Raw genomic sequence first — 57,671 nt, 5'->3', positions numbered from 1 at the left:
CGACCTGTTGTCCAGTCGAGGGCGATACGACGTTCCCAAGTACGACACTCCGCTCGAGTACGCCGTCGAACTGGTGGCAGCGGCCGGGGGAGTAACTGTCCTTGCGCATGGACGGGCGCGTTCGCGCGGCGGATTGCTTGCGCTCGACCACATCCGTGATCTGGCCGAGCTGGGTCTCGGGGGTCTCGAAGTCGATCACCCGGACCATCGCAGCGACGATCGTGACGTCCTGCGCCGACTGGCCGTCGATCTCGGCTTGGCAGTCACCGGATCCTCTGACTACCACGGCGAGAACAAGACGATCGGACTCGGCGACGAGCTCACGGACGAAGCCGAGTTCGACAAACTCGTCTCGGCTGCCACCGGCGTGGAGGTACTGGGGCGCTGATGCTCGACACCACGCTCTACCTCACCGTGTTCATCACGCTGTTCGTGATCATGGACCCGCCCGGAGTCATCCCGGTGTTCTTGTCACTCGTCGGACGTAAAAGCCGTGAAGATCGCAATCGAGCGGCATGGCAGGCCCCCGCCGTCTCCCTGGCGGTCATCTCGGTCTTTGCCATCGGCGGTCAGGCGATCCTCAACTACCTCCACATCGGCATTCCGGCGTTGCAGGGCGCCGGCGGACTACTCCTGCTTCTCATCGCACTCGAACTGCTGACCGGCAAGGCCTCCAACCGTCCGCAGGGAGCCGACGACGTCAACGTCGCACTCGTTCCTCTGGGAACGCCGATGATGGCCGGTCCCGGTGCGATTGCAGCCGTCATCGTCTTTGTCGCCCAGGCCGACGGTGAAGCGGCGTCGTATCTGGCCATCGCGTTGGCGATTCTGTCCATCCACCTCGTGCTGTTCGTGGTCCTGCGCTTCTCGACCGCACTGATCCGGATACTGGGCGAGGGTGGCATCAGTCTGCTGGCACGCATCGCCGGTCTTCTGCTCGCCGCCATCGCGGTTCAACTCATTGCGGAATCAGTCCGCGGATTCGTCGCGGGAGCGTAAGAGATGACATACGACGACAGGTACGACCGGAACGACAGGTACGAGGACGAATACCAGTACCAGGATTATCAGGACTATCAGTACGAAGACGACTATCCCGCCGACAGTCGTCAATGGCTGCTGGTCCGTGCTCTACGTGCCCTGAGCGGCACCGTGGCGGCCGGAATCGTGGTCTTGACACTCGTGATCATCGGTTCGGCATATCTGGGCGGCAACCGCGGATTCCCGGGTCCGGGAACAACGTCGATCACCGCGCACATTGCGGCCTCGGTGGTTGCTCTCGCCGCGCAGATCTGGTGCGACCGCAGGCGGGGCATCGCGGCGGTTGCCGGATCGGTGGTCGTGCTCGTGGTGGCGGGGCTGTTGTTGGTGACGCAGTGGTGGGGATGACTGGGTGGGGATGACACGGTGGGGATGACACGGTGGGGAATGACACGGTGGGGATGACGGTTCGGTTTCGAGTGTGGTGAGGAATCCGACCGCTTGGAGGATTTGATTGTGATCCGACTCTGGTGGCAAACTGGAGTTACTTCGAGGCGGCGCCACAGCCCGGCCCCGAAGTGCAGGTTTCGTCAGAATTTCTCCCGAAACCTAGATTGCATGGATACGCCAGGGCTCACCCGCCCCACACCATGACGCTTCGGATGTATTGCGGCCCACTTTCTCGCGCACGCCGAATGCTCTTCTTCTCAGTAGTCGTTCGCGGAAGAAATGATCTCTGACCGTTGTGAACGTGGTTTCGCAGCGGTCCGAAGGATTACTTCCCAGTAACCCAGCCCCGCTTGAGGCTGGACTAATCAGGAGTGTCATCGTGTCCCTCGTGACTGAAGCCATCAACGTACCCAAGGTCGAGTTGACCGACGAAGAAATCTTTGCCGCTCACGTCGGTGGCAAGCTCTCGGTCGAGACCACAGCACCGCTCGACACGCAGCGTGCCCTCTCGATCGCCTACACGCCGGGTGTTGCTCAGGTGAGCCGCGCCATCGCTGCAGACGAAACCCTCGCCGATCGATACACGTGGACCAACCGACTCGTCGTCGTGGTCAGCGACGGCACCGCGGTTCTCGGACTCGGCGACATCGGCCCTCGCGCGTCGCTGCCCGTCATGGAGGGCAAGTCGGCGCTGTTCAAGAACTTTGCCGGACTGAACTCCATTCCGCTGGTTCTCGACACCAAGGATCCCGACGAGATCGTCGAGACACTCATCCGACTGCGTCCGAGCTTCGGCGCGGTCAACCTCGAGGACATCTCGGCGCCGCGTTGCTTCGAGATCGAGAAGCGCGTTATCGAAGCTCTCGACTGCCCCGTCATGCACGACGATCAGCACGGAACCGCCATCGTGGTCCTCGCGGCACTCAAGGGCGCCGTGAAGGTCCAGAGCCGCGACATCACCACACTCAAGGTCGTCATCTCCGGCGCCGGCGCTGCGGGTGTTGCCTGCGCGAACATCCTGCTCGCCGCCGGAATCAGCGACGTCATCGTGCTGGACTCGAAGGGCATCATCTCGGGCGAGCGCAGCGACCTCAACGACGTGAAGGCAGAACTCGCGGCCCGCACCAATCCCCGCGACCTGCACGGTGGCGCCATCGAGGCTCTCGAAGGTGCCGACGTGTTCCTCGGTGTCTCGGCGGGCAAGATCCCCGAGGAGCTCATCGCTTCGATGGCTCCCGAGTCGATCGTGTTCGCGCTCTCCAACCCAGACCCGGAGATTCACCCCGAAACCGCGTCGAAGTACGCGGCGATCGTGGCGACGGGCCGTAGTGATTTCCCGAACCAGATCAACAATGTTCTCGCCTTCCCCGGTGTGTTCAAGGGCGCGCTCGACGCCGGCGCCCGTCGCATCACCGAAGGTATGAAGCTCGCTGCCGCCGAGGCAATCCTGTCGGTGGTCGGCGACGAGTTGGCGGCGGACAAAATCGTCCCCAGCCCACTCGACCCTCGCGTGGCACCCGCAGTAGCGGAAGCCGTCGCGGCCGCAGCGCATGCTGAGGGCGTGACCAGCTAAGAGGGACTACGAAAGCCCCGATCGGGACCCGCACACAAGGTTCCGATCGGGGCTTTTCGTATGTACCGATCTACAGATGAGTGAGGTCGGGTGTTCGGCGCAGCCTGCCGGTCCCGGGAACCGATGCCCAGACCACCAGCGCCAGTAAGCCGTCCACGACCAGAGCCACAACCGCGACCAGAATTGCGCCGACGACCACTCGGTCGTACTTGTAGAGCGCGAGACCGTCGAAGATGTACCGGCCGAGGCCGCCGAGGTTGACGTAGGCGGCGACCGTTGCCGTGGCGATCACCTGCAGTGTCGCGTTACGCAGTCCGCCGAGAATCAATGGCAGCGCATTGGGTATCTCGACGCGGAAGAGCACTTGGAGTTCGGTCATACCCATCGCCCGTGCGGCCTCGACGACGCCGCGGTCGACGCTGGCGATTCCGGCGTACGTGCCGGCGAGTAGTGGGGGAATACCAAGAATGACGAGGGCGAGAATCGGCGGCATCACTCCCAGACCCATGAGAAGAACGAGGAAGGTCAGCAGGCCGAGAGTGGGCAGTGACCGCAGTGCGTTGACCAGACTGACGACCACGATCTCACCGCGACGCAGATGGCCGATGAGTAATCCGATGGGCACCGCGATCACAGCCGAAAGTGCCACGGCCAGAACGCTGTACCAGAGGTGCTGGAGGATGCGGGTGCCGATTCCGGTGTCGCCGCTCCAATTTCCGGGATCGACGATGAAGTCCCAGGCCCCGGTGAAGATGCTCATACGGGTTCCCCCTCGGCTGACAGGACGGCGGGAACCTTCGACGAGGTCGACGTTCTGGTCCACGGGGTCAGGAATCGGCCGATCAGATACAGGATCAGATCGAGCGCCAGTGCCAGCACGACGATCGCGATGATGCCCGCAACGATCTGGTCGGGATAGTCGCGGTCGTAGCCTTGTTTGAACAGGACTCCAAGCCCGCCGATTCCGATCAGAGATCCGACTGACACCAGCGAAATATTGGTAACGGCAATAACTCTGATGTTCGCGATCATCACCGGCAGCGCCAATGGCAACTCGACCGTCAGAGCGCGTCGTAGTGGTGTGAAACCGACGGCGGTGGAGGCGTCGATGACGTTGTCCGGCACCGAGTCGAGTGCTTCGGGTACTGCCCGGATGAGCAGTGCCGTCGCATACACGCTGAGTGCGATCACGACGTTGAGAGGATCAAGGGTCTTGAGTCCGAACAACTGGGGGATGGTGACGAACAGCGCGAGCGACGGAATCGTGAACGCAATGCTCGCCAGGGTCAACGTGATTCGGCGCAGCCATCTGACGTTGCGGATCGCTGTTCCGACCGGAACGGCAATCAGGAGACCGATCAGCAAAGGAAGCAGTGCCAGATACAGATGGGTCTTCGAGTAATCCACGACCGTCGAGAAATTGTCGATGAGCCAGCGCATGCCGCTACGACCCGAATCCCTCGGTGAAGGCGACTCGGTTGCGTTCCTCGTCCTCGCGTCGACGCTGATCTGCCAATTTCGCCACGACTTCGGAACCGAGGATCCCGCCGATGACCGAACCCTCGCCGTCGACGGCAACGCCAATACCGGAAGGCGACGAGATTGCCGCATCGAGTGCTTGGCGGAGATCGCCGCCGGGGGAGAACAGCGAACCACCGGCAGACGTCGACTGAGCAAGGGTTCGTCCCGAGCGCAGGCCTTCGACGCCGGTCACGTCGATCCATCCCTGCGGACTTCCGTTGTCCGTGACCACGAGAACCCATTCGCCCAATTCGAGACGTAGAGCCTTCAATTCGTTCTCGACGGCCGTGCGTATGGGGTGCAACGGAACCTCGTCGGCAGCGCGGAACGACAATCCCCGATAGCCGCGATCGCGTCCGACGAATCCGGCGACAAAATCCGTTGCCGGAGCGGCCAACACGTCGCGAGGCGCCGCAACCTGCTGAAGACGCCCACCGGGACCGAAGACGGCAATATGATCGCCGAGTTTGACTGCTTCGTCGATGTCGTGGGTGACAAAGACGATCGTCTTCTTCAGTTCGCTTTGCAGACGGAGCATTTCGGTCTGCAGATCCTCACGCACGACGGGGTCGACGGCGCTGAACGGCTCGTCCATCAACAGGATCGGCGGATCGGCCGCCAATGCACGCGCAACTCCCACACGTTGCTGCTGCCCACCCGAGAGTTGCCCGGGATAGCGGGTGGCAAGGGAGATGTCCAGACCGACTCGTTCGAGTACCCCCAACGCGGCTTTGCGCGCTGCGCGGCGGGACTCACCGCGCAGTACCGGAACCGTTGCGACGTTGTCGATCACGGTGCGATGCGGAAGTAAGCCGGCGTTCTGGATGACGTACCCGATGCCGAGACGCAGCTTCACCGCGTCGGTCTGGGCGATGTCACGACCGTCGACGAAGATCTTGCCCGACGTCGGTGTGATCATCCGGTTGATCATGCGCATCGACGTCGTCTTGCCGCACCCGGACGGCCCCACGAACACCGTGAACGACTCGGCCTCGATGGTGAGATCGAGACGGTCGACGGCGGTGGTGCCGTCCGGATACTGCTTGGTGACACCCTCGAAAGTGATCACGTGACTACGAGACCGGCTTGTCGAGGCCCTGCGCCGTCACCCACGCCTTGGCCGCCGCTGCCGGCTCCGTCTTGGTGTCGCCGGACACCTGGACGTTGAGTGCCAACAACTCTTCGGTGGTGAGCTTGGCGGACACCGCATCGAGGACTGTCTTCAACTTGTCGGAAGACTTCGACGCGCGCAGCACCGGCACCACGTTCTGAGCCGGGAAATTGTTCTTCGGGTCTTCGAGAACCACGAAGTTGTTCTCCGGGATGGAGGCCGACGTCGTGAAGATGTTTGCCGCGGTGATGTCACCGGAGGAGAGAGCCTTCACGGTTGCCGGTCCGCCGCCGTCGGCGATCGGAACGAAGTTGGCTGCCGAGATGTCGAGGCCGTAATTGGACTTCAAACCGGGCAATCCGGCTGGACGTTCCTGGAACTCGGCCGGAGCACCGAACTTGACCTCGGCGGAATGCGGAGCCAGATCGGCGATCGTCTTCAGGTTCCACTTGTCAGCGGTTTCCTTCGTGACGACGACGGCGTCCTTGTCCTCGGCGGATGCAGGCGTCGCAATTGCCAATTCCGACCCGAGAGCTGCGGGAAGAGCAGCGAGGACGTCAGCGGAGCTGGTGGCCGTGCTGTCGGGATCCAAGTACTGCAGGAGATTTCCCGTGTAATCCGGAATGACACTGATGGACCCGTCCTTGAGTGCCGGAATGTACGCCTCGCGGCTGCCGACGTTGAACGACGTGGACACATCGAACCCGTTGACACGCAGTGCTTCGGCGTAGATGTTGGCGATCGTCTCGGATTCGGTGAAGTTGGCGGAGCCGACGACGATCGCGTTGGGATCGCTGTTGGAGTCACCGTCGCTGCTACCGCACGCTGTCAGTGCAGTCAGAGAGACAACGGTTGCCGCGGCTACGAGCCAACGGTTGGAACGAAATCGTGAGGTGCGCATGAGCGTCCTTCCGGTTTTTCGGGCGTCCCGTGTTTCGGGCGTCGGAAACCATTCCCTTGTGGCGAAGCCACCCGAGTGACTTCGACGGCGCCGCCACCGAGTGGCTGCGTCAGGACTGGTTACCGCGCATCGCCCGACAAGTGTAACGATAGGTACCGACATGGCACGGTTTTCGATCCATGGGATTGGATGTGAGGATTTCGGTGAAGAGCACACGCACGAAGTATTCGACTGTTGTTGCAGCACTGATGGTCCTGCCGATTCTCAGCGGATGCGCAAACGGTGATTCGGTGGTAGAGGGTGCCGAAGCGGAGTCTCGTGACCAGATCGTGGTGGCTGCTGACGCATCGGTGGAGAGTTCGGTGTTGGCCGAGGTGTATTCGACGGTGCTCTCCTCCTCCGGCCTGTCGGCTCGCGTCGAATCGGTGGGTGGTGGCCGAAACCAATCACTCGAGGCTCTGGACGCAGCGCGAGTCACTTTGGTGCCCGAGTTCACCGGCGCGCTGCTCGATCACTACGACCCGTCATCCCCGGCCCGCAAGGCCGACGACGTCTTCGAAGCCTTGAGTCGCTCTCTGCCGGAGGGTCTTTCGGTCTCCGACTATGCGATGGCCGAAGATCGTGCGGTCCTCGCACTCGACACCGGATACGCACAGTCGTTGGGAGCGAAGACGATAGAAGCCTTTGCTCCTTCGTGTGCCGCGGCGACGCCGCTCGTCTCCGCGAGATTCGTCGAGGACGGGGCAGTGGAACAGTTGGCCGAGGGCGCCGATTGTGTCTTCGCCGGTGTCGATCAGGCAACGCCGGCAGACGTACCCGGTGCACAAGTATTCGGAACCACGACGCTGTCGGCGTTGGCACAATCCGATGCCGTCACAGTGCTCGCTGATTCGAATCACGTTCTGGCTGCGCAGAATGTCGTTCCGCTCTTTCGAGCGGGCGCACTGGGAGATTCGGCTGTCAAGGCGCTCAGCGTCGTTGCCGGTGAACTGTCCACCACCGATCTCGCCGCAATGATCGAGCAGGTGCGGACCGGCAAGGCGTCAGCCTCGGAAGTCGCCCGCACCTGGTGGGACACCCGTCAGTGACATGGACGGAGTGGGCCACCCGTCAGTGACATGGACGGAGTGGGCCACCCGTCAGTGACATGGACGGAGTGGGCCACCCGTCAGTGACTGTTCGAGCCCACTGCTGAACTCGAATCATCCTTGGCACGAATCAGTTTCGATGCGATGAACTGGCCGAGGTCGGAAACGGCGTCTGCTGCTTCCTTCACCAGTGACGCCTGTGCGTGAGCCACGTGCCACAGTCGCGCGTACTCCACCAGGGACACGTCGACGCCGGCAGCGGAGAGCTTGTCGGTGAACGTCATGATCTGCGGGTAAAGGACTTCCTCGGAACCGACGTGAATCCTGGTGGGTGGCAACCCGTCGAGCTTGCCGTGCATCGGTGCGTAGCCGGGATCAGTACGGTCGCCTCCGGCAAGGTAGGCGTCGGCGGCGTCGAAGGACCACGCTGTGTTGACCACCAGGTCGGCCTTTTTGGTGGCACCCCGATCGCCGGGATCGACCCACGGTGAGATCAGTGCAAGCGCGCCGGGGGTCACGCCGTGACGCTCGATCAGACGAATAGCGGTCGCCGCGGCCAGGCCGCCACCGGCCGAATCGCCGGCGATGGCAACGCGGTCTTCCGAATAGTCGAACTCGGTGACCAACTGCATGAAGGCCGAGACCGCGTCGTCGAGAGCGGCGGGATACGGATTCTCCGGCGCGAGACGGTAGTCCAAGGTGAAGACCGCACTGGACGACTCACGGGCGAGATGAGCTGCGAGAGAACGGTGTGTGGACAGCGAACCCAGCGTGTACGCGCCGCCATGCAGGTAGAGAACTGCGGTGGGGCGCTCGGTTGCGCCGACGGTGATCTTCTCTGCCGGTCGGCAAGCCAGCTCCAGCGGGCGCACGACGGCGCCCGCTGGAACCTGCTGTAGCGGTGCCCCGGCCTCGAGCAACAGACGTTGAATCCGATACGGCAGCCGCGAGTTGAAAGCCAGACGGAAGTACGGCTTCAACAAGAATGCGACCACGGGCAGCGGAAGGGTGAACGTGCTCACCGGCAGGGCTCCTGACTCTATATGCGAACTGCGCTGTGAAACGAACTGCGCTGTGAAACGAACTCAGCTGGACTTGGGCATCATTCGGCCGGCGACGATCGCGACGATGCGCTGGTAGCCCGATCCTACGAGGCGAACCCAGGCGTCGAGTGCGATTGCGTCCATCCCGATGAGAACTCGCGGCTTGCTCTTGCGAACACCGTTGACGATCGTCTTGGCGGCGTCCTCCGGTGTGGTGCGCGCGAGCTTGCGGTCGAAGAACTCGGAGAAGACCGCAAGATCTTCACCCGGGCCTGCGGTGGCGTTGCGTGCGATGGCCGTCTTGATTCCGCCCGGGTGCACACAGGTGACCTTCACCGGGTGCTTGGCTATCAGCATTTCCTGGCGAAGCGACTCGGTGAAACCGCGAACGGCGAACTTGGCCGAGTTGTAGGCGCTCTGACCCGGCATCGACAGCAGACCGAAGAGGCTCGACACGTTCACGATGTGCCCGTCGCCGGATGCGATGACGTGGGGGAGGAATGCCTTGGTGCCGTTGACAACTCCCCAGAAGTCGACGTCCATGACACGTTCGAAGTCCTTGAATTCGGACTTCTCGAAAGTGCCGTGGTAGGCGATTCCGGCGTTGTTGTAGATCTGGTTGACCTTGCCGAAATGGGCGACAACCGCGTCGGCGTACTCGAGAACCGCTTCGCGCTGGGTGACGTCGAGATGGTCCGACTTCACCTCGGCGCCGATGGCTTCCACCAGACGCGTTGTCTCGGCGAGCCCGATGGTGTCCACGTCGGAGATTGCCAACTTGGCGCCCTGGCCGGCCAGGTTCAGTGCGAGTGCGCGACCGATGCCCGATCCCGCTCCGGTGATGACTACGACCTTGCCTGCAAAATCACTCATTGTGCTACTGCCTTCTCGTCGTCGAGGTCGATCTGTGAAGTGGTCGCGGTGCCGACGGCGCCGAGATCCGAGGTGGCGACGCTGCGGTATGCCGCGAGGTCGAAATGCTTGGTGGCATTGCGGAACTGGAAGGTGAAGCCAGGCCACAGGGTGGTGTTGTTTCCGTGCTTGTCCATGTACCAGCTGGCGCAACCGCCGTTGTTCCACACGCTCTTGGACATAGCTGCCTGCAGGTCCTTGTTGTACTTGTCCTGCTTGTCCTTGCGCACCTCGATGGTGCCGATGTCGTACTTGTCGATGGTGGCGATCGCGTCGACCAGGTAGTTGATCTGCGACTCGATCATGAAGACCATCGACGAATGTCCGAGGCCGGTGTTGGGTCCGACGAGGAAGAACATGTTGGGGAAGTTGGCAACTGCCGCGCCCTTGTATCCCTGCATGCCGGTCTCTTCGAAGACCTCGGCGAGCGAGCGTCCGTCCTTGCCGAAGATTCCCGCGAAGGTGGGGGAGTCGGTGACGTGGAATCCGGTCGCCACGACGATGGCATCGATCTCACGCGTGGTGCCAGTCTTCGAGACGATCCCGTTGGCGGTGACCTCCTCGATGCCTTCGGTCACCAGGTCGACATTGTCCTGGGCGAGGGTGGGGAAGTAGTTGTTCGAGATCAGCATGCGCTTGCAGCCGATCTGGAAGTTGGGCATGACCTTCTTACGGAGGTCCTTGTCCTTGATCTGGGCCTTCAGGTGACGCTCGGCGGCGAACTGCAGCGGCTTCATGAAGACCGGCGCCTTGGCCAGGCCGACGACCTGCGTCTCGCGCATCCAGTAGATGCCGGTGCGGCACAGCTTCTGGAAGCCGGGGAGGTACTTGAACGCGAGGTGCTCGATCTTGGTGTACTCGCGGTCTGCGCGGGGCAGGATCCACGGCGCGGTGCGCTGGTACACGTCGAGATGTGCGACCTTTTTGCCGATGGCGGGCACGATCTGGATGGCGGAGGCGCCGGTTCCGATGACGGCCACGCGCTTGCCGGTCAGATCGGCGTCGTGGTTCCAACGCGAGGAGTGGAAGATCTCGCCCTTGAAGCCGTCGATGCCCTTGATGTCCGGAAGTGAAGGCTCACACAGTGCGCCGACGGCCGAGACGACGATCTTTGCGACGAATTCGCCCTTGTTGGTGCTGACGTGCCACCGAGCAGACGCCTCGTCCCAGCGTGCGGAGAGAACATCGCAGTCGAAGATGTGCTTGTCGAGCACCTTGTGGCGGTTGGCCACCGACTGGATGTACTTGTAGATCTCGGGCTGAGTGGAGAAGGAGCGCGTCCACTCCGGATTGAGTGCAAAAGAGTACGAGTACAAATGCGACGGCACGTCACACGCGGCGCCCGGGTAGCTGTTGTCACGCCAGGTTCCGCCGACGTCGTTGCCGCGCTCGAGAACGACGTAGTCCGTGATGCCGGCCTGTGCCAGTTTGATCGCCGCACCGAGACCGGCGAAACCACTGCCGATGATCAGTGTGCCGACGTGGCGAGTATCCGCGGCAGGTGCTGAGGTATCTGTAACTGGAAGACTCATGTAGGGAACGATATGCCTTTATTGAGTCACGGTCAATAGCTTATTGACGAATATTCAGTAGTCTATTGGGCATGGACGCAGTAAAGCGAACGCGGCTCGACCCTGCGCAACGCCGAGCGCAACTCATCGACCTCGGGGCGCGGATGCTGGCCGAACGGCCGCTCGAACAGATTTCCGTCGAGGACATCGCCGATCAGGCTGGTGTCTCGCGGGGGCTTCTGTTCCACTACTTCGCGTCGAAAAGCGAGTTCCATCTGGCGATCGTCCGACACAGCAGTGAACAGATGCTCCAGCGCACCGAGCCGAGCGAGTCGGACGATCCGATGCTCACCCTCCGCTCGGTGCTGGCGTCGTACGTCGACTACGTGACCGAGAACCGCAATACCTACGTCTCGCTGCTCCGGGGGACCGCCAGCGGGGATCCGCAGATGCGTGAGGTGTTCGAGCAGACTCGCGACATCATGGCCAAGAGAACCCTCGATCAGCTCCCCAAGATCGGCCTGACTCGAACACCTCAGGTGGAGTTGGCCGTTCGCGGTTGGATCGCGTTTGTCGAGGAAGCCACCATCAGTTGGCTCCGAGCGCCCGCCATCACCCGCGAGGAACTGATCGACCTGACGGTTCAGTCGTTACCTGCGTTGGCACTGGCCGCCGTCGGCTTCGATGCCGGGCCGGATCTGGGTCTGCTGCAATCGAATTGACGTGAACGCAGAAAGGCCGGGCCCCACACTCCTTGCGGAATGTGGGGCCCGGCCCTTGTCAAATTACTGAGATCAGTTGGTCGGCAGGAACGCCTCGTCCAAGATCTCCTGCTGCTCCACCGCGTGGACCTTGCTCGATCCCGAAGAGGGAGCGGACATCGGACGACGCGAGATGCGCTTGATACCGGTCAAGGTCTCCGGCAGAAGGTCCGGCAGAGCCAGCCCGAGGAACGGCCACGCACCCTGGTTTGCGGGCTCTTCCTGGACCCAACGGAACTGATCCGCATTCGGGTAACGGTCCAGGGTCTCCTTGAGGCGACGCTTCGGCACGGGGTAGAGCTGCTCCATGCGCACGATGGCGATGTCGTCACGCTCGTCCTTGTGCTTCTTCGCCAGGAGTTCCCAGTACAGCTTGCCGCTGACCAGCAGAACCCGCTTGACCGATTCGCGTGCGCTTTCGCCGCTCTCGTATGCCGGCTCCTCGAAGACCGAACGGAACTTGCCCGTCGTGAAGTCCTCGACGTTGCTGACGGCAGCCTTGTTACGCAGCATCGACTTGGGCGTGAAGACCACCAGCGGACGGCGGATGCCGTCGAGGTGATGGCGACGCAGCAGGTGGAAGTAGCTGGCCGGAGTCGACGGAACCGCAACGGTCATCGAGCCTTCTGCACACAGCTGAAGGAAACGCTCGATGCGGCCGGAGGTGTGGTCCGGACCCTGACCTTCGTGACCGTGCGGCAGGAGCAGCACGACGTCGGAGAGCTGACCCCACTTGGCCTCACCCGAAGAGATGAACTCGTCGATGATGGTCTGCGCGCCGTTGACGAAGTCACCGAACTGCGCTTCCCACAGGACCAGAGCGTCGGGGTTACCGACGGAGTAGCCGTACTCGAAGCCCAGACCCGCGTACTCGGTGAGTGCGGAGTCGTAAACCATGAACTTGCCGCCGTTTTCGGCGTCGGCAGCGATCTTGGCGATCGGGCTGTACTCGTTGCCGGTCTTGCGGTCGATGAGGACCGAGTGACGCTGCGTGAACGTTCCACGCTTGGAGTCCTGACCCGCGAGTCGGATCAAGGCACCCTGCTCGGCCAACGAGCCGAACGCGAGCAATTCTGCGAACGCCCAGTCGACATGTCCCTCACGGGCCATCTCGCGGCGCTTCTCGGCAACCGGCTTGACGCGCGGGTGGACGGTGAAGCCCTCGGGGACGTTGACGAACGCGTCTCCGATGCGCTCGAGGACCTCGGGAGCGACAGCCGTGGTCAGGCGAGCCGGGGGAGTCTGGTCGAGTTCGACGGACTCGGACGGTTCGGGCTGGAACTTCTCGAGTTCACGGACCTCGTTGAAGACCCGCTCGAGCTGGCCCTGGTAGTCGCGAAGTGCGTCTTCGGCTTCCTTGAGCGAGATGTCACCGCGGCCGATGAGGGACTCGGTGTAGCTCTTACGAACGCTGCGCTTGGTGTCGATGACGTCGTACATGGCCGGCTGGGTCATCGACGGGTCGTCGCCCTCGTTGTGACCGCGACGGCGGTAGCAGATGAGGTCGATGACGACGTCCTTGCCGAACTTCTCACGGAAGTCGACGGCCAGCTGAGCAACCCAGACGCAAGCCTCGGGGTCGTCGCCGTTGACGTGGAAGACCGGTGCGGCGATCATCTTCGCGACGTCGGTGCAGTACTCGGACGAGCGTGAATGTTCCGGAGCGGTGGTGAAGCCGACCTGGTTGTTCACGACGATGTGCACGGTGCCACCGGTGCGGTAACCGCGAAGCAGCGAGAGGTTGAGCGTCTCGGCGACAACGCCCTGACCGGCGAATGCAGCGTCACCGTGCAGCATGAGCGGCAGGACGGTGAAGCCTTCTTCACCCTTGTCGAGGATGTCCTGCTTGGCGCGGACCAGGCCTTCGAGAACCGGGTCGACGGCCTCGAGGTGCGACGGGTTTGCGGTCAAGGAGACAGCGATGTCGTTGTCACCGAACATCTGGATGTACGTTCCGCTGGCACCCAAGTGGTACTTCACGTCGCCGGAGCCGTGAGCGGCTGCCGGGTTCATGTTGCCCTCGAACTCCGTGAAGATCTTGGAGTACGGCTTGCCGACGATGTTGGCAAGCACGTTGAGACGGCCACGGTGCGGCATGCCGATGACGACCTCGTCGAGCTGGTGCTCGGCGGCCTGGTCGATCACGGCGTCCATCATCGGGATGACGGCTTCGGCGCCTTCGAGCGAGAAGCGCTTCTGGCCGACGTACTTGGTCTGCAGGAACGTCTCGAAGGCCTCGGCGGCGTTGAGCTTGCTCAGGATGTACTTCTGCTGAGCGACCGAAGGCTTGGCGTGATGGCCCTCGACGCGGTCCTGGATCCACTGACGCTGATCCGTCTCGAGGATGTGCGTGTACTCGACGCCGACGTGGCGGCAGTACGCGTCGCGCAGCACGCTCAACACGTCGCGCAGCTTCATCTTCTCTTGACCGTGGAAGCCGCCGACCTTGAACTCACGGTCCAGATCCCACAGCGTCAGGCCGTGGCTGATGACGTCGAGGTCGGGGTGGCTGTGGAACTTGTCCTTGACGAACTGCAACGGGTCCGTGTCGGCCATGAGGTGGCCGCGGTCACGGTATGCAGCGATCAGTTCGAGAACGCGGGTGTTCTTGTCGACAGCGCCTTCCGGCACGTCCTTGCGCCACCGCACCGGCTCGTACGGGTTGCCGAGCGCGTGGAAGATCTCGTCGTAGAACTCGTCGCTGATCAGCAGGTTGTGGATCGTGCGCAGGAAATCGCCCGACTCGGCACCCTGGATGATGCGGTGATCGTAGGTCGAGGTGAGAGTCATCAACTTGCCGACGCCCATCTCGGCCAGCTTCTCGTCGCTGGCGCCCTGGAACTCGGCGGGGTATTCCATCGCGCCGGCACCGATGATGGCGCCCTGGCCCTTCATCAGGCGAGGAACGGAGTGAACCGTGCCGATACCGCCCGGGTTGGTCAGCGAAATGGTGACGCCGGTGAAGTCTTCGCCGGTGAGCTTGCCTTCACGGGCGCGTCGGACGATGTCCTCGTATGCCGCGTGGAACTGGACGAAGTTCATCGACTCGGTGTTCCGGATGGCGGCAACTACCAGTGAGCGGTTGCCGTCCTTTCCGGGAAGGTCGATCGCGAGTCCGAGATTGGTGTGCTCGGGCGTGACCGCGTTCGGCTTGCCGTCGATTTCGGCGAAGTGCCGGTTCATGTTGGGGAACGCGTTGACTGCCTGGACGATCGCGTAACCCAAGAGGTGGGTGAACGAGATCTTGCCGCCGCGGGTACGCGCGAGGTGGTTGTTGATGACGATGCGGTTGTCGAACATCAGCTTCGCGGGGATGGCACGCACGCTGGTTGCAGTCGGGATCTCGAGCGAGAGCGACATGTTCTTGACGACTGCGGCTGCGGCGCCGCGGAGAACCTTGGTTTCCTCGGCTCCGCCGGCAGGGGCGGGCTTCGCAGTAGCGGCCGCGGGCTTGGCTGCTGCGGGCTGGGCCGGGGCGGCCTTGGCGGCGGGCGCTGCCGTCTTCGCGGGGGCCGGAGCGGCAGCCTTGGCAGCCGGCGCAGGAGGTGCGGTCTTGGGGGCGGGAGGCGTGGCCTTGGGAGCAGCAGGCGGAGCTACAACAGCGGCGGGTGCAGCCGCGTTGCCGTTCGAGGCAGTCCCGTTTCCACCTCCCGTGTTCGCCGAGTCCGGCGAGTAATCGGTCAAGAATTCGTGCCAACTGGGATCCACGGACGACGGATCGTCCTGGAAGCGTTGGTACATCTCGTCAACCAGCCACTGGTTCTGTCCGAATTGGGATGTAGAACTGCTGCTCACGGCAGGTGTTCGCCTCGTTTCTATTTCGGTACCCGATCAGAGCGCCTATATACATGAGATTAGCCCGAGCGTGTGACGAGCAATTGTGCGGCACACAATTTGTGAGCTGTCTCACGGAAGTCCGTGATCTTGCGATCGCGCACTACCTCTCGGCGGTACAAATCCGTGCCGACTGTCACGCGACGGGGTTGCCTTCGATGACAGTTCTCGACGTCAGATTATTCCCCTCACGCGCCTGCGATGCATCCCAGAGTCCCGAGTAGTGACCACCGGCATACCGCAGAACATCGTGCGGGCCGTATTCAACGATACGTCCCCGGTCAACTACGACAACGAGGTCCGCTCGGGCAGCTGTCGCGAGGCGGTGAGCTACGACGACGGAAGTCCGTTTCCGGGTGACCGACCGACTTGCTTCGAGCACCATTCGTTCGGTCGCGGGATCGAGCGTCGCGGTCGCCTCGTCGAGGAGCAGAAGGTCCGGGTCGACCAGTTCGGCACGGGCCAATGCGATCAGTTCGCGTTGTCCCGCCGAGAGCCCCTGACCGCGCTCGCCGACGGGATGATTCATGCCTCCACGCATGTCGGCTATCGAATTCAGTGCGCCGACGGAACGCGCCGCTTCCTCGATCTCCGCGTGCGACGCCGACGGCCTGCCGTACGCGATGTTGTCGGCGACCGTGCCGGTGAACAGATGGGCTTCTTGTGGGACCACGCCGAGGCGACGTCGGTACTGCGAGAGGTGGAAGTTCCGGATGTCGGTTCCGTCCACGTCGACCGACCCGGACGTCGGGTCGTAGAAGCGGGCGAGCAACTTCACGACCGTCGACTTCCCGGCACCGGTTCGGCCGACCAGAGCGACGGTCGTGCCCGGCGGGATTTGCAGATCGAAATCGGAGAGGGCGTCGACGTCCGCACCCGAGTACCGGAACCCGACCCCGTCGAGATGGACGGCGCCGTCGAGTCGTCCGGAGATCGCGATCAAATCCTCGCTGTCGGCAGTCTCGATCGAACTGCGAGTGCGCAGCAGGTCGCCGATTCGTTGCAATCCGACGTTTGCCTGTTGGTAACCATCGAACACTTGTGAGAGTTGCTGAATCGGTCCGAACAGCAGACCGAGGTAGAGCACGAAAGCGATCAGTACGCCGGGCGAAGTCGATCCGTTGGCGATCTGGTGCGCACCGACGAACACGACCGCGGCCAACGCGAGGTCGGACAGGAACGAAATGAAAGGGAAGTAGATCGAAATGGCTCGCTGCGACCGCATCCGCGATCGGCGGTAGCTCTCGGAGCGTTCTGCGAACCTACGCGCCGCACCTTCTTCGCGGCGATAGGCCTGAGCTGCTCGCAGACCGGCGATGTTCTCCTGGAAGTCGGCATTGACGAGCGAGATCCGTTCGCGGGACTGGCTGTAGGCAACCGAGGAGATCTTGCGGAAGACCACGGTCGCGACCACGAGCGGTGGGATGACGGCCAGCGCCACCAGGCCGAGCGTCACGTCGGTCGCCAGGAGGGCGATCGAAATTCCGCCGACGGTCAGGACGCTCACGATCGCCGTCGACATACCGGTTTGGATGAACGACGAGAGCGCGTCGACGTCGGTGGTCATACGCGTCATGATGCGGCCGGACAATTCCCGTTCGTAGTAGTCCAGACCCAGGCGCTGCAAGTGTGCATAGCTGCGGACGCGGAGCCCGAACAGCACGCGTTCACCGGCTCGGGCCGTGAGCACCGTCATGACCGCCACGATGACCCAGTCTGCGGCGACCAGGAGCGCGCCGAACGCCGTCGCGATCCAGAGTGTGGTGCTGTCTGCGGTCACGACTCCGTGGTCGATCGCATATCTGACGAGGGAGGGAAATGCGATCGCCGCGGCGGAGTCCAGGGCAAGGCACACGACAACCGCCAGTAGAACCCAGCGGACCGGCCTCAAGATCTGTCGGAGTGAGAACTGTGGATTCGATTCGCGCAGGCTCTCAGGAGCAATTCCGGGGTCTTCGCGTGCGGGTGGGAGAGCGTCGACTGCTGCCCGCAGAGACGGAGTCACCGCGATTCCGCTGAGCGCTCCGGCCATCGGTCCGCCCGCACCCTGCGTCGTAGCGGCTGTGCTGTCGGCTTCGGATTCCGGTGCCTGCGGCCACAACTGCTCGGTTGTCGGCTCGCTGCGGTCACGTCCGAAAGCATCGGAGTCGACGTCGTCGAGTTCGGCCGGTAGTTCCGGCAGCGAGGAGAACAGGGCGCGAAAGAGCGGACATCGCGCTTCCAGTTCGTCCACGGTTCCGGAGTCGATGATCCGTCCGCCGTCGAGAACCGCGACGCGATCTGCCAGCGTCAAGGTGGATCGCCGGTGCGCGAGGATCAGCGTGGTTTGCCGTCGTCTGGCCCGGAACGCGTCGAAGATCGCAGCCTCGGTTGCCGCATCGACCGCGGAGGTGGCGTCGTCGAGGACCAAAATCCGCGGGTCGACGAGGAGGGCTCGGGCAAGCGCGATGCGCTGACGCTGGCCGCCCGACAGCGTCAGACCTCGTTCACCGACAACGGTGTCGTATCCGTCCGGGAGTGCCTCGATGAAGGTGTCTGCCTGTGCCAATGCAGCTGCGGCGCGGATGTCCTCGTCGGAGGCGTCCTCGCGCCCCAGTGCGATGTTGGCGGCGATGGTGTCCGAGAACAGGAAAGGTTCGTCGAAGACCAGGCTGACGGCGGCACGAAGCTGTTCTGTGCGCAGTTCGCCGATGGGGAACGTCTCGCCCGCGGTATCGACGGTCACTACACCCGAAGTCGGGGCGTAGAACCGGGGGAGAAGCAAGGACAACGCGGTCTTGCCCGACGCGGCCGGCCCCACGACGGCGACGGTCTCGCCCGGTTCTATGCGGAGGTTCAGCCCGGTCAGGACGTCGCGTTCGGTGTCGAATCCGAATGCCACGTCGTCGAAGGTGACTCCGAGCGGACCGTCGGGCAGGTCCACCGGATGGTCTGGATCGGCGATGTCCGGCTGAGCGTTGATGACGTCGTAGACACGCTCGACAGCGGCGCGCGCAAGCTGCGCCATGACGATGACCGACGACAGAGTTCGGGTGACGCCGGTCATCGTCACGATGTAGGTGGCGAACGCGAGAAACGTTCCCACGGTGATCTTGTCGTGCAGTGCGAGATACCCGCCGAGGGCGATCACTCCCACCTGCCCCAGCTGGGGCAAGGCGGCCATGGTCGGCGCGAATTTCGCGTTCAACCACGCGGCGCGAAGGCGCTCCGAATACAGCGTGCGGCTGTGCTTTTCGAGTTGGTCGACGGCTCGTTGTTCCTGCCCGAATCCCTTGACGACGCGAACGCCGGTGACGGTTTCCTCGACGTGTTGGGCGAGGTCGGCGGCCCGCTGCTGCGCGGACCATGTTGCGGCGAAAAGCATCGGTCGCATCAGGAACACCACCAGCCCTACTGCGGGGATGACGGCGACAGCCACGAGAGTCAACAGCGGCGAGAGCCACGCCATGATGCCGATCGCGAGCACGAATTGCAGGAGCGCACCCGCGGACATCGGCACCATCGCGAGCAAACCCTGGACGAGTTGTAAATCGGTGATGGACCGGGATACCACCTGGCCTGTGCGGATCTGATCCTGCCCTCGTCCGTCGAGGCGTTGCAGCGAGCCGAGCAAGGCGAGCCGCAAGTCGTGTTGAACATCGAGCGAGAGTCGGCCGGCAAGCATCCGTCGGCCGTACTGGCACGCGAAGCGGACGACCGCGAGCAGCGCGATCGCCAGCGCGACGAACCCGATCACCTTGCCTGGGTTCTCCTGGCTTGCGGCGTCGAGCGCATAGCGGGTCAGAAGAGGAAACGAGATGTCGATCGCCGAAGCGATGACGGTCACCAGAAGCGCGCCGATGGCAACTCTTCGGTGCAACCAGCATGCGTGCGCCAAGCGGCGGATCCAGCCCGGAGCTCGATCGACCTCTCCAGCTACCGGACTGTCCGTGTTGATCGTGTTCATCGAGATCCACGGTAGACCCGGCCCCAGACAGCCTTTTCAGGTGATGTCGCGGGTCCTGGTCCGCAGCCAACCGAGCCCGCAGAACAGAACCACCCAAGCTGCCAGCATCATCGGGCCGCTCGGCCAGGACGCAAACGCGTCGACGTCGATCGACGGGGCCGCATTGACTATCGTGCCGATCGTGGCCGACACCGGTAGCGCGGCCCCGATCCCACCGAGATCCATCGCGAGCAGCACTGCGCGGACGATCCATTCACCGAAGACGAACCACAGGATGATCGAGAGGGCACCGGCCATCGACGAACCGGTGAGCAGTGCCACCCCGGCGCCGAGCAGTGCCCACAGAGCGCACGCCAGAATGCCTGCGGCGCAGATGGCGAAGAGATCGGTGGTGAAGCTGAAGTCCCGGCCGAAGAGCAACATCGCGCCGATGCTGACTACTTCGACCGCCAATGCGTAGCCGACGGCGAATACCGCGACGACGGCAAGTTTTGCGCCGAGAACTCCGTCACGGCCGCGAGCTGTGAGGAACGTCGTGGTGAGAGTTTTGTAGCCGAATTCGGATCCGGCGGTGAGTGCTCCGAAGACAGCCGCGAACACCAGGACAAGCGTGTTGGAGACACCGAGGCTGACGCCGGTGGACACGACATCGACGTCGAAGGTGGTGTCAGCCGAATCGGCCACGACTTCGACGAACGTCCGAGTCGAGGCAGCAATCAGCACGGCCACGACGACCGGTGCGATGGCCAGTGCCCACCAGTAGCGCAGGGTGAGAACTTTGAGTGTCTCCGCGCGCACGAGCGTGGTCATCGGTGTCCTCCGGAAGGTCCGTATGCGGCAGGGCCGTAATAGCCCGGTCCGGAACCGGGACCGGGTGGGCGGTGGTATCCGACCTGGGGGACGGCATATTGCGGCGTTGTCATGGCCAGGAACAGTTGCTCGAGATCTGCGCCTTCGGTTGCGACACCGAAGATCGTGACTCCGGCGGCGGATGCCACCGGTGGCAGTACCGACGTGTCGGTGCCGCCCACGGCGAGCCGTCCGTCCTGGGTGATCTGGGCGTCGATGATTCCGCGAGCGGCCAATGCCGTGGCGAGGAGCGCTGGGTTGGAACACGAGACGAGCAGTCGACTGCGCTGCGAGCGGCGAAGTTCGTCCATGGTCCCTTGGTAGACGAGTGAGCCGGCGCTGACGATGACCACGCTGTCGACGGTCGCTTCCACTTCACGAAGCGCGTGACTCGAGATCAGAACCGTTCGGCCGGAACCGGCGAAGGTCTGCAGGAACTGACGAAGCCACGCCATGCCCTCGGGGTCGAGTCCGTTCGCGGGTTCGTCGAGCACGAGGATCTCGGGATCACCGAGCATCGCGGTGGCAAGGATCAGGCGTTGGCGCATCCCGAGCGAGAAGGTGCCGGTCTTGTGGGCTCCGACCGATCTCAGACCGACCATGTCCAGCACCTGCGCCGCGCGCTGAGTCGGCATGCCGATAGCGGCCGCGTAGATCTCGAGGTGTCCGAGGGCCGTTCGTTTCGGATGGAGACTGCCGACGTCGAGTACTGCGCCGACGGTCCGAGCCGGGTTGGGCAGCAAACGCATCGGGGTGCCGTTGATCGTGGCCGATCCCGACGTCGGTGACACCAGTCCGAGGAGCATCCGCAACGTGGTCGTCTTGCCCGAACCGTTCGGACCGAGAAACCCGGTGATCGAGCCCGCCTGAACGTCGAAGCTCAGGTCGTTGACCGCGCGCGCCGCCTTGAACGTCTTCGTCAACCCACGAATCTCGATGGGGGCAGAGAAGGATCCCATTGCGGTGTTCGTCAATGCTGCTCCCGGGTCGGCGGCGAATACGTGATGCGAGCCTACGGCCCGGACGGCTATCTGCGGATGGCCCGGCGTGTCTCCGTCTGGGGAAGCACTGCGGCATCGTCGGCAGGCATCACGATCAGGTGGTCGGTCCACCTGGCCGGTGCCGGTCCGAAGGCTTCGCGCGCATTCTTGACGACGCCCTTGCCGATTGCACGGTTGCCCGCACCGCCGATGACCGCACCGATTCCGGCCGGAACGAGCTTGCCGAGGATCAGTGCGCTGCGCTTCGCGGCGTACTTGGTCACGAATTTCCGCACGAGGGTGCTGTTCATTCCCCTCATCGTGGGTCCGGGAATCTTGCTCGTGATTGCCGTTCCCCAATTCTTGGCTGTGATTCCGGTGGCCTTCTGCACGATCTCCATACCGGATTCGCCGAGGGCGACTGCCAGGACCAGGGCACGTCGTTGCTGGTGATCCTGTACGGAGATTCCATGCACTGACGCAATTGCCAACGTCAGCAGCGCTGACGCCTCGAGGAAGAAAGCCGATTCCGCACCGACGGCAGCGATGGACGCGACCGTTCCGACGCCCGGCACGGCGGCGGTGGCGCCGACGGCACTGCCGCTTCCGGTCACGGCGAGAATGAACATCTTCTCCATCCGCTCGACGATCTGAGCAGGTGACTCGTCGGGGTGCGCCTTACGGACGTGGTTGACGTATTTGGCCACTGCGGGCGCTTGCAGGCGGCTTCCGTTGTCGAGAACGGAAACGAGGACCTTCTCGATACGCCCGCTGTCGTTGTTCGTCGACTTGCTCATTGCTGCCCCTCCACAGTTGTCCTCCTCTGAAGCGAGGTGGACCGTATCTCGAGAATAGGTGAAGTTTTCGCTGGCGGCGGTGATCACCGGGGCCATAGGCTCGTACGAGACTCGGTTTTCTTCGTGAGTTTTCCCAGGCAGGAGTTCGAGTGTTATGACCGCCACTTCGGAATCTCGTTCGACGACCATCTGGCCGACGCTGCGCTACCTCGACGCCCGTGCGGCAATCCACTTTCTGGTGAGCACCTTCGGTTTCGTGGAGAAGGCCGTCTACGGAGAGGGAGACGTGGTGGACCACGCCCAACTCGACTGGCCGGGCGGTGGCGGCATCATGTTGGGTTCGCCGCGCACCGATTCTGCGATCGCCGGCCTGCCGCCTGGAATCGGTTCGGTGTACATCGTCGTGGACGACGCGGACGCCGCCGATGCACTCCACGAACGCGCTGTCGCGGCGGGCGCCACGATCACGCAGGGATTGCGCGACGAGGACTACGGTTCGCGGGGGTTCACCTGCCGTGATCCCGAAGGTGTGTACTGGAGTTTCGGCACGTACGCAGGGGAGTAGCCCCCCGCGACCTACCTGGTGGCCCAGTGCTCTGCCGGAACCACTTCCGACGGGATGGGCGGATGAGGTGGTGTGCCGTCCCCGAACGGTCGGCCACCCAACTGTTCGCGTCCGTGCGGTTCGAGCCAGTGTGTCAATTCCGGTCCCTTGGGCACGATTCCGGAGGGATTGATCTCGGAATGCACGATGTAGTAGTGCGCTTTGATCTGTGTGAAGTCGATGGTGTCACCGAATCCGGGGGTTTGGAACAGATCGCGCGCGTAGTCCCACAGCACCGGCATCTCGCTGAGTTTGCTTCTGTTGCACTTGAAGTGGCCGTGATAGACGGGATCGAACCGCGCCAGCGTGGTGAACAGGCGCACATCGGCTTCGGTGATGGTGTCGCCCACCAGGAAACGTTGCCGGGCAAGACGTTCGGTGAGCCAGTCGAGGCGAGCGAACAGCGTGTCGTATGCCTCGTCGTACGCCTGCTGTGAACCGGCGAAACCGCAGCGGTAGACGCCGTTGTTGACGTCGCGAAAAACGTACTCGGCCACTTCGTCGATTTCGTTTCGCAATGGCTCCGGGTACAGATCCGGCGCGCCTTCGCGGTGGTACTTCTTCCATTGCGTCGAGAAGTCGAGGGTGATCTGTGGGTAGTCGTTCGTGATCACCTTGCCCGTGGCGATCTCCACCATGGCGGGCACCGTGATTCCCCTGGGGTAGTGGGGATCTCGGGCGAAGTATGCGTCCTGCAGTCGCGGGATCTTCAGTACGGGATCGACGCCGCCCGGGTCGAGATCGAAAGTCCAGCTTCGCTTGTCGTGAACCGGACCGCAGATGCCCATCGACAGTACGTCTTCGAGGCCGAGTAGGCGGCGGACGATGATGGCGCGGTTTGCCCACGGGCAGGCACGTGCCACGATCAACCGGTATCGCCCGGGTTCGACGGGGTACCCGTCGCGGCCGTCCTCGGTGATCCGGGTCGGGATGTAGTTGGTGTCGCGTTTGAATTCACGACCCTCTTCGACGAATGTCGGTTCGCTCGCGCCGTCTTCCGTACTCATCTGCGGTCCCTCTCGTTCGAGTGTCAACTGGGCAGGTGCACGTGTACCCGAGCGTATGCCCCCAGAACGTCGAATTTGGCTTTACGTGGAAGCGTCGCTCCGATCGCACTGCCGCGACTTGTGCGTAGCTGCGGGATCAATCCGGAATCGAGAGCGTCCTCCGCAGCGAGAAGCGTTACTGCGCAGCCGATTCCGTGACGGCGATGCGCTGGAGCAGTCAGGGTCGTGAGATCTGCCACGAATCCCTGAAATTCGGAGTATGCCGCGCATCCGAGCACCTCGGCGGAATCGGTGAGGGCGGTGAACCACCGCGTCCGGTTCCCGAGGTCGGCTGTGGTGCTGTCGTCGGGTGGGCACAGCGCAGCGACGGCGAGGGCATCGTCGATGTCGTGGGAAATCAGTAGTTGCTCGTCGGGTGGCGCGTCCGTGTAGTCGCCGAGGAAAGCGAGATCGACGGGGCCGGTGATTCGGCCGCCGTGATCGCCGGCGATCTCGAGCAGGCGCGCCGGTTGCAGCAGGGCGTCGACGGAGATGTCCTCGGTGCGCTCGATGAACCACTGCGGCCCGACGATCGCACCTGAGCCTGCCAGATCGAGAACGTGGATGTCGTCGCCGACGACGCGGGCCGTGTGTGCCGGCCGAAGTGCCGAGTCGCCGAGGCCCAGTTCACGTGCCCAAGCGAGTCGGATGATGTCGAGGTGATGTTCGTCCACTCGCTACAGGCTAGTCCGATTCGAACGGGTTGATCGAGATGGACAGAGGTCGTATATTCCATGTGGACTATTTCAGGTGGAATAGTCAAGAAATAGTCAATTGCGGCTTGTCAGGGAGGGGGACTCATGGGTGACGTGTCTCTGACGCCTCTGGGAATCACCGTTCTGGGCCTGCTGTCCGAGCGTTCGATGCATCCGTACGAGATGTATCAACTGGCCTCGGTTCGCCGGGGCGATCAGTTGGTGAAGATCAAGCCGGGATCGCTCTATCACACGGTTTCCCGGTTGGAGAAGCAGGAACTTCTGGCTTCGATCGGGACCGATCGTGAGGGCAACCGGCCCGAACGGACGACGTACGAGATCACCGCCCGGGGCCGTGAGGCCCTCGAGCATCAACTACGTGAGATGTTGGCGGTTCCGGTGCGGGAGTATCCGCGGTTGCCGCTCGCGCTCGCCGAAATGCACAACCTCTCCGCGTCCACCGCGTGTCAGATGCTTCGAATTCGTCTCGCGCACCTCGACAAGACGATCGCGAAATTCGAGGCCGACTACGAAGCGCTGAAGGCGGCGGAAAAACCACGAATCTTCACGGTGGGCGCGGACTACGCCCACGCACTGACCGTCGCCGAAAGAGAGTGGATCGGCGCGTTGGTGACAGACATCGAGAGCGGCGAAATGCCCTGGCTCTCACAAGAACTTCTCGACCGGCTGGCCGGCTCCGCAGGCTCGTCCGCACTACCTAAGGACTGAAGATGGAAAAGCAGGTCAATCCCTGGCACGCGCTGTGGGCGCTGTGTATCGGGTTCTTCATGATTCTGGTGGACAGCACCATCGTCGCTGTCGCCAACCCTGCGATCATGGAGGACCTCGGCACCGACATCAACAAGGTCGTCTGGGTCACCAGCGCGTACCTGCTGGCGTACGCGGTGCCGCTGCTCGTCACCGGCCGGCTCGGTGACAGGTTCGGACCGAAGAACCTGTACATGATCGGCCTCGTACTGTTCACCGGCGCTTCACTGTGGTGTGGTCTGTCCGGCAGCGTCGAGATGCTCATCGTGGCAAGGGCTTTCCAGGGGCTGGGCGCCGCAATGATGACGCCTCAGACGATGGCCGTCATCACACGCACGTTCGCGCCGAACAAGCGTGGCGCCGCAATGGGCCTGTGGGGCGCGGTTGCCGGTGTTGCGACGCTGGTCGGTCCGCTTGCCGGTGGTGTGTTGGTCGACAATCTCGGCTGGGAATGGATCTTCATCGTCAACGTCCCGGTCGGTGTCATCGCCTTCCTCCTCGCGTGGAAGCTTGTTCCGTCGTTGCCGACCAGCGAGCACAAGTTCGACATCCCCGGCGTGATTCTCAGCGCCGCAGGCATGTTCCTGCTCGTGTTCGGAATCCAGGAAGGCAGTTCGTACGACTGGAACGGATTCGTCTGGAGCCTGATCGGCGCCGGTGTGGTGTTGCTCGCGGTGTTCGTGTTCTACCAGTCGCGCAACAAGAACGAGCCCTTGCTCCCACTCGAACTCTTCAAGGACCGCAACTTCTCGCTCGCCAACGTCGCGATCACCGCGATGGGCTTCGCGATCACGTCGATGGTCCTTCCGCTGATGTTCTACACCCAGGCAGTTCGCGGACTCTCCCCGACGCAGTCGGCGCTCCTCCTCGTTCCGATGGCCGTGCTGACCGGCATTTTTGCGCCGATCATCGGCAAGCTCGTCGACAAGACGCATCCGCGCTACATTGCGGGCACCGGCTTCCTGCTGTTCGCGATCGCCCTGGGCTGGCTGGCATTGGTTATGTCTCCCGACGTCGCGATCTGGGAACTGCTCCTGCCGATCGGCCTGATCGGCTTCGCCAACGCATGCATCTGGTCACCGCTCGCGGCCACCGCCACACACAACCTGCCTCCGATGCAGGCCGGCGCCGGCGCCGGCGTCTACAACACCACCCGGCAGGTGGGTGCGGTTCTCGGCAGTGCCGCGATCGGAGCACTGATCACCGCACGATTGGCGGCTCAGGGTCTGACCGGCGGCAGTTCCGAAGCCGGAGTGGGTCACCTACCCGAGTTCGTCCGTGAACCGTTCAGCACGGCGATGTCGGAGTCGATCTGGCTGCCCGCCGGCGTGCTGCTCATCGGCTTCGTCGCTTCGGTGTGCTTCGCTCGGCCTCTGCGCGGCGACGCACACGACGACGCGATGGCCGTCAGTGCCGAAGCGCGTCGGGAAACATCACTGCACGATTGAGATAGTCGCTCGGGTCCAGGGCTCGCTTGATCGCCCACATCGTGGCTATGTCCTCCGCAGAGAGGGCCAGGTCCAGATAGTTGCGTTTGAGCGAGCCCACCCCGTGCTCGGAACTGACGTTTCCGCCGTGATCGCGAACCAGTTCGAGGACGCTGCGGTACACGGTGTCGGCGTTCGGGCAGTTCAGGACGTTGAGGTGGATGTTTCCCTCGGCGACATGTCCGAAGAGGATCGGAATTGCCTCGGGGGCACGACTCGCGATCACCGCCGCGGCGTCCTCGGCGAAGGTGGCAAGCGAGTCCAGCGGCAGCGCCGCGTCGAATTTCAGTGGGGGACCGAACAGTCCGACCACTTCGGCGAAACACTCCCGCGCCGCCCACAAACGCGTCGAGCCGGGATCGTCGACCGCCACTGCCGGGGTCTGCGGTGGGTCGATGCGTTCGAGCAGCTCGGCCAGGTCTTCCAGCGGATCGTGGGCCGCGGACACCTCGGCGAGCAGGTACCACGGTCGCCCCGTCGGCACCGCGGCGTTCAAATGGCGTGCGGCCAATTCGAGTCCACGGCCGTCCACCAACTCCAGTGCGTCGACGCCGTCGAGAGTGCGCAACGTGCGCCCCGCGTCCACGACGTCTTGCAGTCGGTCGAAACCGGTCAGCGTCGTGACCCGGTGAGTCGGTACCCGTCGTAGTTTCAGATCGACTGCCGTGACCACCCCAAGAGTTCCCTCGCTGCCCACCCACAGTGCGGGCAGGTTGTATCCGGAATTGTCGGACAACACTTTCGGTGACCGGCGCACAGGAGTTCCGTCGGGGAGTACCACCTCGAGTCCGAGCACCTGTTCGGCCATGTTCCCGTATCGAACCGTGTGCAGGCCACCGGCATTGGTGGAGACCATGCCGCCGATCGTCGCAGTGTCCCGCGAGGCTATGTCCACCCCGAATTTCAGGCGGGCGGCGGCGGCCGCCGAATGTACCTGCGCGAGTGTCGCTCCCGCACCGACGGCGATCCGACCGGCGGCAACATCGACTTCGCCGATCGCCTCGAGGCGTTCGGTGGAGAGCAGGACGTCGTCGTGCTCGGGCACCGTCCCGGCGACCAGACCGGTTCGCCCGCCCTGAATGGTGACCGGTACGCCGCGCGAGCGGCACACGTTCAGCACTGCCGAGACTTCGGCGGTATTTCCGGGTCGGACCAGAGCGCTGGCGCGCCCGCTGTAGCGCCCTGTCTGGTCGGTGGAACGGGTCGCCAACACGTCGGCGTCGTCGACGACGAACCGGTGTCCCACAACGTCCGCGAGTGCATTTCTCAGACCGTCCACCCGACGATCGTAGGCCGGTTCGATGTGGCAGTGTGGCGGCATGACTGCTCCCGAATCGCATCCCACCCGCCTCGAGCGCTTCACCACCGATGGTGGTGCCGAGGTGGCTGTCCTGACGTTCGCGCACGGACCACTCAATCTGTTCGATCAGGCCATGTTCGACGCCGTCATCGCCGATGTTGCAGCGCTGACCGAAAACCCACCGCGCGCTGTGCTTCTGCGCGCCGAGGGCAAGGTCAACTCGGCCGGCGTCGACGTCCATGTGTTCGACGGACTGAACCCGGAGCAGGGAGCGGAATTGTGGCGCGAACTGTTCGCCCAGATCTGCCATCCGCTCGAGGCGTTGCCGTGCCCGGTCATCTACGCGGCGCACGGGCTGACGCTGACTGCTGCCTTCGAGATATCCTTGGCCTGCGACATCATCCTCGCGGCGCCGAAGGCGAAGTTCGGACTGGTCGAGACAGTGGTCGGTCTGACGCCGTCCATGGGTGGACCGCAGCGTTTGGCCGAGCGCGCCGGTTCCGGACGGGCTCGGGAGTTGGTCATGACCGGCGATCTCTACGACGCCGCAACTCTGCACTCGTGGGGCGTCGTCAATGCCGTTCACGACGATGTCGATGCTGCGGCGCGTGCCCTGGCGGCCCGGTTGGCGGACGGGCCCACGCGAGCCCACGACGCCACCAAGCAGATCGTGGCGGCCTGGCGTTCCGGCGGGATCGCCCACGCGGATTCGGTGACTCCCGGGGTGTCCGGTGCGCTGTTCGCCACCGATGACCTACGCGGCGCTGTCCGCAGTTTCCTCGAGGTCGGACCGGGCAAAGCGGTCTACTCCGGAAAGTAAGTTTGCGACGATTATCGCCAGAGACCTCCACGAACTGTGATCCACGTCATATAGTCGAATGGCCGGTGGGTTGTCAGTGACGTGGAGGTATCGATGCGGTCGACGCTTGTGGAATACCCGTGTTCGACTCAGCTCCTCGCCGACGCCCGTGTCACCCGTGCGGGTGACGGGGTGCTTCGGTACAGCCAACTCGACCCGTCGCTGTCCGAACTCCTCGATATCGCCGTTCATCGATTCTCCTCACGCATCGCGGTGGAGGAGGTCGACGGCGAGCAGGTCACCTTCGCGGAGTTGTGGGCCGAGGCGTCGCGGGTCGCAGGCGGGCTGAAGTCGCGAGGCGTCGAGATCGGTGACCGTGTGGCCATTCGCGTCGCCGCCGGGGTGAGGTGGATGGAGGCGTGCCTCGGCGTCATTCTCGCCGGCGGTGTTCCAGTCTCCGTGGGTGTTCATCTGAGCGACGACGCGGCGGACTTCGTCATCGCGGACAGTGGCTCGGTGTTGGTGCTCGACGGGGAACTCCCACACGGTGTTCCGTTCATCGACGACGGTGCCGCCCCGGAGGAGATGGCGATCCTCGCGTACACCGCCGATTCTTCGGGCGAAATGCTGGGCGTCGAGTTGAGCAACGAGAACGTGCTCTCCGCCATCGTCGGCATTCTGCACTCGCGCGATTACGGCGTCGAAGGTGTGCGCAATCTGTTGGTGGACAATGACTTCAAGTCGGTGCGGCAGTTCGTGCACGTGCTCGCGACGTTGGTGGTCGGTGGAACGGTGGTCCTCGCCGGCGACTTCTGGCGTGAGAGTGTGCATACCGTCGACATCGTGACCGGGCGGCCCGAGGACCTGCTCGAGCCTCGGTTGCTCACCCTCGGGCCGGCGGCGCGTGCCGGTTCGAGGTCGGTGCAGTGGATCGATTGCAGCGGGTCGCCGATCACGGTCGAACAGGAAGCCAAGCTGCTGACCCTGTTCCCGGCTGCTCGTCATGTGATCGGGTGGGGCAAAACCGAGACCTGTGGGGCTGGTCTCATTCTGCCAACCGAGTCGGCACCTACCCACCTCGGAAGCGTCGGAATCGCTTTCGGTGGAATGGAAGTGGCGTTGTACGGCCCGGATGCTCCAGGTGGTTTCGGTGAGTTGCTGTGCCGTGGACCGAGTGTCACGCGTCGGTATTGGAACTCGCCGCAAGCGACCTCGACGAGGTTCACCCAGGGGTGGTTCTGCACTCACGACACCGCGCAGATCGACCCCGATGGCTTCGTCCGTATTGTCGAACGCAACGTCGCGTAATCACGCGAGCGTGGTCGACAAACGAGAGGGACATCATGGCGGACGAGGTTCTCACCGAGCGGCGCGGGCGGACACTGATCATCACCATCAACCGGCCCGAGGCGCGTAACGCCATCAACTCGGCGGTCAGTCACGCATTGGCCGCTGCGGTCGAAGAGCTCGATGCGGACGACGATCTGTCCTTGGCGGTGCTGACAGGAGCCGGCGGAAACTTCTGTGCCGGTATGGATCTGAAGGCATTCGTGGCCGGCGAGAACGTACTCGTGCCGGGACGCGGTCTCGGATTCACGGAAGGGCCGCCGCGTAAGCCGATCATTTCGGCGGTCGAGGGCTTCGCGTTGGCAGGCGGCACGGAACTCGTGCTTGCCACCGACCTGGTGGTCGCGTCGTCCGAAGCGAAGTTCGGTATCCCGGAGGTCAAGCGAGGGCTGGTCGCAGGTGGAGGCGGATTGTTGCGCCTGCCCAAGCGGATTCCGTACCAGAAGGCATTGGAACTGGCCCTGACCGGTGACAGTTTCACGGCCGAGGAGGCCTACCGCTACGGCTTCGTGAACACGTTGACCGAGCCGGGTAAGGCGCTCGAAGGCGCGCTGGAGCTGGCTGATCGCATCACCCGCAACGGACCGCTCGCGGTTGCGGTCACCAAGGAGATCATCGTCAAGGCCGGCGGTTGGTCCGACGACGAAGCTTTCGCGAAGCAGTTGCAGGTCATGGCGCCGGTGTTCGCGTCCGAAGATGCACGCGAGGGCGCGACGGCGTTCGCCGAGAAGCGCGCCCCGGTCTGGAAGGGGCGGTAATACCGACATGGCTACACCTGTCGCAGAGCTGCACATGCACATCGAGGGTTCTCTGGAACCCGAACAGATTTACCGACTTGCCGAGCGCAATCGAATGGACTTGCCGTACAAGGACATCGACGATCTGAAGTCGAGGTACGAGTTCACCGATCTGCAGTCGTTCCTCGATCTCTACTTCGCCAACATGGCCGTCCTGCGCACCGCGGAGGATTTTGCCGACCTGACGCGAGCGTACTTCCGCCGCGCGGCTGCCGCCGGCGTCGCGCATGCCGAGTTCTTCTTCAATCCACAGGCGCACGTGGTCCGTGGTGTTCCGCTGACCGAGGTCCTGGACGGGATCATGGATGCGGTGGCATCGAGTGAGCGCGAGTTCGGGCTCAGCAGCGCGGCGATCGCCGCCATCCTCCGAGATCAGCCCGTCAAGGACGCCGAGGAGATCTTCTCCGAGATAATTCGCCTGCAGGCTCCGATCGTCGGGCTCGGACTCGACTCCGCGGAGGTCGGCAACCCGCCGTCACTGTTCGAGGACGTGTTCGCCCGCGCGCGCGCCGAGGGTTTGCACGTTGTGGCTCACGCCGGTGAAGAGGGACCGCCCGAGTACATCTGGCAGGCGCTCGACATTCTCGGCGCCGAGCGGATCGACCACGGAGTCCGGGCACTCGAGGATCCTGCCCTGATCGAGCGTCTGGTCGACGAGGAGATTCCACTGACGGTCTGCCCGTTGTCGAACGTTCGTCTGCGGGTGTTCGATTCGCTGTCGGATCATCCGCTTCGATCGATGCTCGAGATGGGTTTGATCGTCACGGTCAACTCCGACGACCCGGCCTACTTCGGGGGATATGTCGACGACAATTTCACCGAACTGGGCCGAGCCCTGGGTCTGACGGAGGCCGAGCGAGACACCCTCGCCCGGAACTCGATCAAAGCCTCGTTTGCGAGCGATGCGCGAAAAGCGGAACTGCTGCGGCACTGACCGTCAGTCGCCGAGCACCTGACGCAAGTACTCGTTGTCGAACACACGATTCGCGTCGTACTTGTCTCGAACGGCGACAAAGTCGTCGAGTCGGTCGTACGTAGGACGCAGGTCGTCGACGGTCCGGTTGTGCATTTTTCCCCAATGCGGCCGGCCGTCGACGGCGCGCGCGATGGCTTCCACCGCGGCGAAGTATTCGGTTTCGGGTCGGCGGTGGTACTGGTGTACCGCGATGTATGCGGTGTCGCGTCCGTGAGCAGTGGAGAGCCAGAGGTCGTCGGCGGCAGCGAAACGTACTTCGACGGGGAAAGCTACGTTGGTTCCGGACTTCTTCATCCAGCGATCGATTTCGTGAAGTGTCTCGGTGACGTGTTCGCGGGGAATCGCGTACTCCATCTCCTTGAACTTCACGCGGCGCGAAGACGCGAATACCCGGTAGCTGCGATCGGTGAACTCGCGGGCGCCGAGCAATCGGGACGACACGTTGTTGATTCTCGGGATCGCGGCCGGTGCCAGGGTGGCAACGCGGTTGACACCTTCGAAGAGTGTGTTCGAGAGGAGTTCGTCGTCGACGAACGCGCGGACCTTGCCCACCGGATCGGGTTCGGTATCTCCGGGGAGTCGCGTATTGCTCTTCGTCAGGACACGATCGGTGTGCGGGAACCAGTAGAACTCGAAGTGATCCAGGCCCAGGCGATCGCCCTCGAGGGTGTCCAGTATGTGAGACAGCGTGTCGGGTTCCTCGATTGCGCGAAGTGTGAATCGCGGAACGCAGGCGAGAGTGATCTTCGAAATGATGCCGATTGCGCCCAATCCGAGGCGGCCCGCTTCGAACAACTCGACGTTTTCGTCGGCGCTTGCGGAAACGACGGATCCGTCGGCGAGAACGACTTCGATTCCGCGAATCTGTGTGGCGATACCGCCGAATCGTGCGCCGGTGCCGTGCGTGCCGGTGGACGTCGCGCCGGCCAGTGACTGGACGTCGATGTCACCGAGATTTGCCATCGCATATCCGCGTTGCCACAAGGCGTCGTTGAGAGCATGAAGGCGAGTGCCTGCAAAAACAGTGACCAGCGCACCGTCGTCGGTCGGTGTGATCGAGTCGATTCCGCTCAAGTTGTCCAGGCTGACGAGGACACCGTCAGTGACCGCGACACCGGTGAACGAGTGGCCGGCGCCGACGGCCTTCACGCGTTGGCCACGCGAGGCGGCCTCGGCGACCAACGACGAAAGTTCACGGGTATTTGTCGGCGTCGCAAAGCGACGCGGCGCGGCGCTTTGAGTGCCCGCCCAGTTCTGCCAAGTGTCCGAAGCCATTACGCAATAATGTACTTGGACGGTCGTCCAGGCAAGTATTGCGCGAAGATTTTGTCATTTGCGTTCTACGATCATTGGATGCTGAACAGGCTCCCGGCGGACGAACGCCGCACACAATTGGTCGAGTCCGCCTTGTCTATTGCGGAACAGCGCGGTGTCAGTTCTGTGACGGTAAGGGCGGTGGCAGAGGAGGCCGGGGTATCGCTCGGCGTCGTTCATTACTGCTTCGAGAGCAAGGAAGCGCTGATCGCGGCAATGGGTGAAACGCTCATTCTGCAGCTCAGTGCGTCGATGCAGTATGCGTTCGCGCAGGTCCGCCATGCGCCGGATCTCAGTGGCGTGCAGGGGCTCAGGGAATTGCTGCACATCGGCCTGACCGGAATGTGGCCGACCATCGAGGCAACCCCGGATCGCCAGTTGTTGACCTACGAAATTACCGCGCAGGCACTGCGTAGTCGCAATCTCGGAGCCGAACGTGCTGGGGCGGTTGCATTTGAGCAGTACCGAATAATGGATGAGCTCGCGGTGTCGTTTCTCGAAGAGTGCGCCAAGATATCGGGCACGGTGTGGACGGAGCCGTTGAGTTCGATTGCGCGACTGAGTCTTGCAATGATCGACGGCCTTGTTCTGCGATGGCTGGTCGATCGTGACTCCGACGCGACTATTGCCGAGTTCGGAGAAATGGTTCAGGTAATCGCCAACAAAGCCGTGGTCGCGCCTCAGTAGAGCTGCCATCCTGGACATACGTCCAGGATTGGTGATTGACTGGTCGCACGCCGCGACGATTGGATCATCTGTGACCCGGACCCTTGATCGACTCACTGCTGCCACGCGAGAACTCGACCCGCCTCTGGCTGCTCTGGATCTGACCACCCTGCGCAGTAATGCAGCCGACCTGGTGCGCCGTGCCGGTGGAACCCCGGTGCGAGTGGCGAGCAAATCGGTTCGTTGTCGGACGGTTCTGGCTGAAACTCTCGGCGACACACTGACCGCGTCCGGCGGATTCCGCGGAATCATGGCGTACTCACTGCGCGAGGCTCTGTGGCTGGTCGGGCTGGGCGCACGGGACATCCTGATGGGGTACCCGACCGCCGATCGTGGCGCCATCGCGGATCTCGCTGCCGACGACACCGCTCTCGCATCGATCACCTTGATGGTCGACGACGATGCGCAGTTGGACCTCATTCGTTCGGCGTCGACGGGAGATGCGCCTGTCCGGGTGTGTCTCGACGTCGATGCGTCACTTCGGATCGGTCCGATTCATCTAGGCGTACGACGCTCGCCGCTGCGCGAACCTGCCGCGGTCGCCGCACTCGCGGCGCGTGCTCGTCAGCGCGGATTCTCCGTCGTCGGAGTGATGTTCTACGAAGCCCAGATCGCCGGCCTCCCGGACACCAGCGCTCCGATCGGTTGGGTCAAGAAGGCCTCTGCCCGCGAACTGGCGTCCAGAAGAGGCGCTGTGGTCGCGGCCGTCACCGATGCCGTGGGTGCACTCGAGATCGTCAACAGCGGCGGTACGGGGTCGCTGGAGGTCAGCTCGGCCGATCCTGTGGTGACCGAGGTAACAGCAGGCTCCGGACTGTACGTACCGACCCTGTTCGACCGCTACCGCGCCTTCCGCCCCGATCCGGCGCTGTTCTTCGCACTGTCGGCAGTGCGCAAACCGACGCCGTCCGTCACGACCCTGTTCGGCGGCGGATACATCGCGTCCGGACCTGCCGGAGCCACCCGCGTTCCGTCACCGGTCTGGCCCGCCGGTCTCAAACTGCTCCGCAACGAAGGAGCCGGCGAAGTCCAGACGCCGGTCACCGGGAAGGAAGCCGGAAACATCGCGATCGGCGACCGCGTGTGGTTCCGTCACGCCAAGGCCGGCGAGCTGTGCGAGCGCTTCGACCGCGTGTACGTGGTCGAAGCCGACGGCACCCGAACCTCGGTTCCCACCTATCGCGGCGAAGGGCAGTGCTTCGGGTAAGGCAGTGCTTCGGGTAAGGCAGTGTTTCGGGTAAGACAGGCTTCGGCTAGCTCGTCAGCCTCATGAACGCGCCCAGTTCGACCAATCCCGCAGGCGTACTGGGCATGTACTGCGTCAACGCGTGCGATCGAACGATGATCGCGCACCACTTGCTGCGTGAGACAGCAACATTGAGACGGTTTCGCGACAGCAGGAACGACATCCCTCGCGGGACGTCCTCGACGGCAGATGCGGCCATCGACACGATTGCCACCGCAGCCTCGCGGCCCTGGAACTTGTCGACGGTCCCGACCTCGACCTCCGTGAGACCGGCCTCGGTGAGATCGCGCTCGACGGTGCCCACCTGGGCGTTGTACGCCGCGACTACGAGAATGTCCGACTGCTCCAGCGGCCTGGTTCCCTCGAACTCGCTCGGGTCGGTCCAAGGCGTACCGAGAAGGCCCTGGATCTGGCGAACGATTTCCTGGGACTCTTCCGGGGAGTAGGTGGAATTGCCGCGGTGATCGACGAACACCGTGTGTACTCCGGCAGCGAGTCCGTCGAGTTTTCTTGCCGCACTCACGGTTTCCTGGGAATGCAGCTTGCCCTCGTACGACAATGCGGACACGGGCGCACACAGATCCGGGTGCATCCGCCACGTTTTCTCGAGGAAGTAGCCGAGTTCGGGTGGCAGTGCGCCGTGTCCCTCGGCGAGCCAACCGAGTGCCGATTCGTCGACCGGTTCGGGGTGAGTGCCTTGGCTCACCTGCGGCAACTGCTGCGGATCGCCCAGCAGCAACAGGTTTCGCGCGGAAATCGCGACGGCAATGGTGTTCGCCAGCGCGAATTGGCCTGCTTCGTCCACGACGAGCAAGTCCAAGCTGCCCGCTGGAACACGATCGGTGTTCGAGAAGTCCCACGCAGTGCCGCCGATGACACAGCCGACGCCTTCGGCCTCGGCGATGAATCCCGCATATTCTTCGGATGCGATGTCCTGCCATTCTGCGGTCTTGCTCCGGCTGCCCTTCTTCGCGACCAGTGCAGGGTCCACGCCGGCTTTCAGAATGCCGCCGAGCATGTTCTCGACCACCGAATGTGATTGTGCCACCACTCCGATTCGCCACTGATGTTGTTCGATCAGTGTCTTGACGACACGAGCGCCCGTGTAGGTCTTGCCCGTACCAGGGGGACCCTGTACTGCCACGTAGGAATCGTCGAGGTCGAGAAGTGCGGCGGTGATGGCCTCCGCGTAGTTGTTGTCGGTCCCGACGGGAGGGAGCGGTGAACCCGAGCGTGTCCTCGGGGTGCTGCGCCGGAGAATGTCGACCGCTGCGACGGGTGGCAGTTCGGGCAGGATCTCGCTGGCGGCGGCTGCGGCAGCGGCGATCGACTTCTCCATACGTCCCGTGGGAATCGGACGACCAGGTGCCAACGCGACTGGGGTATCGAGGTATTCGTCACCGCCGAGCAGTTCTTCGACGGTGACCACGTCGAGCCCTTCGGCCTTGACCACGGCGGTGACCTTGACGCTGCTGGTGCCGCGTTGGGTGGGGTTCTCGCTTGCAACGGCATCCGGGGAGGGGGTTGCGTAGAGCGCGAAAAGATCACTGCCCGGGCTCAAAGACGTTCCGGTGCCGAAACTTCCGGTCAACTGGATGTGGCGACGAAACTTCTTCTGCCGCGGGGTGCTCTTGTGCCAGTCCGCTTCGATTTCGGACTGCTCGACCACCATGACGTCGCGGATGTCCACCAGGTCTTCGATCGGTGTGACCAATCGGTCGAAGTGGGCCCACCAGTACGGCTTCCGCTCGCGATTGTGGTATCCGACCGCTGCGGCCAGTAGAGCAGCTGCCTGCTGATCGGGGGTACGCGTCGAACCTGCCTTGTGTCCTGCGAATTCGCGGAGCGCGATCTCCGATTCGGTGAGCTCCTCGAGTGGAATCTTGATCTGCCCGGTCGGCTCACGAAGTTCGACGCCGTGTTCGGCGGCGCGCTCCGCAAGCCAATCACGCAGGCGCAGGGTGGATTCGCAGTCGTACTCGTTGTAGTCGGAGATACCCTGAAGAAGTTCCCGGGCCTGGTCGGCTTGTCCGCCGTCGCGCAATTCGCAGTAGTCGGCATAGGCGACGACCGAAGCGGCGGCATTGGTCACGTCGCCGTCGCGGCCGTGCTCACCCATGTAGAGCGGCTCGAGTTTCTTGATGCTGTACGAGCGTTGTCCGATCCGCAGGCACGCGCGGACGATCGGGTACAGGTCTACGAGCACGTTCTCGCTGAGCAGCGTGTCCACGGTCTGCTCGCCGACACCGTGACGTGCGGCCAAGCGCAACAGCGCCGATTTCTCGTACGCGGCGTAGTGGTAGATGTGCATGCCTGGATGAGCTTCTCGACGCGCGGTGACGTAATCGAGGAAGTCGAGGAGCGCCTGGCGCTCGCCCTCGCGATCGTGTGCCCAGAACGGCTTGAACACGTAGTCGTCCGCAGGCCCTTCGACCACACCGAACAGATACTCCAACCCCCAATCGGTGGACCCGTCCTCGGCCCAGAGCGGATCGCCCTCGAAGTCGAAGAAGATGTCACCGTCGTCGGGGATGGGGAGTCCGCCGAGCGCCGAGGGTTCGTAGACCTCGAATTCGGCGTCGCCGGACAGTTCCTGGCGTAGTTGAACCGCGGCCTGTGCACGGAGTTTGTCGAGTGTTTCCCGGCGGATGCCCTCGACTGGGCCGGTGCTCGCGGCGAGTTCGTCGATTGTCGTGATCCCCGAGACGATCAGCTGTTCACGCTGATTGCCGCGGACGCCCGCAACCAGCAGCAGGTCTCGATGGCTTTCGACCTCGACGCTGCAGGTGTCGCATCGACCACAACGCAGGTACCGATCGTCGAGCCACTGTGTCGGTTTCCCCTCGGCGCGGTGCTCGTCGAGGACTCGTTCGAGTTCAGCTCTACGTGCCGCGAATACCGGCGCGATGTCTCCGATGTCGTGCGACGACGTGCTGCCGTCGCCTAGCAGTAGATGAACTTGATCGGAGGCGGCGATTGCATTGCGCTCCAACGCATCCGCGTATGCGGCGAGTTGTAGAAGTGCCGACACCTTGGCGTGCCGGGAGAGCTTGCTGTCGTAGACCGCGTAGGTGTCGCCTTCGCGGACGAGGAAATCGCAGAACCCGAGGAAACGGCCGTCGAAAAAGGTTCCCTGATAAATGACTGGCGCGCCCGATCGTGCTGCCTCGACGGTGGCCAACGTGGCAGCGGTCAGGCCTGCGCGTGAGTGTTCCGGTCGCGGCATGACGACGACGCCGTCTCCGTGCTGATCGATGAACTTCTGAAGCTGTTCGCGCTCGTGCGAGTCGCCGAGGCTCGACGTCCGCTCGAGCATCGGATCCGCCTCGGCGGCCTCGGCCGCGATCAGACCGGTTCGGGCGTCGAGTTGCCGCAGCAGTGCGAACTCGCACGAGGCCGCAGCCGAGAGGTCGCTGGCGCTGTAGACGATCTGATCATCGAGTAGGAACACAGGGCGATTGTGCCATCGCTCACCGACAAGGCAACCCACCAGTAATCGCCCACGAGCCGCGGATACCGGTAGCGGCGTGCAGAATGACGATCATGCCTTTCTTCGACGGACGAACCGGTCAGGTGCACTTTCGGCATTGGCCGGCGGCAGGGGGCGCGGTGCCCACGGTGTCACTGGTCTTTCTGCACGGTCTCGGTCAGCACAGCGGCCAGTATCACCGCTTCGCGGGCGCAATGACGGCGTCGGGGATAGACGTGTGGGCGATCGATCACACCGGGCACGGTTTGTCGGAGGGTGATCCGGGAGTCGGGGCTCCGCTCTCCGATCTTGCCGCCGACGCAGCAACGCTCGCTGACATCGCCTTGGCGGAACTGCCCGAAGTCCCGCAGGCGGTGATGGGCCATTCCTTGGGTGCGGTGACGGCGCTGACGATGCTGGCTCATCGCGATCACGATTTTGCCTCCGCAGTGCTGTGCGGCATTCCGCGCAGTGCGGTCGAGCAACACGGGTGGGCGGAACTCTCCGACGCGGGCATCCCAGTCCTGGTCGTTCACGGTACCGACGACCGGATCGCCCCGGTCGATCCCGTCCGGGACTGGGCGCGGACGCTGCGCAACGTCGAGATGCGCGAGTTCGAGGACGCCGGTCACGACCTGCTGCACGAGAAGGTTCACGCCAGTGTCACCAACGTCAGCCGTGAATTCCTTCTCGCGCATTCCAGGTAGTCCTCTCAGGAGAGCGCGCCGAGCACCTCTTTCGACGTGACGGGATGCGAGAACATCGGGTAGTCGTAGGTGATCGCGTTCTCGTGTTCGGCGACCGAAGTTCCGGCTACACAATCGGTGAGTGTGATGACCCGGTAGCCGTTCTCGTATCCGGTGCGCATGGTCGATTCGACGCAGCAGTTGGTCAGGAAACCGCCGAGAAGGATCGTGCGAATTCCTTTGCTACGCAGAATGAAATCGAGGTTGGTGCTGGCAAAAGTGTCGAGTCCACGCTTGCCCTCGATGACGATGTCGCCGTCTTTCGGAGTGAGGTCGTCGACGATAGCGGCGCCCCACGAACCCTTCACGAAGGCCTTTCCGTCGACGACGCCCTTGAGGATTCCGTACGGATGCGACGTGATTTCGTTGTACCCCTCGGCGAAGGTGATCGGTGCGTGCATCACGGTGACACCCGCCGCCCGGGCCGCATCGACCAGCGCGGCGGTGTTCGCGAGGAGTCCGTTCGATTCCATGACTGGTGCGACGGCCTCGTGGAGGACACCGCCTTCGGTGGTGAAGTCGTTCTGGTACTCGATGAGCACGACGGCGGTGGTCGCGGGATCCAATTCGAGCTTGTCGGTCATGGTCGGCACCTTCTCTGTTGTGGTCCGGGTCACGAATCTCCTCAATTAAACAGTTTGTCAGACAAGCAGGCAAGGGGTGGTAGCGTCGCGGCATGGATACGACTCCGTTGTCGCGCATGCCGCTCAGCCTTGCCGTGTCGGGACGAATCCGCGCTGCCATTCTCGACGGTTCACTCCCGGTCGGTGAGGCATTGCCCACCGAACAGGAACTTGCACAGACGTTCTCGGTGGGTCGATCGACGGTCCGTGAGGCCCTTCGGGTTCTGCAAGCGCAGGGATTGTTGACCGGCGCGGACACCACTTCTACTGCCAGGCCTCGGGTGACGCACGAGCATACGGCCGATTCCGCGGCCACAGCTCTCAGCACGGCGTTGCAGGTGGGTGCAGTTCCATTGGGCGATCTTGTCGAATTGCGAGTGCTGCTCGAAGCTGCTGCGCTGCGCACTGTCGTCGCGGTGCCGAACGGCGCCCGGGATGCGATCGAGCGGATGCGCGTCGCAACCCTTGCCGACGACTCGGTCGCATTCCACGACGCCGATGTCGACTTTCACGTTGCGCTGGCCGGAGCCGGCGGGAACAAGGCGTTCGGGTTGGTCATGACGGTTCTCCGCGACAGCATCGCCGGCTACCTGCTGAGTGAACTCGACTCGCGCGAGAACTCGGCGGCCACGCTCGGCGCACTGTTGGCAGAGCACGAGGGTATCGCTGACGCGATCGAGCGCGGCGCAGCTGACGAGGCCGCCGTTTTGGTCGAGCGCCATGTGCGCGGATTCTACGAAGGACGAACACAATGACCACGAGTATCGATCTGTTGGATGAACGCTTGCAGAAAGCGGTGGGGGACAGGGCGACAACCGATCCCGACCGAATGGGCGCGTACGTCCGGGATCAATCACTGCTCACCGCAGCCGGAAGGCCCGCCGCGCTGGTCAAGGCGAAGACGGTCGACGACGTCGTTGCGGTCATGACGGTGGCCCACGAACTCGCCGTTCCGGTGGTGACACGAGGGGCGGGTACCGGGTTGGCCGGCGCTGCCAATGCGCTCGACGGATGCATCGTCCTGAGCGTCGCGGGCATGGATCGCATTCTCGAGATCGATCCTGCCGCGCGCACCGCCACGGTGGAGCCCGGAGTGATCAACGGTGACCTGGCGGAAGCTGCTGCACAGCAGGGCCTTTGGTACGTACCGGATCCGGGAAGCCGGTCCATCTCGAGTATCGGCGGCAATCTGGCGACAAATGCAGGCGGCATCTGTTGCGCCAAGTACGGCGTCACCGGTGATCACGTTGCGGCCCTGACGGCGGTACTCGCCGACGGGCGTGTTATCCGTACCGGTGCACTGACGCGCAAAAACGTTGCGGGGCTGGACCTGACACATCTGCTCGTCGGGTCGGAGGGCACTCTCGCGGTCATCGTCGAAGCCACGATGCGGTTGCGTACGGCGCCCACTGCCGCGACCACTGTGGTCGCCTTCTTCGATTCCGCGGAGTCCGCGATCGATGCCGTCCTCGCCGTGTCGGCAGTGGCCGAACCGTGTCAGATGGAGTTGATGGACGACGTCACCATCGGCGCCGTCAATCGGCTGACCAAGATGGGGCTGGACGAATCGGCCGGGGCGATGCTGCTCATCCAGTGCGACGGTAGGTCGGCGGCCGCCGAGGCAGCGGACTGCGCCGCGGCGTGCGAAAGTGCCGGGGCCCGAGAGGTTTTCCACACCGACGATCCGGTGGAAGGTGAAGAGTTCACCGCCGCGCGCCGCATGGCCTTGCCGGCTCTCGAGGCGTTGGGCACGGTACTTCTCGACGACGTCGCGGTGCCGGTGCCGGCGTTGCCGTCCATGTTGGAATGCATTCGTGAAGCGGCCGATCGCCACGGCGTCACGATCGGAACCTTCGGTCACGCCGCCGACGGCAATCTCCACCCGACCATCGTGTTCGACGCTGCCGAATCGGGTGCGCAGGATCGTGCGCGCGGAGCTTTCGACGACATCGTTGCCGGCGCACTGGCGTTGGGCGGAACGATCAGCGGTGAACACGGTATCGGGGTTCTCAAAGCGCCGTACATGGCGGACATGGTCGGCCAGACCGAACGCGAAATGATGCTTGCAGTCAAGGCCGCATTCGATCCGAAGAACATTCTCAATCCCGGACGAGGTATCTGAGCGGTTCGTTCGTGCCTCAGTCGCCGGAAATTGCGCTACCAGACGAACGTGTTGCCGCACGACGCTTTTCAAGTGACGATGGCCCTCATGAAGCTGTTGATGCTCGGAGGAACACGGTTCCTCGGCCACGCTCTCGTCGATGACGCTTTGGTCCGGGGCTGGGAGGTGACAGTGCTCCATCGTGGGCTCACCGGAGCGCCACCACCTACAGCGGAGGTCCTGTTCGCGGATCGCACCGATCAGCGTGCGATGGTTGATGCGCTCGGTGATCGTCGATGGGATCTTGTCGTCGACACCTGGTCGGGTAGCCCCCGAGTGATCGGGGAAAATGCGCGCGTCTTACTCGGTCACGTCGACCGGTACGCATACATCTCCAGTGGATCCGTCTACCAATGGGGCTTGCACGTAGACGAGACCTCACCAGTGGTGGCCGCATCTGCAACCTCCGATGACTACAGCGATTACGCGTCCGCCAAACGCGGGGCCGAACTCGCTGTCCTGGAATCCTTCCCGGACGCGTTACTCGCGAGGGCAGGGTTGATCCTCGGCCCGCGCGAGGACATCGGGCGGTTGCCGTGGTGGCTGCAGCGTATCGCGGCGGGCGGACGTGTCGTTGCTCCCGGAGTGCCGACCAGACCGTTGCAGTACGTCGATGCCCGCGACATCGCAACCTTTGTCCTGGCCGGACTGGCCGCCGGGATCAGCGGGGCATACGACGTCATCAGCCCGTCCGGCCACACCACTACCTCCGGACTCCTCCAGGCGTGCGTGGTTGCCACCGGTTCGGACGCTGAACTCGTGTGGATCGACGAGGACAGGCTGGCGGCCGCTGGAGCGCAGCCGTGGACACAACTTCCGTGTTGGGTGCCGCAGGAGGGTGAGTTCGCGGGCTTCCTCGAAGCCGACACCGCCAAGGCGGGGCAAGCAGGGCTGCGGTGCCGGCCCGTCGAAGACACCGTGCGCGATACCTGGGAGTGGATGCAGCGGGAAACTCTGCCGACTCAGCGGGAGGATCGTGCGGTGCACGGCCTTCCATCCGAGATCGAAAAGGAACTACTCTCCGCCGGACAGTGAAACGAGTCTGGCCCGGTTCGCATTCGAACCGGGCCAGACTCGTGAAAGACGATCGATCAGGCGTACAGGTCGCTGATCTTGGTCTTGTGAGCTTCGTGAATGATGTTGCGCTTGAGCTTGAGCGTCGGCGTCAATTCACCGGTCTCCTGGGTGAAGTCGACCTCGAGGATCGTGTACTTCTTGATCTGCTCGGGGTTGGAGACCTTCTTGTTGGCGTCGGCAACGGCCGAGTCGATCTCGGCGATCAGATCGGCGTTCTTCACCAGATCGGCAATCGCGGTGTTCGCGGGCAGGCCGTTGCGCTCGACCCAACCGGGCAGTGTTTCCGGATCGAGGGTGATCAGTGCACCGATGAACGGCTGACCGTCACCGACCACGAGGCACTGGCTGATCAGAGCGTGCGCACGCAGGGAATCCTCGAGGCCTGCCGGTGCGACGTTCTTACCGCCGGCGGTGACGATGATTTCCTTCTTGCGGCCGGTGATCGAGACGTAGCCCTCGTTGTCGATCGATCCGAGGTCGCCGGTGTGGAACCAGCCGTCGACGATGGATTCGGCAGTGGCCTTCTCGTTGTGCCAGTAGCCGGCGAACACGACCGGGCCCTGCAGGAGGAGTTCGCCGTCGTCGGCGATCCGTGCTGCATGGCCGTTGATCGGCTTGCCGACGGTGCCGACGCGCTGCGCGCTCGAGGTGTTGACGGTGATTGCGGCGCTGGTCTCCGTGAGTCCGTAGCCCTCGTAGATCGGGATGCCGACGCCGCGGAAGTAGTGGCCGAGGCGCGCGCCGAGGGCTGCGCCACCGGAGACTGCACGCTCGCACTCGCCACCCAGAGCTGCGCGCAACTTCGAGTAGACGAGCTTGTCGAATACCGCGTGCTTGAGCTTGAGTGCCAGTCCGGGGCCACCCTTTTCGAGGGATTCGCTGTATTCGATGGCGGTGGCAGCAGCCTTGTCGAAGATGCTGCCCTTACCGCCGTCGACTGCCTTCTGGCGAGCCGAGTTGTACACCTTCTCGAACACGCGGGGCACCGAGAGGATGAAGTTGGGCTTGAAGCCGGCGAACTGCTCGAGCAGCGTCGTCAGGTCCGACGTGTGGGCGACGGTGACCTTGGCGTCGAAAGCGCCGAAGGAGATCGCTCGCGCGAATACGTGGGCAAGCGGCAGGAACATCAGAGTCTTCTTGCCGGGGACCATGGACTCCGGCATCGCCAGGCGGCAGGCGTTGGACTCGGCGTAGAAGTTGGAGTGCGTCAGCTGGACACCCTTGGGGCGTCCGGTGGTTCCGGAGGTGTAGATCAGGGTCGCGGGCGAGGCAGCGGTGACCTGGTGACGACGAGTATGCAGTTCTTCGTCGGTGATTGCCGAACCGCGACTGGACAGCTCGTCGATCGCACCCGACTCGATGACAAGAACCTCGCGGAGGGCTTCTGCGCCGTCGGTGACTTCCTTGTGAGTCTCCGCGTGCTTGGCCGTTTCGACGACCAGAAGTGTCGTCGCTGAATCCTCGAGGATCCACTGCGCCTGATCAGGGGAGGAGGTCTCGTAGATCGCGACGGTGCATCCGCCGGCAGTCCAGATGGCGTAGTCGAGAACGACCCACTCGTAGCGAGTCGCTGACAGGATAGCGACGCGGTCGCCGAGCTCGACACCTGACGCGATCAGGCCCTTGGCAACTGCGGAGACCTGCTTCGCGAATTCAGCTGCAGTGACGTCGACCCATCCACCGTTCGACGGCCTCTTGAACGGCACGAATGTGGGGTCTTCTTCGGCGTGACGGAACACGGAGTCGGCCATGGATACGTTCTCCGGAATTGAGAACGACTGTGGAACTGAGAACTCGCGCACTATTGACCCCTCCAGTGACTACTGACATTTCTGATGTGCATTGCATCACATTAGTCGTCATTTTGCACTGTCGTTACTATTCGGTAGAACTGGTCGGGCGCTGACCTGCAGTTTAGTGTGACCGCCTGTTTACAGGTACTCAGGCGACGTGTTGGAGCGTGCGGCCGTGCACGGACAGCCACCGCCGAATTGCGTAGTCCAATCGGTCCGGATCCACTCCGAGTTGCTCTGCAGTAGCTGCAAGGATCTCCGAGGTGTCTCCCGGCAACTCGGTGGTGCCGAGTGTCGCGCTGATGAAGGTGTCGGCAGCGGTCCCCAGATCGGTGTGCGGAATTCCGGCCAACATCAACAGGTGGGCCCAGGTCACTTCGGAACCGTCTCCGCACGCGTCCACCCAGGCATGGTGAACGGCTTCGAGAGCGTTGTCGGAATCGGCGGCCGACAGCAGGTCCTCGACGCTGTTGATCCGCAAGTGATGGAGTTTCTCGGCGACCTGTTGGATGTGCCGTGCCTCGATCGGGACACCCGTCGCCGTGTAGCGACGCTTGTACGAGCCGATCTTGCCTGCCCACTGGTCCGAACTGCCGGCTTCCTCGAAGGTGCGGAGTAGTTCGCGTGCGCCATCCGTGACGGGTTTGTCCTCGCGAGCTTTCCTGTACGCCAGGTAGCGATCGACGACGGTCACTTCGCTGTGGCCCGACGTGGACTGAACGGATTCGATGATGCACAGGGCGAGGCTCTGTCGATAAGCGTCTGACGCAACCCAGGCGGAAGGGTCGCCCAGGCGGTCACGGCACGCAGCTGCGACGGCGTCGACGGTATCGGTCGAGATGGTCACGGTTCCTCCAGAAAGCCGAATTCTTTTTGTTCCATTTGGGCTATCGGCACCGAGGAGCGAAATGTTGCACACATCACAAATTCTCAGAGATCTCTTGGACTGTGCTCAGGCTGGAGAGGTGTGCACTCAGGCGAGGAAGGACAGCACTTCGTCGTCGCTGAGTTGATGAAAGTCCTCGAATGCAGCACCGACGCCGCCTAACAGGGCAGGAACGAAGGGGCAGACGACCCGATCGGCGGAGCACGCGATCACTCTCATGGCTTCGGGGGAGGCTACTGGGACCGCGACGATCACGGCGGCAGCACCCGCGGTGCGCGCGCATCGGCAGGCAACCGCGGCACTCGCGCCCGTAGCCATTCCGTCGTCGACGATCACCGCAGTGCGTCCGTGGAGGGAAACCGGGGTCCGTCCCTCGCGCAGGAGATGCGCCCGCCGTTCCAATTCGGTTCGCTCGTCGCGTTCGACGGCGACGAGTTCTCTTTTCGAGACGCGAACCGCTGCGATGACGTCGTGGTTGAGGACCCGCACGCCGCCCTCACCGATAGCGCCCATCGCCAGTTCCGGGTTGTGCGGACTGCCGAGCTTGCGCACCACCACGATGTCGAGCGGAGCGTTCAGTGCCGCAGCCACCTCGGCTGCGACCGGAACTCCGCCGCGCGGGAGTCCGAGAACGACGGGCTTGTCGATACGCAAGGTCTCGAGCCGCCCGGCCAGAAATTTGCCGGCGGAAGATCGATCCCGATACTGGGTCACTGCGTTGTCCTCGAGAAGCTCGAACCCCGACCAGTTCGACGCTACTCGCTGCAGGTCACCGCGACGAGACTGTGAACCTCCGCAGCGCGAGAGCGGGATTCTTCTCGCGTACCTCGGCGATGCGAGCAGCCGAAACGAGTGCGGTGGCGACCCCGACCTGCTCGCCAAGTGAACACATCACGACGCCCATCGGGTCGACGATCATGCTGACCCCCGCGCCGCCGCGCGCGCTCTGATCTGCCGCTGCGATGTACATCGTGTTCTCGATGGCTCGGGCGCGCACGAGAGTGGTCCAGTGGTCTTCCTTGAGCGGCCCCGGCACCCACTGGGCGGGCAGGAGCAAGATGTCTGCGCCGACGTCGACGATGCGCCGGGTGACTTCCGGGAAGCGCAGGTCGTAGCAGGTCTGGAGGCCGAAGGTCAGGCCGTCGCACCCGAAAGTCTGCGGTTCGGTGATCTCGCCCGCGCGGATCACGGCCGACTCCTGGTAACCGAAAGCGTCGTAAAGATGCAGTTTCCGGTAGGTCGCCACCAGTTCGCCGTTCGGGTCCATCGCGACGAGGGTGTTGGAGATTCTGCTCACGTCGTCGATCCGCTCGTTCATTCCTGCCACGAGGAAGATTCCGAACTCCGCGGCGACCGACGCCAGCGCCGAACCGAATTCGCCGTCCAGGTCCTCCGCGGACTCGATCAAACGCTCATCCGTCTTCGGTGCGGTGAACATCGAGTATTCCGGCGCCACGACAACTTTCGCGCCGCGTGCTGCTGCATCGGAAGCCAGTGATCGCAGTGATTCGAGGTTGGCTTTCTTGTCCGTCCCCGGGGCGAATTGGGCAATCGCGACAACGGTCTGGGAGGGGGTGGCTGCGGTGGCTTCGGTCATGCTTCCTACGCTAGGCGAAACCCGCTGGGAGGGTGGATCTGTCGTAAAAGCACCCCCGGTATGTCGTCGTGTCTATACTCTATCCGCTAAACTGCTGGTCAAATGAGTGATATTGAGCGTGACCCCGAACCCCCAACATTTGCCGACCTCGACATCGATGATCGGGTACTGAAGGCACTGTCAGACGTGGGCTACGAGTCGCCCTCGCCCATTCAGGCTGCCACCATTCCGCCGCTGCTCGAAGGCAAGGACGTCGTCGGTCTCGCACAGACCGGTACCGGCAAGACCGCAGCCTTCGCGGTTCCAGTCCTGTCGCGGATCGACACGTCGATCAAGCAGACCCAGGCGCTGGTGCTTGCTCCCACGCGTGAGCTGGCGCTTCAGGTTGCCGAGGCATTCGGCAAGTACTCCGCGCACATCCCCGGACTCAACGTGCTGCCGATCTACGGTGGCCAGAGCTACGGCGTCCAGCTGTCGGGCCTGCGCCGCGGCGCACACGTCGTCGTCGGTACCCCGGGTCGTGTCATCGACCATCTCGAAAAGGGCACCCTGGATCTGACCAATCTCAAGTACCTCGTTCTCGACGAGGCCGACGAGATGCTCAAGATGGGGTTCCAGGAGGACGTCGAGCGCATTCTCCGCGACACCCCCGGCGACAAGCAGGTCGCCCTGTTCTCCGCAACGATGCCCGGCTCGATTCGCCGGATCTCGAAGCAGTACTTGAACAATCCGGTCGAGATCACCGTCAAGTCCAAGACGTCGACCGCCTCGAACATCACGCAGCGCTACATTCAGGTTGCTCATCAGCGCAAGCTCGATGCACTGACCCGAGTCCTCGAGGTCGAGGCATTCGAGGCGATGATCATCTTCGTCCGTACCAAGCAGGCCACCGAAGACCTGGCGGAGAAGCTGCGGGCCCGCGGGCACTCGGCTGCCGCGATCAACGGCGACATCGTCCAGGCACAGCGTGAGCGGACCATCGGTCAGCTCAAGAACGGCGCCCTCGACATCCTCGTCGCGACCGACGTTGCCGCTCGAGGCCTCGACGTGGATCGAATCTCCCACGTCGTCAACTACGACATCCCGCATGACACGGAGTCGTACGTCCACCGCATCGGTCGTACCGGCCGCGCCGGTCGTCAGGGTGACGCGTTGCTGTTCGTCGCCCCGCGTGAGCGTCATCTGCTCAAGTCCATCGAGAAGGCGACCCGTCAGCCGCTTGCGGAGATGCAGCTTCCCAGTGTCGACGACGTCAACGCCCAGCGCGTGGCCAAGTTCGGTGACTCCATCACCGAGAGCCTGGCCTCGGAGAATCTCGCGATGTTCCGCAAGATGATCGAGGACTACGACCAGGAACACGACGTTCCGCTCATCGACATCGCTGCCGCTCTGGCGTTGCAGTCGCGCGACGGCGAAGCATTCTTGCTTTCTCCCGAGCCGCCGGCACCGCCGCGTCGTGAGCGCGAGCCTCGTGAACCACGTCCTCCCCGTCGTTTCGACGATGGCCCGGCCCCGCGCTCGCGTGGGCCCGAGGGCCAGGAGCTGGCCGCGTACCGCATTGCAGTCGGCAAGCGTCACCGCGTCGTTCCGGGTGCCATCGTCGGTGCCATCGCCAACGAGGGTGGGCTTCGTCGAAGCGACTTCGGGCACATCAGTATTCGTCCGGATCACAGCATCGTCGAGCTGCCGGCCGACCTCTCCAACGAGACTCTCGAAGCTTTGCGTCGCACACGCATCTCCGGCGTCCTGATCCAGCTGCAGCCTGATTTCGGGCCGCCGCAGGGACGTCCGAGTGGCCGTGGCGACCGTGGTGGCCGGGACGATCGTGGTGGACGTGACGACCGCCGCGGTGGCGGACGCGATCGCTACAACGACTGACATACAGCTTCAACGACTGTCATGAAGACTGAAACAGGCGCTGCCCTCCGCGCGGGAGGACAGCGCCTGTTTTCTGTGTGGGGGGCAAGGCGTTGCGCGGTGTCAGATCGGCGTCGGTGCGAGGGCGCCGTTCTTCCGGGCGTTGGTGTCGAACTGCGTGCGGTACAACTCGGCGTAGCGGCCACTGCGCGCGAGCAGTTCCTCATGGTTGCCGCGCTCGACGATCTGGCCTGCCTCGACGACAAGGATCAGGTCCGCGGAACGGATCGTCGACAACCGGTGAGCGATCACCACCGCAGTCCGCCCGGCGAGTGCTTCGCCGAGTGCTTCCTGAACCGCAGCTTCCGACGTCGAGTCGAGATGCGCGGTGGCCTCGTCCAAGATGACGACGCGAGGCTGGGCCAGGAGCAGGCGTGCGATGGTCAGGCGTTGACGCTCGCCGCCCGAGAGGCGGTAACCGCGTTCACCCACCACGGTCTCCAGTCCGTCGGGCAGCGACGCAACCAGGTCGGTGAGCCGTGCGCGCTCCAGAACCTCACGCAGATCTTCTTCGGTGGCATCCGGTCGCGCGAGGAGCAGGTTGGATCGAAGGCTCTCGTGGAACAGGTGCCCGTCCTGCGTGACCATGCCGACGGTCTCCCGGATGGAATCGGCACTGAGGTCGCGGACGTCGACGCCGCCCAACTCGACCGAACCGGAGTCGATGTCGTAGAGGCGCGGAATCATCTGCGCCACGGTCGACTTTCCGGCACCGGACGTGCCGACCAAGGCGACCATCTGTCCTGCTTCGGTGCGGAACGACAGGTCGTGCAACACGTCCTCGCCGCCGCGGGTGTCGAGGATCGCGACTTCCTCCAGGGACGCGAGAGACACCTTGTCCGCGGATGGGTAAGCAAAAGTGACGTTCTTGAACTCGACGGACACCGGGCCCTGCGGCACCGTGCGTGCATCGGGCTTCTCGGTGATGAGCGGCGCCAGATCGAGAATCTCGAATACCCGCTCGAAGCTGACCAGGGCGCTCATGACGTCCACCCGGGCGCTGGCCAGTGCGGTCAACGGCGAGTACAGCCGCGTCAACAACAATGCCATCGCCACGACGGCGCCGGCGTCCAACTGTCCGCGCAGCGCGTAGAAACCGCCGAGTCCGTAGACGAGGGCAAGAGCAAGGGCCGAGACCAGCGTCAGCGCTGTGACGAAGACGGACTGCAGCATTGCGGTCCGGACTCCGATGTTGCGCACACGCCTGGCGCGAACCGCGAACTCCGCAGATTCTTGCGACGGGCGGCCGAACAGCTTGACCAGAGTCGCGCCGGGAGCGGAGAACCGCTCCGTCATCTGGGTGCTCATGAGCGAATTATGGTTGGCTGCTTCACGATTGAGTGCTGCAAGTTTTGCGCCCATGCGCCGTGCGGGGATGACGAAGATCGGGAGAAGTAGCAGCGCGAGGACGGTGATCTGCCAGGAGATCCCGAGCATGACGATCAGCGTGATCACCAGGGTGACCAGATTGCTGACCACTCCGGACAAGGTGTCGCTGAAGGCGCGCTGAGCGCCGATGACGTCGTTGTTGAGACGGCTGACCAGTGCTCCGGTTCGAGTTCTGGTGAAGAACGCGATGGGCATCTTCTGGACGTGATCGAAGACGGTGGTGCGCAGATGCAGGATCAGGTCTTCGCCGATGCTGGCCGAGAGCCACCGGGTCAACAGGCCCAGAGCGGCTTCGAGAAGTGCTACCAGTGCGATCAGGGCGGCAAGTTTGACGACCACGTCGACGGCGTCGCCGCCGACTATCGCGTTGACCACACGCCCGGCCAGGACAGGTGTTGCCACGGCAAGCGCAGCAGTGACGACACTCAGTACGAGGTACCAGCTGAGGTTGCGTTTCTGTGGAACTGCGAACGTCGCGATCCGCTTCAGTGTCGCCTTCGAGAACGGGCGCCGATCTTCTTGCGCGTGCATCGCGTTGTACATCGCGTTCCACGCGGTGACTTCCATACTCATGACTTCGCCCCTCCGGTCGCCGGCCACGAAGATTACGTGGCCGGTACGACACGAAGGTAGAACCTCAACCAAACTTCAGGTCAAGTGCGGCCTCAGCGGGCCACGTCGACCACCACGCGAGGAGGGTCGCTGAGCGTCGTGACCGTGAACGGCTGCTTCTCGGTCACGCCGATGAACGACTGCGTGACTCCCTCGAAGACGTTGGACCCGTTGACCTCGGTCACGACTCCGCCGACGCCGGGGACCGGGTTGGGGCCGGAGTACTGCTCGACTCCGCTGTCGAAGGGATATGCGGAACCGTCGATCAGGACCTGGATCACTGCGGCACCCTTGATGTCCACGGGCTTACCGCTGCCTTCCTGCGTCGCCGCGTCGACGTACTTGACGCGCCAACCGGGTGTGCCGGTTCCGCCCATTTCGTAGACGACACGATCGAATCCGTCGTGCTCGCCCACTCGGATGTCGACGACGGTGAGCTTGGATTCGGTGCCCGCAGCCGACGTCTTGTCGGAGCTGTCCGTCGGGACTGGTTCTGTGGTCGACGCTGCTGCACTCGAGGTCGAGGTCGAGGTGACGGCCGAGGTGGCTGCCGTGGGAGTGGTCTCCGCGTCCTGCGAACAGGCAGTCAGGCTCACGCCCACTGCGATGGCAGCGACAGCGGCAAATGATCTCGTCCGGTTCGTTGTCATGACTCGATCGTAGGGCTCGCGTTATCGGGATCCGCGGCGGCGGTGCCCGGAGTTACCTAACCGATATCGCCGTCGACATAGAGCCACTTACCCTCTGTTCGCGCAAATCGACTGCGTTCGTGGAGCATTCCCCGCTCGCGTCCGAATGTGTAGTGAGCGCGAAATTCCACGACGCCGTCGGAATCGAACAGCCCGCCCCGTTCGGTGTCCAGGATCTCCAACCGGAGCCATTTCTGGTCGGGGTCGAGATCGAGTTGGGCTGGGCGATGGTCGGGATGCCAAGTCTGCGTGAGATATTCGTCGTCCATCACAGCGAAAGCCGTGTAACGCGAACGCATCAGGGTTTCGGCGGTCGGTGCGTGCGCTACTCCGCTGATGTACTTGCCGCAGCATTCGGCCAACGCGTTGCCGCTGCCGCACGGGCACGGATCGGTCGGATTGGGTGTGGTGGGGCGGCGCGAAGTCACCGCCCCATTACAGCACGCGAACTCAGACCAGTTTGTGTTCGCGGTTCTCCCAGTACGGTTTGCGGAGGTCGCGTTTGAGGATCTTTCCGGTGGGATTGCGGGGAAGAATCTCGACGACGTCGATACTGGTCGGGCACTTGAACTTTGCGAGGCGTTCCTGTGTATAGGTGATCAGTTCGGCTTCGTCGATCTGCGCTTCGGCAGTGAGAACCACGACAGCCTTGACGGTTTCACCCCAACGGTCGTCGGGAACGCCGATGACCGCGACCTCGGCGATTGCCGGATGCTCCACCAGTACTCGTTCGATCTCGGGGGAGTAGACGTTCTCGCCGCCGGTGATGATCATGTCCTTGAGGCGGTCCTCGATGAAGACGAAGCCGTCGGAGTCGGCGCGGCCCATGTCGCCGCTACGTAGCCACCCGTCTGCGGTAATCGTTTCGGCCGTCGCCTCGGGCTTACCCAGGTATCCGGGTGTGCACTGTTCGGATCGCCACCACAGTTCACCGGTCGTTCCGGTGGGCACGTCCTCGAGCGTGACGGGGTCCACCACGCGCATCTCGACGCCGGGGATCGCCGTACCTGCCGATGCCATGCGCTCGACCTGCGACTCGTCGCGGTGAACGTCCGGCATCAACGCGGTAATGACGCCTGCCATTTCGGTCATGCCGTAGACCTGCACGAATTCGGTGTCCGGCCACGCTGCGAGTGCCGCGCGCAACAGTGGGAGCGGCATGGGGGCGGCGCCGTAGGTGATGCGTTTGAATGCTTTGAAGGCGGCGACCGCCTGCTCGCCTGCGGCCAGGACTCCGGCAATGACCGGTGGGACGAGAAAGGCGATGTTGGCTCCGGCGGCGAGACCGGCGAAGATCGACGGTCCGTCGGCTTCTCTCGTGAAGTAACAGCGGCCACCGGTGTGAATTGCCATGATGGCGTAGCACGTTCCGCCGACGTGGAACATCGGCATCGCGATCAAGAATCGGTGATCCTCGTGGGCCGGCAGGATTTCGAGGACATTGTTGCTGTGCGCGAACAGGTTTCGATGCGTGAGCTGGACACCCTTGGGGCGACCGGTCGTCCCGGAACTGTAGAGAACCAGAGCGGTGGCATCGGGGCTCACCTCGGGGCGGGAGTGCAGCGGTGTGACCTCGTCGATCCACGGCTCGAATTCGTCGTGTTCACCGCCGACGGCGAAGATCGATTCGACGGCCGTCAAGCGGTCTCGCATCGCGACGACCTGGGGGAGTAGTTCGCTGCCGACGAACAGAATGCGAGCGCCACAGTCCGCGAGAACGTAATCCAGCTCTTCGCTCGAAAGTCGCCAGTTGGGAACGACATTCGCGGCGCCGAGTAGTGAGGCGGCGTAGGTGACTTCGAGACAGGACAGATGATTCTTGTCGACGAACGCGACAGTGTCGCCGGCGCCGATGCCTGATTCGGCGAGGGCGGCGGCGATACGCAAGATGCGGTCCCGCCACTGAGCCCACGTGAATTCGGTCCCTTGGAAGGTCATCGCTGCTTGATCAGGCTTGACCGTCGCCCAGTGCTCTAGCCGATCGAAAATGATTCCAGCGGTGGCGTCGGACATTCGGCCGCCTCTCTCGTGTGATTGGTGTCACAAGGTTAATGTGCGCCCGGTCTTCGTATCGCTGTTTCCAGTCAATGCGCACAAGCAGGAGGGGTCGCATTCCCCCGACCCTGACCGGCTCGGCCGCAGATATCAGGGTGGTCCCCGATGGCGGGCGCGCCCGCCACCCGACAGGATGGAACCAACCATTGCGGGCGTCCGTGTTTTCACGGGCGCCCGTCACGCCCGCAAAGTAGCACCGAAGTGAACAGGAAAGGCGATCATGAGTTCGCACGCCCAGGATGTCGCGGCCCGCGCAGTCGGCCTGTCCAAGACCTACGGCACCGGAGATACCCAGGTGCACGCCCTCAGTTCGGTGTCCGCAGATTTCGCCCGCGGTGAGTTCACGGCGATCATGGGGCCGTCCGGTTCCGGTAAGTCGACGCTGATGCATTGCCTCGCCGGTCTGGATTCCGCCAGTTCGGGTTCTGTTCTCATCGGTGACACGGAACTCACGACGCTTTCCGACAAACAGATGACCCAATTGCGACGCGATCGCATCGGTTTCGTTTTCCAGGCGTTCAACCTGGTGCCGACGCTGACGGCGCTCGAGAACATCACGTTGCCGCTCGACATCGCGGGACGCAAAGCGGACCCGACCTGGTTGAACAGCGTCCTGACCAAGCTGGGTCTCGGGGATCGCCTCGATCATCGGCCGGGAGAGCTCTCGGGTGGTCAGCAGCAGCGTGTGGCGTGTGCGCGTGCGCTGGCGGGTCAGCCGGAGATCATCTTCGGCGACGAGCCGACCGGAAACCTCGATTCGAAGTCCTCCGGTGAGGTGCTCTCGATCCTGCGGGCGGCCGTCGACGAGTTCAACCAGACCGTGGTGATCGTGACGCACGATCCGCGGGCAGCGGCGTATGCCGACCGGGTGGTGTTCCTCGCGGACGGCAAGATCGTCGACGAATTGCGCGAGCCTACGGCGGATTCGGTCCTCGACCGGATGAAGCGTCTGGACGCTCCGCAGGCGGTCGTGAACGTGGAAGCCGGGGCTTGAGCACATGGCTTCGGTAAGCAACTCGCCGATGCGCAAGGTTTCCCTGCGCAACTTGGCGGCACACAAGGTGCGACTTGCGCTGACGGTTCTCTCCGTGGTGCTTGGCACGGCTTTTGTCGCGGGGTCGTTCGTTTTCACCGACACCCTCCAGAAGACTTTCGATTCGATCTTCGAGAACACCGCCCAGGGCGTCGACGTCCGGGTATCGATGGAAGAGCGCAACACCAGTGGCGTTCCGGTCGAGGATGTCGACAAACTTGCCGCAGTCGACGGCGTCCGAGCGGTAGCCCCGGCCGTCAGTGGACAGATCGTCCTGATCAACGCAGACGGCGGCGCTGTTCAGACCGGCGGCGCGCCGAGTATCGGGCAGTCCTACCTACCGCCGGGCCAGGCGATTGCCGAACCCGACACCTTCGTTGAGGGCTCGCCTCCGACGCAGACCGGTCAGGTCGCGCTGAACACCAGCGCCGCCGAGCGAGCCGGACTGAACGTGGGGGACTCCGCCAAGGTTCTGGCACCGGCCCGCGGAATCGTGGACGTGACGTTGTCCGGCATCTACGAGGGGGCGGGCAGTGACACCGGCGGGTTCATCGGCGCGCTCTTCACCGACGAGCAGGCCCGTGGACTCTTCACCGACGGCCAACACGTCGAGTACATCGACGTCGCGGGCGACGGGGTGTCGCAGACGGAACTGCAGCAACGCGTCGAGCAGGTTTTCCCCGATCTCAAGGTGCAGACCGGCGACCAGGTTCGTGAGGAGACCAAGGCCGAGGTCGACTCGGCGCTGAGCTTCATCAACTACTTCCTGTTGGCGTTCGGCGCGATTGCTCTGCTCGTCGGAACGTTCATCATCTACAACACCTTCTCGATGATCGTGGCGCAGCGTCTTCGTGAGCTGGCGCTGCTGCGTGCGATCGGTGCGAGCCGAGCGCAGGTCGGCCGTTCGGTGGTCACCGAGGCGCTCGTGGTCGGACTCATCGGCAGCATCATCGGTCTGCTCGGCGGTATCGGTCTCGCCTACGGATTGCGCAGTCTGCTCAACACATTCGACGTCGGTCTGCCGGAAGGCCCGCTCCAGGTGGGTGCCCGCACGATCATCGTCGCGTTGGTGGTCGGCGTCGTCGTCACGACGCTCAGCGCTTACGCCCCGGCTCGTCGTGCGTCGAAGATCCCGCCGGTGGCGGCCATGCGTGAGGAGTTCGCCTCCACCGGTGACTCACTGCGAGTGCGGACGTTGATCGGTGCGATTCTCGGCGTGATCGGTGTGGCACTGCTCGTGTTCGGCTCTCGCGGTACCGGCGGCGGCGCGGCGCTGATCGTCGGCCTCGGTGCGTTCTCGTTGATCATCGCGGTGCTTCTCGGGGCTCCCGCGCTGTCGCGGCCGATCGTCGGCGCGCTCGGTGCCGTGTTCGCCAAGCCGTTCGGTGCCATCGGGCGATTGGCTCGTACCAATGCGGTGCGCAATCCCCGTCGCACGGCCGCAACGGCATTCGCGTTGACTCTCGGTCTGATGCTGGTGACGGTCATCGGAGTGTTCGGTTCCTCGGCCAAGGCGAGCATCAATGCTCTTGTCGACGTGGGTGTTTCGGCCGACTACATCCTGACCGGTCCCAACGCGATCGGCGTGCCGCGAGGTGCGGCCGACGCGGTCCGACAGGTGCCCGACGTGCAGAGCGCGACGTCGTTGCACGGAGTGCGTGCGAAGGTCGACGGTGAGGACGAGCAGGGCGCTTCGTTCGACGGCCCGATCGAAGGCGTGCTCGAGTACAAGATCCTCGAGGGCACGGTCGATCTGACCGGCAACAACATGCTCGTCTCGAAGTCGACTGCGGACGACAAGGGTTGGACTGTGGGCTCGACCCAGACGTTGACCGGTCCCGGCGGCGTCGAGTACCAGACGGTTGTCGCGGGAGTGTTCGAGGACAACCAGCTGATCGGCTCGTGGATCGTCTCGGACGAGGCGTATCGGAAGCTGATGCCGGCCGAGAGTCTGCCGGACTTCGTGGTTCTGGTGAAGGCGAAGCCTGGCGCGGATCTGACAACGCTGCGATCCGAGCTCGAAACGGCCACGGAGAAGTACGTCGTCGTCCAGGTGCAGGATCGTGAGGAGTTCAAGGGAACTCAGGGCCAGCAGATCAACACGTTGTTGGCGATCCTCTACGGACTGCTTGCACTCGCGGTCGTGATCGCAATCCTGGGCATCATCAACACCCTGGCACTCTCGGTGGTCGAGCGGCGACGAGAAATCGGAATGCTGCGAGCTGTCGGCATGCAGCGCGGACAGATGCGACGCACGATCT

At 63.5% G+C, this 57,671-nt stretch carries 48 protein-coding genes (1 of these 48 cut by a window edge); 22 read left to right on the top strand and 26 right to left on the bottom strand.

Going from position 1 to position 57,671, the window contains the following annotated elements:
- The 4 genes from ACYP01_RS29100 to ACYP01_RS29085 form a co-directional block, all read left to right on the top strand.
- Positions 1-388, top strand: partial view of a PHP domain-containing protein gene (locus ACYP01_RS29100; RefSeq protein ID WP_007736119.1) — the 3' end only. It extends 467 nt beyond the left edge of the window; only the last 388 of its 855 coding nucleotides appear in the window; the start codon falls outside the window, past its left edge; the stop codon is at positions 386-388.
- A complete protein-coding gene (locus ACYP01_RS29095) occupies positions 385-999 on the top strand; it encodes a MarC family protein (RefSeq protein ID WP_164490628.1) in 615 nt (204 codons plus the stop codon). The genes ACYP01_RS29100 and ACYP01_RS29095 overlap by 4 nt, the downstream gene beginning before the upstream one ends.
- Positions 1,000-1,002: 3 nt before the next feature.
- Positions 1,003-1,389, top strand: a complete 387-nt coding sequence (locus ACYP01_RS29090; protein ID WP_314673486.1) for a hypothetical protein — start codon at positions 1,003-1,005, stop codon at positions 1,387-1,389.
- 421 nt (positions 1,390-1,810) lie between these two features.
- Positions 1,811-3,004: an NAD(P)-dependent malic enzyme gene (locus ACYP01_RS29085; RefSeq protein WP_003945072.1), complete on the top strand. Its 1,194-nt coding sequence runs from the start codon at positions 1,811-1,813 to the stop codon at positions 3,002-3,004.
- 70 nt (positions 3,005-3,074) lie between these two features.
- On the opposite strand, the gene ACYP01_RS29080 is transcribed toward ACYP01_RS29085, so the two are convergent.
- The 4 genes from ACYP01_RS29080 to ACYP01_RS29065 are packed head-to-tail and all read right to left on the bottom strand — an operon-like array spanning position 3,075 to position 6,537.
- Positions 3,075-3,764 (bottom strand): ABC transporter permease, encoded by a 690-nt coding sequence (locus ACYP01_RS29080; protein ID WP_195790695.1) that lies wholly within the window; start codon positions 3,762-3,764, stop codon positions 3,075-3,077.
- The gene (locus ACYP01_RS29075; protein ID WP_007736121.1) at positions 3,761-4,444 is read right to left on the bottom strand and encodes an ABC transporter permease; all 684 of its coding nucleotides are present in this window, start codon (positions 4,442-4,444) and stop codon (positions 3,761-3,763) included. Before ACYP01_RS29075 ends, ACYP01_RS29080 begins: the two co-directional genes overlap by 4 nt.
- A 4-nt stretch (positions 4,445-4,448) precedes the next feature.
- Entirely contained in the window at positions 4,449-5,594 is a 1,146-nt protein-coding gene (locus tag ACYP01_RS29070) for an ABC transporter ATP-binding protein (RefSeq protein WP_459683512.1), read from the bottom strand.
- Positions 5,595-5,598: 4 nt separating this feature from the next.
- A complete protein-coding gene (locus ACYP01_RS29065; protein WP_003945094.1) occupies positions 5,599-6,537 on the bottom strand; it encodes an ABC transporter substrate-binding protein in 939 nt (312 codons plus the stop codon).
- Positions 6,538-6,740: 203 nt separating this feature from the next.
- Here ACYP01_RS29065 and ACYP01_RS29060 point away from each other — a divergent pair, with 203 nt between their 5' ends.
- On the top strand, positions 6,741-7,625 hold the full coding sequence (locus tag ACYP01_RS29060) for an ABC transporter substrate-binding protein (protein WP_116058296.1): 885 nt from the start codon (positions 6,741-6,743) through the stop codon (positions 7,623-7,625).
- An 80-nt stretch (positions 7,626-7,705) separates the two neighbouring features.
- On the opposite strand, the gene ACYP01_RS29055 is transcribed toward ACYP01_RS29060, so the two are convergent.
- From ACYP01_RS29055 to ACYP01_RS29045, 3 genes are all read right to left on the bottom strand, one after another.
- Positions 7,706-8,647, bottom strand: coding sequence for an alpha/beta hydrolase fold domain-containing protein (locus ACYP01_RS29055; RefSeq protein WP_007736126.1), 942 nt, complete (start codon positions 8,645-8,647; stop codon positions 7,706-7,708).
- Between the two features lie 63 nt (positions 8,648-8,710).
- The gene (locus ACYP01_RS29050; RefSeq protein ID WP_007736128.1) at positions 8,711-9,541 is read right to left on the bottom strand and encodes an SDR family NAD(P)-dependent oxidoreductase; all 831 of its coding nucleotides are present in this window, start codon (positions 9,539-9,541) and stop codon (positions 8,711-8,713) included.
- Entirely contained in the window at positions 9,538-11,112 is a 1,575-nt protein-coding gene (locus ACYP01_RS29045; protein ID WP_054826381.1) for a flavin-containing monooxygenase, read from the bottom strand. The genes ACYP01_RS29050 and ACYP01_RS29045 overlap by 4 nt, the downstream gene beginning before the upstream one ends.
- Before the next feature lie 71 nt (positions 11,113-11,183).
- On the opposite strand from ACYP01_RS29045, the gene ACYP01_RS29040 reads away from it, so the two are divergent.
- A complete protein-coding gene (locus tag ACYP01_RS29040) occupies positions 11,184-11,813 on the top strand; it encodes a TetR/AcrR family transcriptional regulator (protein ID WP_007736130.1) in 630 nt (209 codons plus the stop codon).
- Between the two features lie 72 nt (positions 11,814-11,885).
- Here ACYP01_RS29040 and ACYP01_RS29035 read toward each other — a convergent pair whose 3' ends face one another.
- The 5 genes from ACYP01_RS29035 to ACYP01_RS29015 form a co-directional block, all read right to left on the bottom strand.
- Positions 11,886-15,647, bottom strand: a complete 3,762-nt coding sequence (locus tag ACYP01_RS29035; protein ID WP_037126710.1) for a multifunctional oxoglutarate decarboxylase/oxoglutarate dehydrogenase thiamine pyrophosphate-binding subunit/dihydrolipoyllysine-residue succinyltransferase subunit — start codon at positions 15,645-15,647, stop codon at positions 11,886-11,888.
- Positions 15,648-15,822: 175 nt separating this feature from the next.
- Positions 15,823-19,632, bottom strand: a complete 3,810-nt coding sequence (locus tag ACYP01_RS29030; RefSeq protein WP_459683507.1) for an ABC transporter ATP-binding protein — start codon at positions 19,630-19,632, stop codon at positions 15,823-15,825.
- 36 nt (positions 19,633-19,668) lie between these two features.
- Positions 19,669-20,442 carry an ABC transporter permease gene (locus ACYP01_RS29025; RefSeq protein WP_058037435.1) on the bottom strand — a complete coding sequence of 258 codons (774 nt, stop codon included), beginning with the start codon at positions 20,440-20,442 and terminating at the stop codon, positions 19,669-19,671.
- Entirely contained in the window at positions 20,439-21,440 is a 1,002-nt protein-coding gene (locus ACYP01_RS29020) for an ABC transporter ATP-binding protein (RefSeq protein ID WP_030536929.1), read from the bottom strand. The genes ACYP01_RS29025 and ACYP01_RS29020 overlap by 4 nt, the downstream gene beginning before the upstream one ends.
- 68 nt (positions 21,441-21,508) lie before the next feature.
- Complete coding sequence (locus ACYP01_RS29015; RefSeq protein WP_003945111.1) at positions 21,509-22,258, bottom strand: hypothetical protein; 750 nt, start codon at positions 22,256-22,258, stop codon at positions 21,509-21,511.
- A gap of 154 nt (positions 22,259-22,412) precedes the next feature.
- Here ACYP01_RS29015 and ACYP01_RS29010 point away from each other — a divergent pair, with 154 nt between their 5' ends.
- Positions 22,413-22,823, top strand: coding sequence for a VOC family protein (locus ACYP01_RS29010; protein ID WP_003945129.1), 411 nt, complete (start codon positions 22,413-22,415; stop codon positions 22,821-22,823).
- Between the two features lie 11 nt (positions 22,824-22,834).
- Here ACYP01_RS29010 and ACYP01_RS29005 read toward each other — a convergent pair whose 3' ends face one another.
- Complete coding sequence (locus ACYP01_RS29005; protein ID WP_042450363.1) at positions 22,835-23,869, bottom strand: glutathione S-transferase family protein; 1,035 nt, start codon at positions 23,867-23,869, stop codon at positions 22,835-22,837.
- A 23-nt stretch (positions 23,870-23,892) separates the two neighbouring features.
- Positions 23,893-24,582 carry a GNAT family N-acetyltransferase gene (locus ACYP01_RS29000; protein ID WP_007736143.1) on the bottom strand — a complete coding sequence of 230 codons (690 nt, stop codon included), beginning with the start codon at positions 24,580-24,582 and terminating at the stop codon, positions 23,893-23,895.
- Between the two features lie 126 nt (positions 24,583-24,708).
- Between ACYP01_RS29000 and ACYP01_RS28995 the strand changes: the two genes are divergently transcribed.
- Both ACYP01_RS28995 and ACYP01_RS28990 read left to right on the top strand, forming a co-directional pair.
- Complete coding sequence (locus ACYP01_RS28995) at positions 24,709-25,332, top strand: PadR family transcriptional regulator (RefSeq protein ID WP_007736146.1); 624 nt, start codon at positions 24,709-24,711, stop codon at positions 25,330-25,332.
- A 2-nt stretch (positions 25,333-25,334) separates the two neighbouring features.
- Complete coding sequence (locus ACYP01_RS28990; protein ID WP_003945132.1) at positions 25,335-26,819, top strand: DHA2 family efflux MFS transporter permease subunit; 1,485 nt, start codon at positions 25,335-25,337, stop codon at positions 26,817-26,819.
- On the opposite strand, the gene ACYP01_RS28985 is transcribed toward ACYP01_RS28990, so the two are convergent.
- On the bottom strand, positions 26,779-28,179 hold the full coding sequence (locus ACYP01_RS28985) for an FAD-binding oxidoreductase (protein ID WP_459683502.1): 1,401 nt from the start codon (positions 28,177-28,179) through the stop codon (positions 26,779-26,781). The genes ACYP01_RS28990 and ACYP01_RS28985 overlap by 41 nt on opposite strands.
- Here ACYP01_RS28985 and ACYP01_RS28980 point away from each other — a divergent pair.
- From ACYP01_RS28980 to ACYP01_RS28965, 4 genes are all read left to right on the top strand, one after another.
- Positions 28,178-28,978, top strand: a complete 801-nt coding sequence (locus ACYP01_RS28980) for an enoyl-CoA hydratase/isomerase family protein (RefSeq protein WP_007736151.1) — start codon at positions 28,178-28,180, stop codon at positions 28,976-28,978. The genes ACYP01_RS28985 and ACYP01_RS28980 overlap by 2 nt on opposite strands.
- A gap of 93 nt (positions 28,979-29,071) precedes the next feature.
- Positions 29,072-30,265: a class I adenylate-forming enzyme family protein gene (locus tag ACYP01_RS28975; RefSeq protein ID WP_007736152.1), complete on the top strand. Its 1,194-nt coding sequence runs from the start codon at positions 29,072-29,074 to the stop codon at positions 30,263-30,265.
- A gap of 35 nt (positions 30,266-30,300) precedes the next feature.
- Positions 30,301-31,062 carry a crotonase/enoyl-CoA hydratase family protein gene (locus ACYP01_RS28970; protein ID WP_003945127.1) on the top strand — a complete coding sequence of 254 codons (762 nt, stop codon included), beginning with the start codon at positions 30,301-30,303 and terminating at the stop codon, positions 31,060-31,062.
- Positions 31,063-31,069: 7 nt separating this feature from the next.
- Positions 31,070-32,035, top strand: coding sequence for an adenosine deaminase (locus tag ACYP01_RS28965; protein WP_003945144.1), 966 nt, complete (start codon positions 31,070-31,072; stop codon positions 32,033-32,035).
- 3 nt (positions 32,036-32,038) lie between these two features.
- Here ACYP01_RS28965 and ACYP01_RS28960 read toward each other — a convergent pair whose 3' ends face one another.
- On the bottom strand, positions 32,039-33,352 hold the full coding sequence (locus ACYP01_RS28960; protein ID WP_003945122.1) for a D-arabinono-1,4-lactone oxidase: 1,314 nt from the start codon (positions 33,350-33,352) through the stop codon (positions 32,039-32,041).
- 78 nt (positions 33,353-33,430) lie between these two features.
- Here ACYP01_RS28960 and ACYP01_RS28955 point away from each other — a divergent pair, with 78 nt between their 5' ends.
- Together ACYP01_RS28955 and ACYP01_RS28950 are read left to right on the top strand one after the other, a co-directional pair.
- Positions 33,431-34,078 carry a TetR/AcrR family transcriptional regulator gene (locus ACYP01_RS28955; protein ID WP_020908434.1) on the top strand — a complete coding sequence of 216 codons (648 nt, stop codon included), beginning with the start codon at positions 33,431-33,433 and terminating at the stop codon, positions 34,076-34,078.
- A 70-nt stretch (positions 34,079-34,148) separates the two neighbouring features.
- Positions 34,149-35,324 (top strand): amino acid deaminase/aldolase, encoded by a 1,176-nt coding sequence (locus tag ACYP01_RS28950; protein ID WP_003945107.1) that lies wholly within the window; start codon positions 34,149-34,151, stop codon positions 35,322-35,324.
- 46 nt (positions 35,325-35,370) lie between these two features.
- Here ACYP01_RS28950 and ACYP01_RS28945 read toward each other — a convergent pair whose 3' ends face one another.
- Positions 35,371-38,814, bottom strand: a complete 3,444-nt coding sequence (locus tag ACYP01_RS28945; RefSeq protein ID WP_459683497.1) for a TM0106 family RecB-like putative nuclease — start codon at positions 38,812-38,814, stop codon at positions 35,371-35,373.
- 83 nt (positions 38,815-38,897) lie between these two features.
- On the opposite strand from ACYP01_RS28945, the gene ACYP01_RS28940 reads away from it, so the two are divergent.
- On the top strand, positions 38,898-39,539 hold the full coding sequence (locus ACYP01_RS28940) for an alpha/beta hydrolase (RefSeq protein ID WP_208690434.1): 642 nt from the start codon (positions 38,898-38,900) through the stop codon (positions 39,537-39,539).
- Positions 39,540-39,544: 5 nt separating this feature from the next.
- Here ACYP01_RS28940 and ACYP01_RS28935 read toward each other — a convergent pair whose 3' ends face one another.
- On the bottom strand, positions 39,545-40,162 hold the full coding sequence (locus ACYP01_RS28935; RefSeq protein WP_030536921.1) for a cysteine hydrolase family protein: 618 nt from the start codon (positions 40,160-40,162) through the stop codon (positions 39,545-39,547).
- 92 nt (positions 40,163-40,254) lie between these two features.
- Here ACYP01_RS28935 and ACYP01_RS28930 point away from each other — a divergent pair, with 92 nt between their 5' ends.
- The 3 genes from ACYP01_RS28930 (at position 40,255) to ACYP01_RS28920 (ending at position 43,397) form a co-directional block, all read left to right on the top strand.
- On the top strand, positions 40,255-40,956 hold the full coding sequence (locus ACYP01_RS28930) for a FadR/GntR family transcriptional regulator (protein WP_007736157.1): 702 nt from the start codon (positions 40,255-40,257) through the stop codon (positions 40,954-40,956).
- A complete protein-coding gene (locus ACYP01_RS28925) occupies positions 40,953-42,323 on the top strand; it encodes an FAD-binding oxidoreductase (protein ID WP_215516012.1) in 1,371 nt (456 codons plus the stop codon). The genes ACYP01_RS28930 and ACYP01_RS28925 overlap by 4 nt, the downstream gene beginning before the upstream one ends.
- Before the next feature lie 78 nt (positions 42,324-42,401).
- The gene (locus tag ACYP01_RS28920; protein WP_116058298.1) at positions 42,402-43,397 is read left to right on the top strand and encodes an NAD-dependent epimerase/dehydratase family protein; all 996 of its coding nucleotides are present in this window, start codon (positions 42,402-42,404) and stop codon (positions 43,395-43,397) included.
- Between the two features lie 56 nt (positions 43,398-43,453).
- On the opposite strand, the gene ACYP01_RS28915 is transcribed toward ACYP01_RS28920, so the two are convergent.
- The 4 genes from ACYP01_RS28915 to ACYP01_RS28900 all read right to left on the bottom strand — a co-directional run bounded on the left by ACYP01_RS28915 (position 43,454) and on the right by ACYP01_RS28900 (position 47,715).
- Positions 43,454-45,241 (bottom strand): AMP-dependent synthetase/ligase, encoded by a 1,788-nt coding sequence (locus ACYP01_RS28915; protein ID WP_459683494.1) that lies wholly within the window; start codon positions 45,239-45,241, stop codon positions 43,454-43,456.
- Positions 45,242-45,380: 139 nt separating this feature from the next.
- Positions 45,381-46,079, bottom strand: coding sequence for a hypothetical protein (locus ACYP01_RS28910; RefSeq protein WP_003945151.1), 699 nt, complete (start codon positions 46,077-46,079; stop codon positions 45,381-45,383).
- A 126-nt stretch (positions 46,080-46,205) separates the two neighbouring features.
- The gene (locus ACYP01_RS28905) at positions 46,206-46,832 is read right to left on the bottom strand and encodes a phosphoribosyltransferase (protein WP_047268986.1); all 627 of its coding nucleotides are present in this window, start codon (positions 46,830-46,832) and stop codon (positions 46,206-46,208) included.
- Positions 46,833-46,887: 55 nt separating this feature from the next.
- Positions 46,888-47,715: a carbon-nitrogen hydrolase family protein gene (locus tag ACYP01_RS28900; RefSeq protein ID WP_047268987.1), complete on the bottom strand. Its 828-nt coding sequence runs from the start codon at positions 47,713-47,715 to the stop codon at positions 46,888-46,890.
- Between the two features lie 102 nt (positions 47,716-47,817).
- On the opposite strand from ACYP01_RS28900, the gene ACYP01_RS28895 reads away from it, so the two are divergent.
- Positions 47,818-49,593 (top strand): DEAD/DEAH box helicase, encoded by a 1,776-nt coding sequence (locus ACYP01_RS28895; protein WP_003945121.1) that lies wholly within the window; start codon positions 47,818-47,820, stop codon positions 49,591-49,593.
- Between the two features lie 102 nt (positions 49,594-49,695).
- Here ACYP01_RS28895 and ACYP01_RS28890 read toward each other — a convergent pair whose 3' ends face one another.
- From ACYP01_RS28890 to ACYP01_RS28875, 4 genes are all read right to left on the bottom strand, one after another.
- Positions 49,696-51,594: an ABC transporter ATP-binding protein gene (locus ACYP01_RS28890; RefSeq protein WP_054831899.1), complete on the bottom strand. Its 1,899-nt coding sequence runs from the start codon at positions 51,592-51,594 to the stop codon at positions 49,696-49,698.
- Positions 51,595-51,686: 92 nt separating this feature from the next.
- Complete coding sequence (locus tag ACYP01_RS28885; RefSeq protein ID WP_007736169.1) at positions 51,687-52,283, bottom strand: AMIN-like domain-containing (lipo)protein; 597 nt, start codon at positions 52,281-52,283, stop codon at positions 51,687-51,689.
- 56 nt (positions 52,284-52,339) lie between these two features.
- Positions 52,340-52,750 carry a YchJ family protein gene (locus tag ACYP01_RS28880; RefSeq protein ID WP_007736170.1) on the bottom strand — a complete coding sequence of 137 codons (411 nt, stop codon included), beginning with the start codon at positions 52,748-52,750 and terminating at the stop codon, positions 52,340-52,342.
- Between the two features lie 22 nt (positions 52,751-52,772).
- Positions 52,773-54,335, bottom strand: coding sequence for a long-chain-fatty-acid--CoA ligase (locus ACYP01_RS28875; protein ID WP_003945105.1), 1,563 nt, complete (start codon positions 54,333-54,335; stop codon positions 52,773-52,775).
- Positions 54,336-54,597: 262 nt separating this feature from the next.
- Here ACYP01_RS28875 and ACYP01_RS28870 point away from each other — a divergent pair, with 262 nt between their 5' ends.
- Positions 54,598-55,371: an ABC transporter ATP-binding protein gene (locus ACYP01_RS28870; RefSeq protein WP_003945134.1), complete on the top strand. Its 774-nt coding sequence runs from the start codon at positions 54,598-54,600 to the stop codon at positions 55,369-55,371.
- Between the two features lie 4 nt (positions 55,372-55,375).
- Positions 55,376-57,671: ABC transporter permease (locus ACYP01_RS28865; protein ID WP_459683488.1), on the top strand; the 2,296-nt coding region annotated here is incomplete at its 3' end.

Source organism: Rhodococcus sp. no. 34, from assembly GCF_054589475.1.
Note: the sequence above shows the minus strand (reverse complement) of the source record. Positions and strands in the feature narration are given on the sequence as shown.

What these genes read in the sequence shown, in the direction of transcription:
- ACYP01_RS29090 (WP_314673486.1), top strand. Translation starts at nt 1,003, where the DNA reads ATGACATACGACGACAGGTACGACCGGAACGACAGGTACGAGGACGAA.
- ACYP01_RS29080 (WP_195790695.1), bottom strand. Translation starts at nt 3,764, where the DNA reads ATGAGCATCTTCACCGGGGCCTGGGACTTCATCGTCGATCCCGGAAAT.
- ACYP01_RS29075 (WP_007736121.1), bottom strand. Translation starts at nt 4,444, where the DNA reads ATGCGCTGGCTCATCGACAATTTCTCGACGGTCGTGGATTACTCGAAG.
- ACYP01_RS29065 (WP_003945094.1), bottom strand. Translation starts at nt 6,537, where the DNA reads ATGCGCACCTCACGATTTCGTTCCAACCGTTGGCTCGTAGCCGCGGCA.
- ACYP01_RS29050 (WP_007736128.1), bottom strand. Translation starts at nt 9,541, where the DNA reads ATGAGTGATTTTGCAGGCAAGGTCGTAGTCATCACCGGAGCGGGATCG.
- ACYP01_RS29045 (WP_054826381.1), bottom strand. Translation starts at nt 11,112, where the DNA reads ATGAGTCTTCCAGTTACAGATACCTCAGCACCTGCCGCGGATACTCGC.
- ACYP01_RS29040 (WP_007736130.1), top strand. Translation starts at nt 11,184, where the DNA reads ATGGACGCAGTAAAGCGAACGCGGCTCGACCCTGCGCAACGCCGAGCG.
- ACYP01_RS29030 (WP_459683507.1), bottom strand. Translation starts at nt 19,632, where the DNA reads ATGAACACGATCAACACGGACAGTCCGGTAGCTGGAGAGGTCGATCGA.
- ACYP01_RS29025 (WP_058037435.1), bottom strand. Translation starts at nt 20,442, where the DNA reads ATGACCACGCTCGTGCGCGCGGAGACACTCAAAGTTCTCACCCTGCGC.
- ACYP01_RS29020 (WP_030536929.1), bottom strand. Translation starts at nt 21,440, where the DNA reads ATGGGATCCTTCTCTGCCCCCATCGAGATTCGTGGGTTGACGAAGACG.
- ACYP01_RS29015 (WP_003945111.1), bottom strand. Translation starts at nt 22,258, where the DNA reads ATGAGCAAGTCGACGAACAACGACAGCGGGCGTATCGAGAAGGTCCTC.
- ACYP01_RS29010 (WP_003945129.1), top strand. Translation starts at nt 22,413, where the DNA reads ATGACCGCCACTTCGGAATCTCGTTCGACGACCATCTGGCCGACGCTG.
- ACYP01_RS29005 (WP_042450363.1), bottom strand. Translation starts at nt 23,869, where the DNA reads ATGAGTACGGAAGACGGCGCGAGCGAACCGACATTCGTCGAAGAGGGT.
- ACYP01_RS28995 (WP_007736146.1), top strand. Translation starts at nt 24,709, where the DNA reads ATGGGTGACGTGTCTCTGACGCCTCTGGGAATCACCGTTCTGGGCCTG.
- ACYP01_RS28990 (WP_003945132.1), top strand. Translation starts at nt 25,335, where the DNA reads ATGGAAAAGCAGGTCAATCCCTGGCACGCGCTGTGGGCGCTGTGTATC.
- ACYP01_RS28980 (WP_007736151.1), top strand. Translation starts at nt 28,178, where the DNA reads ATGACTGCTCCCGAATCGCATCCCACCCGCCTCGAGCGCTTCACCACC.
- ACYP01_RS28985 (WP_459683502.1), bottom strand. Translation starts at nt 28,179, where the DNA reads ATGCCGCCACACTGCCACATCGAACCGGCCTACGATCGTCGGGTGGAC.
- ACYP01_RS28975 (WP_007736152.1), top strand. Translation starts at nt 29,072, where the DNA reads ATGCGGTCGACGCTTGTGGAATACCCGTGTTCGACTCAGCTCCTCGCC.
- ACYP01_RS28970 (WP_003945127.1), top strand. Translation starts at nt 30,301, where the DNA reads ATGGCGGACGAGGTTCTCACCGAGCGGCGCGGGCGGACACTGATCATC.
- ACYP01_RS28965 (WP_003945144.1), top strand. Translation starts at nt 31,070, where the DNA reads ATGGCTACACCTGTCGCAGAGCTGCACATGCACATCGAGGGTTCTCTG.
- ACYP01_RS28960 (WP_003945122.1), bottom strand. Translation starts at nt 33,352, where the DNA reads ATGGCTTCGGACACTTGGCAGAACTGGGCGGGCACTCAAAGCGCCGCG.
- ACYP01_RS28955 (WP_020908434.1), top strand. Translation starts at nt 33,431, where the DNA reads ATGCTGAACAGGCTCCCGGCGGACGAACGCCGCACACAATTGGTCGAG.
- ACYP01_RS28940 (WP_208690434.1), top strand. Translation starts at nt 38,898, where the DNA reads ATGACGATCATGCCTTTCTTCGACGGACGAACCGGTCAGGTGCACTTT.
- ACYP01_RS28935 (WP_030536921.1), bottom strand. Translation starts at nt 40,162, where the DNA reads ATGACCGACAAGCTCGAATTGGATCCCGCGACCACCGCCGTCGTGCTC.
- ACYP01_RS28930 (WP_007736157.1), top strand. Translation starts at nt 40,255, where the DNA reads ATGGATACGACTCCGTTGTCGCGCATGCCGCTCAGCCTTGCCGTGTCG.
- ACYP01_RS28925 (WP_215516012.1), top strand. Translation starts at nt 40,953, where the DNA reads ATGACCACGAGTATCGATCTGTTGGATGAACGCTTGCAGAAAGCGGTG.
- ACYP01_RS28920 (WP_116058298.1), top strand. Translation starts at nt 42,402, where the DNA reads ATGGCCCTCATGAAGCTGTTGATGCTCGGAGGAACACGGTTCCTCGGC.
- ACYP01_RS28900 (WP_047268987.1), bottom strand. Translation starts at nt 47,715, where the DNA reads ATGACCGAAGCCACCGCAGCCACCCCCTCCCAGACCGTTGTCGCGATT.
- ACYP01_RS28895 (WP_003945121.1), top strand. Translation starts at nt 47,818, where the DNA reads ATGAGTGATATTGAGCGTGACCCCGAACCCCCAACATTTGCCGACCTC.
- ACYP01_RS28890 (WP_054831899.1), bottom strand. Translation starts at nt 51,594, where the DNA reads ATGAGTATGGAAGTCACCGCGTGGAACGCGATGTACAACGCGATGCAC.
- ACYP01_RS28885 (WP_007736169.1), bottom strand. Translation starts at nt 52,283, where the DNA reads ATGACAACGAACCGGACGAGATCATTTGCCGCTGTCGCTGCCATCGCA.
- ACYP01_RS28875 (WP_003945105.1), bottom strand. Translation starts at nt 54,335, where the DNA reads ATGTCCGACGCCACCGCTGGAATCATTTTCGATCGGCTAGAGCACTGG.
- ACYP01_RS28870 (WP_003945134.1), top strand. Translation starts at nt 54,598, where the DNA reads ATGAGTTCGCACGCCCAGGATGTCGCGGCCCGCGCAGTCGGCCTGTCC.